The organism is Tannerella sp. (assembly GCF_030528505.1).
Classification (GTDB): domain Bacteria; phylum Bacteroidota; class Bacteroidia; order Bacteroidales; family Tannerellaceae; genus Tannerella.
In genome coordinates this window covers 1-49,238 of the sequence record NZ_JAUMYS010000013.1, presented here as the reverse complement: position 1 = coordinate 49,238, position 49,238 = coordinate 1, and the positions used below count along the sequence as shown (strand labels likewise).

Annotated in this window: 33 protein-coding genes and 1 tRNA gene; 17 read left to right on the top strand and 17 right to left on the bottom strand. The window is 47.8% G+C overall.

Features of this window, described 5'->3' with window-relative positions; translation table 11 throughout:
* Window positions 1–282: 282 nt before the first annotated feature.
* The 3 genes from Q4A89_RS03485 to Q4A89_RS03475 form a co-directional block, all read right to left on the bottom strand.
* Window positions 283–1,767, bottom strand: a complete 1,485-nt coding sequence (locus tag Q4A89_RS03485; protein WP_303183806.1) for an acetyl-CoA hydrolase/transferase family protein — start codon at window positions 1,765–1,767, stop codon at window positions 283–285.
* A gap of 57 nt (window positions 1,768–1,824) precedes the next feature.
* Complete coding sequence (locus Q4A89_RS03480; protein ID WP_303183805.1) at window positions 1,825–2,487, bottom strand: HAD family hydrolase; 663 nt, start codon at window positions 2,485–2,487, stop codon at window positions 1,825–1,827.
* A gap of 223 nt (window positions 2,488–2,710) precedes the next feature.
* Window positions 2,711–2,784, bottom strand: a tRNA-Pro gene (locus tag Q4A89_RS03475).
* A 319-nt stretch (window positions 2,785–3,103) separates the two neighbouring features.
* Between Q4A89_RS03475 and Q4A89_RS03470 the strand changes: the two genes are divergently transcribed.
* From Q4A89_RS03470 to Q4A89_RS03435, 8 genes are all read left to right on the top strand, one after another.
* Window positions 3,104–3,622: an RNA polymerase sigma factor gene (locus tag Q4A89_RS03470; protein WP_303183803.1), complete on the top strand. Its 519-nt coding sequence runs from the start codon at window positions 3,104–3,106 to the stop codon at window positions 3,620–3,622.
* A gap of 158 nt (window positions 3,623–3,780) precedes the next feature.
* On the top strand, window positions 3,781–4,989 hold the full coding sequence (locus Q4A89_RS03465; protein ID WP_303183802.1) for a FecR family protein: 1,209 nt from the start codon (window positions 3,781–3,783) through the stop codon (window positions 4,987–4,989).
* Window positions 4,990–5,086: 97 nt separating this feature from the next.
* Complete coding sequence (locus tag Q4A89_RS03460) at window positions 5,087–8,617, top strand: SusC/RagA family TonB-linked outer membrane protein (protein ID WP_303183800.1); 3,531 nt, start codon at window positions 5,087–5,089, stop codon at window positions 8,615–8,617.
* A gap of 14 nt (window positions 8,618–8,631) precedes the next feature.
* Window positions 8,632–10,029, top strand: coding sequence for a RagB/SusD family nutrient uptake outer membrane protein (locus tag Q4A89_RS03455; RefSeq protein ID WP_303183798.1), 1,398 nt, complete (start codon window positions 8,632–8,634; stop codon window positions 10,027–10,029).
* Between the two features lie 19 nt (window positions 10,030–10,048).
* Window positions 10,049–11,428 (top strand): TlpA disulfide reductase family protein, encoded by a 1,380-nt coding sequence (locus Q4A89_RS03450; protein ID WP_303183796.1) that lies wholly within the window; start codon window positions 10,049–10,051, stop codon window positions 11,426–11,428.
* Between the two features lie 191 nt (window positions 11,429–11,619).
* Window positions 11,620–15,111, top strand: coding sequence for a SusC/RagA family TonB-linked outer membrane protein (locus Q4A89_RS03445; RefSeq protein ID WP_303183795.1), 3,492 nt, complete (start codon window positions 11,620–11,622; stop codon window positions 15,109–15,111).
* A gap of 29 nt (window positions 15,112–15,140) precedes the next feature.
* Complete coding sequence (locus tag Q4A89_RS03440; protein ID WP_303183793.1) at window positions 15,141–16,529, top strand: RagB/SusD family nutrient uptake outer membrane protein; 1,389 nt, start codon at window positions 15,141–15,143, stop codon at window positions 16,527–16,529.
* Window positions 16,530–16,538: 9 nt separating this feature from the next.
* Window positions 16,539–18,005 carry a TlpA disulfide reductase family protein gene (locus tag Q4A89_RS03435; protein ID WP_303183791.1) on the top strand — a complete coding sequence of 489 codons (1,467 nt, stop codon included), beginning with the start codon at window positions 16,539–16,541 and terminating at the stop codon, window positions 18,003–18,005.
* Window positions 18,006–18,036: 31 nt separating this feature from the next.
* Here Q4A89_RS03435 and Q4A89_RS03430 read toward each other — a convergent pair whose 3' ends face one another.
* The 3 genes from Q4A89_RS03430 to Q4A89_RS03420 are packed head-to-tail and all read right to left on the bottom strand — an operon-like array spanning window position 18,037 to window position 21,760.
* Complete coding sequence (locus Q4A89_RS03430; protein ID WP_303183789.1) at window positions 18,037–20,166, bottom strand: TonB-dependent siderophore receptor; 2,130 nt, start codon at window positions 20,164–20,166, stop codon at window positions 18,037–18,039.
* The gene (locus Q4A89_RS03425; protein WP_303183788.1) at window positions 20,157–21,092 is read right to left on the bottom strand and encodes a DUF4249 family protein; all 936 of its coding nucleotides are present in this window, start codon (window positions 21,090–21,092) and stop codon (window positions 20,157–20,159) included. The genes Q4A89_RS03430 and Q4A89_RS03425 overlap by 10 nt, the downstream gene beginning before the upstream one ends.
* Before the next feature lie 35 nt (window positions 21,093–21,127).
* Window positions 21,128–21,760, bottom strand: coding sequence for a hypothetical protein (locus Q4A89_RS03420; protein WP_303183787.1), 633 nt, complete (start codon window positions 21,758–21,760; stop codon window positions 21,128–21,130).
* Between the two features lie 310 nt (window positions 21,761–22,070).
* On the opposite strand from Q4A89_RS03420, the gene Q4A89_RS03415 reads away from it, so the two are divergent.
* A complete protein-coding gene (locus tag Q4A89_RS03415; protein WP_303183786.1) occupies window positions 22,071–22,205 on the top strand; it encodes a hypothetical protein in 135 nt (44 codons plus the stop codon).
* A 484-nt stretch (window positions 22,206–22,689) separates the two neighbouring features.
* Here Q4A89_RS03415 and Q4A89_RS03410 read toward each other — a convergent pair whose 3' ends face one another.
* From Q4A89_RS03410 to Q4A89_RS03390, 5 genes are read right to left on the bottom strand one after another with little or no spacing between them, the layout of a single operon-like run.
* Window positions 22,690–23,757, bottom strand: coding sequence for a BACON domain-containing carbohydrate-binding protein (locus Q4A89_RS03410; RefSeq protein WP_303183784.1), 1,068 nt, complete (start codon window positions 23,755–23,757; stop codon window positions 22,690–22,692).
* A gap of 4 nt (window positions 23,758–23,761) precedes the next feature.
* Window positions 23,762–25,063 carry a DUF4302 domain-containing protein gene (locus tag Q4A89_RS03405; protein ID WP_303183782.1) on the bottom strand — a complete coding sequence of 434 codons (1,302 nt, stop codon included), beginning with the start codon at window positions 25,061–25,063 and terminating at the stop codon, window positions 23,762–23,764.
* Between the two features lie 6 nt (window positions 25,064–25,069).
* Window positions 25,070–26,134, bottom strand: a complete 1,065-nt coding sequence (locus Q4A89_RS03400; protein WP_303183780.1) for a putative zinc-binding metallopeptidase — start codon at window positions 26,132–26,134, stop codon at window positions 25,070–25,072.
* A gap of 35 nt (window positions 26,135–26,169) precedes the next feature.
* Window positions 26,170–27,720: a RagB/SusD family nutrient uptake outer membrane protein gene (locus Q4A89_RS03395; RefSeq protein WP_303183778.1), complete on the bottom strand. Its 1,551-nt coding sequence runs from the start codon at window positions 27,718–27,720 to the stop codon at window positions 26,170–26,172.
* A 24-nt stretch (window positions 27,721–27,744) separates the two neighbouring features.
* The gene (locus Q4A89_RS03390) at window positions 27,745–31,083 is read right to left on the bottom strand and encodes a SusC/RagA family TonB-linked outer membrane protein (protein ID WP_303183776.1); all 3,339 of its coding nucleotides are present in this window, start codon (window positions 31,081–31,083) and stop codon (window positions 27,745–27,747) included.
* Window positions 31,084–31,730: 647 nt separating this feature from the next.
* Between Q4A89_RS03390 and pdxH the strand changes: the two genes are divergently transcribed.
* The 7 genes from pdxH (at window position 31,731) to Q4A89_RS03355 (ending at window position 38,962) form a co-directional block, all read left to right on the top strand.
* Window positions 31,731–32,369, top strand: a complete 639-nt coding sequence (gene pdxH, locus Q4A89_RS03385) for a pyridoxamine 5'-phosphate oxidase (RefSeq protein WP_303183774.1) — start codon at window positions 31,731–31,733, stop codon at window positions 32,367–32,369.
* Between the two features lie 376 nt (window positions 32,370–32,745).
* Complete coding sequence (locus tag Q4A89_RS03380) at window positions 32,746–34,092, top strand: hypothetical protein (protein ID WP_303183773.1); 1,347 nt, start codon at window positions 32,746–32,748, stop codon at window positions 34,090–34,092.
* Window positions 34,093–34,197: 105 nt separating this feature from the next.
* A complete protein-coding gene (locus Q4A89_RS03375; RefSeq protein ID WP_303183771.1) occupies window positions 34,198–35,808 on the top strand; it encodes an OmpP1/FadL family transporter in 1,611 nt (536 codons plus the stop codon).
* Between the two features lie 210 nt (window positions 35,809–36,018).
* Window positions 36,019–36,612: an RNA polymerase sigma factor gene (locus Q4A89_RS03370; protein WP_303183769.1), complete on the top strand. Its 594-nt coding sequence runs from the start codon at window positions 36,019–36,021 to the stop codon at window positions 36,610–36,612.
* Between the two features lie 102 nt (window positions 36,613–36,714).
* Complete coding sequence (locus Q4A89_RS03365; RefSeq protein ID WP_303183767.1) at window positions 36,715–36,894, top strand: hypothetical protein; 180 nt, start codon at window positions 36,715–36,717, stop codon at window positions 36,892–36,894.
* Window positions 36,895–37,022: 128 nt separating this feature from the next.
* Window positions 37,023–37,673, top strand: a complete 651-nt coding sequence (rpe, locus tag Q4A89_RS03360; RefSeq protein WP_303183766.1) for a ribulose-phosphate 3-epimerase — start codon at window positions 37,023–37,025, stop codon at window positions 37,671–37,673.
* Window positions 37,674–37,762: 89 nt separating this feature from the next.
* A complete protein-coding gene (locus tag Q4A89_RS03355; protein WP_303183765.1) occupies window positions 37,763–38,962 on the top strand; it encodes a ComEC/Rec2 family competence protein in 1,200 nt (399 codons plus the stop codon).
* Between the two features lie 143 nt (window positions 38,963–39,105).
* On the opposite strand, the gene Q4A89_RS03350 is transcribed toward Q4A89_RS03355, so the two are convergent.
* From Q4A89_RS03350 to Q4A89_RS03325, 6 genes are all read right to left on the bottom strand, one after another.
* Window positions 39,106–39,966: an RNA polymerase sigma factor RpoD/SigA gene (locus Q4A89_RS03350; protein ID WP_014223885.1), complete on the bottom strand. Its 861-nt coding sequence runs from the start codon at window positions 39,964–39,966 to the stop codon at window positions 39,106–39,108.
* A gap of 117 nt (window positions 39,967–40,083) precedes the next feature.
* Window positions 40,084–41,592, bottom strand: coding sequence for a Do family serine endopeptidase (locus tag Q4A89_RS03345; protein WP_303183763.1), 1,509 nt, complete (start codon window positions 41,590–41,592; stop codon window positions 40,084–40,086).
* A 264-nt stretch (window positions 41,593–41,856) separates the two neighbouring features.
* The gene (locus Q4A89_RS03340; protein WP_303183762.1) at window positions 41,857–43,491 is read right to left on the bottom strand and encodes a DUF3857 domain-containing protein; all 1,635 of its coding nucleotides are present in this window, start codon (window positions 43,489–43,491) and stop codon (window positions 41,857–41,859) included.
* Between the two features lie 19 nt (window positions 43,492–43,510).
* Window positions 43,511–45,457 (bottom strand): DUF3857 domain-containing protein, encoded by a 1,947-nt coding sequence (locus tag Q4A89_RS03335; protein ID WP_303183807.1) that lies wholly within the window; start codon window positions 45,455–45,457, stop codon window positions 43,511–43,513.
* Between the two features lie 223 nt (window positions 45,458–45,680).
* Window positions 45,681–46,568 (bottom strand): sugar phosphate isomerase/epimerase, encoded by an 888-nt coding sequence (locus Q4A89_RS03330; RefSeq protein WP_303183760.1) that lies wholly within the window; start codon window positions 46,566–46,568, stop codon window positions 45,681–45,683.
* Window positions 46,569–46,666: 98 nt separating this feature from the next.
* Window positions 46,667–47,563, bottom strand: coding sequence for a hypothetical protein (locus Q4A89_RS03325; protein WP_303183759.1), 897 nt, complete (start codon window positions 47,561–47,563; stop codon window positions 46,667–46,669).
* Between the two features lie 107 nt (window positions 47,564–47,670).
* Here Q4A89_RS03325 and guaA point away from each other — a divergent pair, with 107 nt between their 5' ends.
* Window positions 47,671–49,191 carry a glutamine-hydrolyzing GMP synthase gene (gene guaA, locus Q4A89_RS03320; protein ID WP_303183757.1) on the top strand — a complete coding sequence of 507 codons (1,521 nt, stop codon included), beginning with the start codon at window positions 47,671–47,673 and terminating at the stop codon, window positions 49,189–49,191.
* Window positions 49,192–49,238 lie beyond the last annotated feature (47 nt).

Genomic DNA, 49,238 nt, shown 5'->3' with positions numbered 1-49,238 from the left:
CCCGGCATGACAATTAACCATTAACAATTAAATAATGGTACACGCCGCATCATGTACCCGGTATGACAATGAACCATTGAAAATTAACATTAAATAATGGTACACGCCGAACAGTGTATCACGTAATGTGGGTTTAATACGAAATCGTTTTATCTGCGGAAAAGGTCAAAAACAATATTCCCCGCCATAAGCCTTTCGAATAGATTGGGCTATATGGCGGGGAGGTTTTTCGATTCCTCAAACAACCGTTTATACAACGGCAAGCAAGCCGTATCGATAGGTTTATGCCAACTTCACGTTACGCATGTCTCCACTTTTCGCAAACTCTTTATGGAAGGCCAAGCAGCAGTCGAGATTCTGCGGCGTATGCCCCTTCATTCCCATGTTGAGGTAATCATTCAACAATGGACGATAGTCGGGATGTACGCAGTGATCGATGATCTCGTGTGCACGCTGTATCGGCGACTTACCGCGCAGGTCGGCCACCCCATATTCGGAAACGATGATCTTCACGGAGTGCTCGCTATGGTCGAGATGCGATACCATCGGGACGAATGCGCTGATCTTTCCGTCTTTCGCCGTCGAAGGGGTCGTAAAGATCGAGAGGTATGCCGAGCGCGTGAAGTCGCCCGACCCGCCAATTCCGTTCATCATCTTCGTTCCTAATACGTGAGTCGAGTTAATGTTTCCGAAGATATCGGCTTCGAGTGCCGTATTGATCGTGATCAATCCCATACGACGCACAAGTTCGGGATTGTTGGAAATTTCTTCGGGACGGAGCAAAAGCTTATCTTTGAAGAAATCAAGACGCGAATAGATTTCTTTCATGGCTTCCCGGCTGACACTCAACGAACAACCACTTGCAAATATAACACGTCCTTCCTCCATCAGCTTGATGACGGCATCCTGAATCACTTCGGTATAAATATTAAACGCCGGGATTTCCTTATTCTCTCCCATACATCCGAGCACAGCATTCGCCACATTACCCACACCGCTCTGCAAAGGCAGGAACGACGCCGGGATCCGTCCGGCCTTGATTTCGTTGACCAAAAAGTTCGATACGTTGCGCCCGATGGCCAATGTCACGTCATCGAGCGGAGCAAAGGCGCTTCCGTCTGGTTCGTTATTCGTTTCAACAATCCCGATAATCTTCTTTGGGTCGACCTTCACATAAGGTTTGCCGATACGGTCGGACGGCTGATAAATCGGAATCTCGCGGCGCATGGGCGGGTCTGCCGGTTCATAGATGTCATGCATCCCGCGAATCTCTTTCGGGTGAAAGCGGTTCAGCTCAATCAGAATTTTATCAGCCAAACGACAGATGGTTGGAACAATTCCCACCCCTTCGGTCGGAATGATCTCACCATCGGCCGTCACATCGGCCGCTTCTACAACAGCCACATCGACTTTACCGAGGAATCCGTAACGCAATGACTGCGCCAGCTCGGAAAGGTGCATGTCGAAATAGTCCGTGCCACCGCTATTGAGCAGCGTGCGCATATCTTTATTCGACTGGTAAGGGGTGCGGAATTTCACTGCATTGGCGCGCGCCAGCGAGCCGTCGAGATGGTCACCGGTCGATGCACCGGTAAACATGCCGATCCGAAAGGGATTTCCTTTCTTATGCTCTTCTTCCGCTCTTTTGGCTATGGCTTCCGGAATGACTTTCGGACAACCTGCGGGCGTAAATCCGCTGAATCCGACATTATCGTCGTTGTTCACATACGAGGCAGCCTCTTCGGCCGTGATGAATTTAAATGACATGATATTCTTCTTTATTTATGGGTTAATGTTCTTATGGGGGCAAAGATAGAAATAATATCAAACTGCCACAATGATTTTGCGGATTTCTTCGGCAGTATCTACTATGTACCGTGCTCCATGAGTGTTAAGCTCGGTGCGGGGGCGGAATCCCCACGTGACTCCCACCGATACAACTCCGGCATTCGCAGCAGTCTGCATATCGACGCCCGAATCACCTACATAAATCGTCTCGGCTACCGACCGACCGGTGATTTTCAAAATATCGTGCACGATGGTCGGGTCGGGTTTGACCGGAATCCCTTGACGTTGACCGAAAACAGCAGCAAAACGAATTTCCTGAAAATAGGTACGTACAAGTTTTTCCGTCGCACGCTGATACTTGTTCGACGCTACCGAGAGTACAATTCCTTCGGCCTGTAACGCTGCGAACAAATCGGAAATTCCTTCGTATGGGCGCGTATAGTCAGCATTGTGCTCATCGTAGTAGGGGAGAAAGACTTCACGAACACGCAAAACGTTATCCTGCGTTCGCTCATCTTCGGGCAGGGCACGCTCAAACAGTTTGTTGATGCCGTTCCCGACAAAATATTTGTAGGCCTCAACGGGATGTGCCGGGAAGCCCATCTGCCGAAGAGCGTAATTCGTACTATGTGCAAGATCAGCAATCGTATCCAGCAATGTGCCGTCGAGATCGAATATAACCGATTGAATTTGTCTCATAAATATATTATCGTTCATTTTTTATCGGGCAAAGGTAGGCGATAATTTTTAACTGTCGTCTCTCCTGTTATTTTTGAACCGCTCGCCCCCCATAATAAACTTATAAACAACAAACAATACACAATTTATAATCTAAAAACGGGTAATAATCCGGGGATCATCACGAGAAGTCTTTTAATCATATAAAAAAAGCTGTCTCGTTTTGAAACAGCTCCTTAAAAAGTCGGGATGAGACGACTCGAACGTCCGACCTCCACGTCCCGAACGTGGCGCGCTAGCCAACTGTGCTACATCCCGTTTTTTTCGGCTGCAAAGGTACAAATATTTCGCAACCTGCAAAATTTTTTTCTTTTTTCCGATAATCGAAAATGGACGTTTAGCATCAATCTTGTCTTGCCCAGCTGAAATAAAAGCCTCTTCTTTACGATTACATCACGTATTTCGCAACATTATGCCACACCTTCTTTTTCATCTTGCAAAACGTTTTATCGAAGCGGAGGCTTTCATTTTCGGAAAAAGAGAAGGGTATCCACATGGACAACCGATATATTCATAAATCTTTTTTGTAAATTTGCCCGACAAATGAAAATGCAGTCAACATTCAAAGCATATCATTATGAGCTTTTCGGATAAGCAAGAAGCTGCTTTTTCTCAGCTGTACACTCAATATATAAGTAATCTGCATACTTATGGTACGAGCCTCGGATTCGCATCCGATGTCTGTATGGACGCTATTCAGGACGTTTTTTTCAAGCTCTATCTCAGAAAAGATGAACTACAGCATATCGAAAACATTGGGTTCTACCTGTTTCGCAGCCTGCGCAACCGGCTGATCGACTTGCAAAAACAACAACACACAACCAAAACCATTGATGATGAAACACTTGCATTTTTCATCGAAGTGTCTGTAGATGAATCATTTGAGCACGAAGAAGAACGATTGTTGCTGAAAGAAAAAGTCGAGCGGCTGTTACGCCTACTTACAAACCGTCAGCGCGAAGCCGTCTACTTACGTCATATGGAAGAGCTCGATTACGAGCAAATTGCCGGAATCATGGAAATGAATGCCGCATCTGTTCGCAAACTCGTTTATCGTGCTCTGGAAGTCATACGTAAACATACGACGAATCGATAAACCCCGAAAAACAAAAAGATCAACTGATAAACAATCCAATTAACCCACTAACAACACCTATTTAAGAACTATCAACACAACAAAATAATATTTTTTCACGGCTTTTTGTCTACAAATAGTTATTATTATCGTCTTATCTATAACATTTAGTTAGTCATATGAGCGAAAAGCGAAATTTTTCATCCATCGCCGACTTTTTAAACGACGATATGTTTATCGCCTGGCGACTTTTTCGTACTGATGAGACCGAACGATATTGGGAAGAATTCGTACGGGAACATCCGCAAGCCGAGCCTTTACTGCACGAGGCTTGCCGACGCTTTGAGGCGGTACGATTCAACGAAAAGAGTCGGCTTCATCCCGAGACCGGAGAAGCAATGTATCGAGAACTGTTCACGCGCCTTCCCACTCATAAGCCAGTTCGCCGGCGGCCGACTGCATGGTGGATGGCAGCCGCATCCCTCATATTCGCCGTCGTCTCTACGATAAGTATAATATGGTTTGCGCGTGAACGGCAACAACCGACAGCACCCAGCGATAAGATTGTCGGGCGAACTTTGCCTTCGGAACAAGTACGATTGATTGCGGGCGACCAGACAATCGAATTGCAATCTTCCTCTGAAATAACCCTTTCGGAGAAAGGCAGAGCCTCTGTTGTCGATGGCACAAGTGTCGATGCCAAAGCCCTTCAACTGGCAGACGATAAACCGAACCAGCTACTCGTTCCTTACGGAAAACGTTCGTTTATCACGCTCGCCGACGGTTCCCGCATATGGTTAAACTCCGGCACGGAATTGACGTTCCCGGCCAAATTCTCCGGTACAAGTCGCGAAGTACGTTTGAAAGGCGAAATTTATATTGAGGTGGCTCCTTCCGATCGTCCTTTTCTGGTACATACCCCGAAAGCTGTGGTACACGTGAAAGGTACACGATTTAACGTATCGGCCTATGCCGACGAGCCGACCGAATCCGTCGTTCTGGTATCGGGAAGCGTGCAGGTGGCAATGCAAAATCTGCCACCCCTTACACTCGCTCCGGATGAGATGGCAGCGATTTCGTCCGAAGGAATGATCAAAAAAAACGTAGATGCTTCGGAATATACGAGTTGGCACCATGGCATTATCCAATTCAATCGCACATCCTTGACCGACGTGCTAAGAAAAATCGGACGCTATTACAATGTTTCTTTTGAGAGTAGCTCCGACATTGCTTTAAACGGGAAAACCGTTTCCGGTAAACTGTTTCTATCGAACAATCTGGACAGTGTGATGACAAGCCTATCTGTACTATCATCTACCGATTATAAACGAGAAGAGAACCAAATCTGGATCCGTAAAAAACAATCGGCACATATCAAGCGACATTAAATTAAAAAGAAATTTTGTATTTTTGGCAAGTTATTGTAAAAAAGAAATTATCATTCATCGGAAATAATTCCGGCAAACTAACATCAAAAAAACATCTATGAAAAAAAGAAACGACACGAATTATTTTGCTCGCAAAAGGCGTGGCAGAATAATCAACATTACAAAGACGGGAGTTTTGCTGTTCTTGCTTTGCTCATTCAGCATGCTGGCTGAAAGCCGTTATTCGCAACAGAAAGAAATTACCGTCGACATGCGCAATGCTACGATTCGCGAGGTCTTTTCGGAAATTGAGAAATCGAGCGACTATGTGTTTCTAATAGGTGACGAGGCCGCTTCTACACTGAATCAGCGCGTAACGATTGATCGAAAGAAAGAACCTCTCAGCCGTGTGTTGGATGCGTTGTTCTCCGACACAGAACTTGGCTATCGCGTCGTGGAACGCCAAGTATCGGTATATCTCAAAACAGCTAAACCGTCAGCCGTCTCAGTGCAACAACAGGCTTCCAAAGTCATTACGGTCAAAGGGAAGGTAACAGACAGAAACGAAGATCCGCTACCGGGTGTCTCCATCCTGATCAAAGGAACGACACAAGGCATTGCTACCGACATGGACGGAAGCTTTGTTTTGTCGGACGTGCTTCCCAATGCGACATTGGAAGTTTCGTATGTAGGGATGAAGCCGCAAACGATTGCCATAAACGGGAGAACAGCCCTCAACATTGTCATGGAAGACGACGAGCTCGTTTTAAATGAGCTTGTTGTCACGGGATATCAAACCCTGTCGAAAGAACGTGTCACCGGTTCTTATGCCGTTGTTTCCGAAAAAAACACGCAAGGGAAGCTTGAAACGAACGTTCTTTCACGTATCGAGGGACTGGTAGCCGGAATTAACAAGACGACAAAAGACGATAAAATCGTTATCCGCGGTATTACAACGATTCACGGAGAGCAAAATCCGCTGTATATCGTAGACGGTATGCCGTATCAGGGGGATCTGAATGCCATCAATCCGGCCGATGTACAAAATATCACCGTGTTGAAAGATGCTTCAGCCAGTTCCATCTACGGAGCCAGAGCGGCTAACGGAGTGATTGTCATTACAACGAAGCGCGGAAAAGAAGGTAAAACAAGAATCAGCTACAACGGAAGCGTGAAACTGATGCCCAAACCCGATCTGGGTTATCTCAATCTGATGAACAGCTCTGAATTAGTCGATTTACAAGTTGAAGGATTTCATTTTTACCATAACAAATACAGCTCGTTAGATAAACGGTATGCCTTAAACCCGGTAAGAGAGTTACTTTATAAGCACGAAAACAAAGAGCTGACAGACGAAGAGCTGAATCAATCGCTCAACGTTTATCGGAATCTGGATAATCGCCGGCAGATAGAAGAGGAGTTCGCACGTACCGGTCTCGTGCATCAGCACAACCTGTCGTTATCAGGCGGTACACAGACTAACCGTTATATAGCGACGTTAAATTATCTCGAAGCATACGGAAACCAGAAGTTTCAAGACAATAAACGATTAGGTTTCAGCCTGAAAGATGACATCAACTTCTTTAAATGGCTCTCGGCCGATGTTGGGGTAAACGGTAGTTTTTATCGTAATTCGGGCGACAACGGAGTGCTAAATTACGCCGATTTGATCATGGGATATCCGAGCTATTACATGTTACGAGACGAGCAGGGGAACGAACTGTCATTGAGGCAGAACAAATCGGAGTACGAAATCGAGCGTCTGAAAGCACTCGGATTAAAAGACCAAACGTATTATCCGATCAGCAACCGTTCGGAAGAATCTTTCCAGCATGCCGAAAACTATTTCCGAATCCATGCGGGGCTGAAAGTCGACCTGATGGAAGGGCTGAACTTCGAGTTGAAATACCAGGCTGAAAATACGCATGCCAAGAAACATCAGTATTATTCCGACAGATCGTTTATGGTTAGAGACATGATCAACAATGCCGCACAATACGACCCCCAGAAGAAAAAACTGACCCTGAATGTTCCCGATGGCGGGCAACTCGATGAAACGCGTACAGAGTCATATTCCTATACCTTGCGTTCGCAGCTGAATTTCAGTCGTGTTTTCGGCAAACATGCGATTGCGGCGTTGGGCGGTGCGGAAAGACGCCTCGTACGTCATACCGGTTCCAGAAACTACTACATGGGTTATGATGATAACAGCCTGGCGATTAAGCCGATCAACCCGCTCGTTATGCAGCCTCTGACCGGTACCGAAGCGCTCAGCGGATCGTTCAACTGGGTTTATAACGAATATAATGAGCTAATCCATAAAGAAGATCGTTTTGTTTCATTCTACGGCAATGCCTCTTATACGTTCGACGACCGTTACGCGCTGACAGGCAGTATACGTATAGACCAATCCAATCTTTTCGGAACCGATCCCAAGTATCAGTACAGGCCGCTTTGGTCGCTGGGAGGCAGCTGGCGTATGGCAAACGAAGAGTTCATGAAAGAGGTGCCGTGGGTCAATCGCCTGACTCTTCGTCTTACATCGGGCGTAGGAGGAAATGTGCCCAAAGATGTAGGTCCGTATCTGAATATCGTCAACACCGGCTATAACATCTGGGTCGACGACTTCGGCTCGAAGATCTCGTATCCGCCGAATGCGGAATTGCGCTGGGAAAAAACCGTATCAACGAATATCGGACTTGATTTCGACTTGTTCAAATCACGACTGAGCGGCAGTATCGACCTCTATCACAAAAGCACCTCCGACCTGTTGGGTAATCGGAACTCAGACCCGACACTCGGCTGGGAAAACCTGATGGTCAATTATGGCTCGATGGTGAACAAAGGAATCGAACTGTCTCTGCAAAGTACAAATTATGAGAATAAGCATTTCGCATGGAATACACACATAATGTTCAGCTACAATCAAAATGAACTGACGAATTTGACCGGCACCCAAGAAAGTGTATTCTCCTACACTGCCACGAATGTACAGACGGTCGGACGGCCGATAGCCAGTCTGTTCAGTTATCGCTATGCCGGGCTGGACCCAAAAGATGGAAATGTATTGGTATATAATCGTGAAGGCAAAAAAGTCAAAAATGTCAGCTCCGTCGACGACTTGGTATACTCCGGCACCAGAATACCCAAGTATACGGCATCGTTAAAGAACACTTTCTCTTACCGAAACTTCGACCTTTCGTTCATGTTCGTCTTCTATGGCGGTCACGTGATGCGCGACGCCGTATCTTCTTATATGAACGGCGCCCCCGGCACGAACCTTAACCGCAAGGCGATCAATCACTGGAGAAAGCCGGGAGACGAAAACATTCCGAATATGGCCCCTGCTTTCAATACGAATATTTATTATACACAGGCACAGACGTGGTACGCAGCCGACGTACACGTCAAAAAAGCGGATTATATCAAGCTCAGGGACGTATCGCTCACCTATAACGTGCCCAAAAGTTTCTTGAACCGTTTTTCGTTGAGCAGTGCCGCATTAACCTGCCAGATCAGCAACCTCTGGTGGTGGGCGGCTAACGGAGATATTGATCCCGAAGCATATGCCATCGGCGGCTACGGCAGAGGAATGCTTACCTTGCCCAACCCCGCCACCTATACGTTTGGATTATCACTTAACTTTTAAATTTCTCTTTTCAAATGAAAACGATATATTATAATGTATTAGTTTACTGTCTGGGCATACTGACATGTACGTCTTGTAACGATTTTCTCGACATCAAGCCTAAAGGTGTCGTGATTCCCGAAAAATGCGAACATTACGAAACACTGCTCAACTTCGCTCAACTAATGAAATCGTCGGACTCTTATCCGAATTATATGACCGACGATGTTTTCCTTCCGGATAAAGATGCGGTGACCGGAGGATACCAGACCCTCGAACTTCCTCTGCAGCGTCTTTATTCATTCCAATCCGAAGTGTTCGGAGACGGCGAAAAAGATGGGTTATGGAGCTATTCGTATAATCGCATTTACACGTACAATGTCATTATCCAGGAAGTCATGGATTCCAAGGATGCTTCCGAAGAACACAAGAAACAAGTAAAAGCAGAAGCGTTGATGGGACGTGCCTTCGAATATCTCACTCTCGTCAATGCGTATGCCAATCATTACGATCCGGCAACGGCAGCAACAGATCCCGGTGTTCCTTTATTGCTGGATCAGGAGATCAACAAAAAGGACCTCCAGCGGGCAACCGTACAAGCGGTCTACGATCAGATCAAAGCAGACCTCGATGAAGCCGCGACCTATCTGCCTGAAAAACCGGTACGGAATGCGTTTCGAGCTTCTAAACCTGTAGGTTTTGGGTTATTGGCACGTATGTATTTGTATATGGGCGACTATCCCAAAGCGCTCGAAAACGCGCGGAAATCGCTCGAACATAATGCCGCATTGTTAGACATGAAGCCTTATATAGTCGTGAATCCGAAGAGATATATTGGTCGTATCAATGTACCTCAGCGAGATCAGAATCCGGAAAATATTTATATCCGGTTGGCTCCCTATGTGTTTGGACTGTCGACCAAAGTCTACGGCTCCGAAGAATTGATCGGTTTGTATGACAAGGAAAAAGACAAGCGATTCTTGCTTTATTTTACGAAACAGATCGGCAGCATCACTACGGAATACGACCTTTGGGCGCCGTTTATCTATGCCAACATGGCCGTGTCAACTCCGGAAATCTACCTGATTGCCGCCGAATGTGAAGCTCGTCTGGGAAACAAGGAGCAAGCGATTTCTTACATCAACAAGCTGAGAGATCATCGCATCATCGATCACACGCCTCTGACGGCAGAAAATGATGAAGATGCGCTACGTAAAGTACTCGACGAAAGAAGAAGAGAAATGGTATTTCAAGGATGTAACCGCCTGATAGACTTGAAGCGTCTGAACCGTGAACCACGGTTTGCAAAGACCATTGTACATGAGGCAAACGGGGTAAAATATACGCTGGCTCCGGGTGATCCGAAATACATCCTTCCTATTCCTCCGAGCGTATTGCGTTTCAATCCGAATATGACACCGAACAAACGATAATCAAACCATTTATAAATTTATGAAACAGATAAAATTTTTAGGACTTGCAGCACTCTGTGGCTGCATGGTGGCCTGCCAAACCAACAAGAAGCAGGATGAAACAGTGGCTACCGTACATCTCAAAGGACAGCTTGTAAACGTCGGTAAAGACTTTGTACGAATGAGTTATAACGGAGCAGCGTCTCTTCTGGGCGACAGTCGGGATATCATGCTTCAAATCGACTCGGAGGGCAATGTAGACACAACAATCGTACTGACCGAACCATCTTATTTTAGCATCGGACGGAATACCCTTTACCTTACACCGGGGGATGATCTGACGTTCAGAATCTCCGACAAAAGCACGGAGGCGGAGTTCCAAGGAAAAGGAGCGGAAGCTAACACGTATATGAAAGATCGTTTGTTTCCCAAAAGCGGTTCGTTCTTACAAGCCGGCGAGAACGTGAAGGAAGATCTTACATCTACGATGAAGGTTGTCGACAGCCTGGCGCAAATGCGAATGTTAAAATTGGAAGCATTAACTAACGTATCCGATGAATTCAAAAAGCTGGAGACCGCACGTATCAAAGCCGATGTAGTGAACAGTTGGATTTATTATGCGAATTACTCGGGGCTCTTTGCCGAAGTAAAAAACAGGGATGAGATGATGGTTAAATGGGATGAATTTACAACCTCCATTGCTCCGCAAATTTCCCCAAAGATACAGGAGTTGCTATCGGAAGAGTTGCTCGATGTAGCTGTTGTTCGCGACGTACTTTCCAATCAGTTGGATTCGACGCTCAATGAGAAATGGTTCAAGGGAGCAACCCTGCCCGTTCGTACACAGGAGCTCTTCGCAAGCTCCAAGCTTATCAATGAACTCCGTATGGGAGACGTATCGGAAGAAGCTCTCGAAAAAGCCCGTACGTTCTTGCAGACGGTACAGAACAAGGACTTCGCAACAGAAGTAGAAGCCAAAATTACGCAAAACATGCGGTTATTGCCCGGACAGCCGGCTATCGACTTGGAACTCACGGATGTTGCCGGTAATGCGAAAAAACTGTCCGACTTTAAAGGCAAGCTGATTTACGTCGACCTGTGGGCGACATGGTGCGGTCCTTGCCTGCAGGAAGCTCCTTTCTTCGAGAAAGTAAGTCAGAAATATGCGGGTAAAGACATCGTATTCGTTCCCATTTCGACCGACAGAACACGTGAACCGTGGCTGGCATTCCTGAAAGAACACAAAAAGGAGCTCGAACAGTTCCATTCTACCGATGTGGCAATGAAGGATGGCTGGCTGCTGTATGGCATCCCGCGTTTTATCCTTATCAATAAGGATTTCAACATTATCAATGCTTTTGCTCCCCGTCCTTCGGAAGAGGAGACCACTGCATTAATCGACAGTTTGCTGGCAAAATAAAGAACTGGTGAATACTGTCCCTTCCGCTTCGCTACAGATGGCCTTTGTAATCTGTGCGAAGCGGAAAAAGATGGCCTTGTGTGCGGAACATTCGACTTCTATTCTCCGAATATCAACACATTAGGACCACATCGATTTTATTTATTCAAAGGAGTTCGCACTCCGGTAAATCAATTTTTAAGAACAAACATATGAAAGAAAATTACACGCCAAATCGTGTTGTACATAACACACACAACCGAACATTACGAGTCTTTATACTGACTTTTTTAGTATGCCTGTTTGGTTTATCGGCTTTGCCGGCAGATGCGAAACACTCGCAACAAAAAGAGATATCCATCCATGTGCAGGACGTAACGATTCAGCAGGCATTCTCGGAAATCGAGAAGTCGAGCGACTATGTCTTTCTTGTAGCGGATAACGCATCGTCCGAACTGAATCGACGAATAAGTCTTAAACGCAGCAAGGAAAATATCCATCAAGTCTTGGACGCTTTGTTTCATGGCACCGACCTGGGATATCATGTCGTAGAGCGGCAAGTATCCATCTATCGCAAGGAAGCGCAAGCGGTTGTCGTGAAACAGCAAACACCGAAAGGAATCACCGTAAAAGGACGCGTGACCGACAAACAGAACGAGCCTCTGCCCGGAGTGTCGATTCTGGTCAAAGGCACAACACAAGGCATTGCCACCGATATGGACGGAAACTTTACCTTGTCCGACTTAGCTCCGAACGCTGTGCTTGAAGTGTCGTACGTCGGGATGAGAGCGCAATCTATTGCAGTTAATGGTCGTAAGGAACTTGCCATTGTGATGGAAGATGATGAAGCTATGCTGGGTGAAATTGTCGTAACCGGGTATCAAACCTTATCCAAAGAAAGAGCGACCGGCTCTTTTACGCAGGTGAAACAAGATAAACTCGATTTGTTACAGCTCGGTGCCACATCTGTCAGACAAGGATTAGCCGGAGCCATTCCGGGTGTATTTGTCGGCAAGTCTACGATAAACATACGAGGAGTCAGCTCGATTTATGCCAATAAAACGCCTCTGTTCGTAGTCGATGGAGTACCTGTCAACGATATTGAAACGATCAATCCGAAAGACATCGAAACCATTACCGTACTCAAAGATGCTTCGGCCGCTTCGATTTGGGGTATACGCGCATCGAACGGGGTTGTCGTGATTACAACCAAATTAGGAAAGCAGAATGACGGAAAAACATATTTCGATATTAGCTCCAACATTATGATCGACGAGAAACCGGATTTCGGTTACCTGCAACGCCCTACCACCACCGAATATATCGACTTTGAAACGGAATACATTGCTCGAGGAAAAGGATGGTTCAACCCTGCCACGGCCGAACGTAACGGTTACTCAAGGGTAGAAGAGCTTTACTACAAAAAGCATAAAGGACTAATAGACGATACGCAGTTGAACGAAGGACTGGAACGGCTCAGACAAAACGATTATCTTTCGGAGCAGGACCTGTTCTTCCGAAGCCGTGTGCAGAAACAGGTTAATCTATCCATCGCTGGCGGAGCGAATAAATACAAATATTATACTTCGGTCGGATATACCGGAAATCAAGGGATGTCAAGAGGAAACAGCAACCATGCGATTATCATCCATATGAAGAGCCGGCTCACCTTGCTGAAAGGACTGGAATTGGAGATGGGTGTCAACACCGCATTCCGGAAAAACACGAACAATGGCGTTGATGTGTATGCTTTCCACGGCAAGCCTTATGAGTTGAACGTAGATGAGAACGGGAACTATATTTCCCGCTATACGAATGTGGCGGAACACCTCAAACAAGGGTATTACGACAAAGGATTTCTGGATTGGACGTATAATCTGAAGCAGGAAATCGATAACAACGACAACACGTCGAACAACACGTCCGTCAGATTGAATACCGGACTTGAATACACCCTTTTCAAAGGGCTGAAGATTAGCACGAAGTTCTTGTATGAAGCCGGTACCGATCGTGCGCGCAATTATCGCAACTTGCATAATTATTATCTGAAAAACCTGATCAACAGCTGGACGGTATATGATGCGACGAAGAAAGAATACATGCATAAGTTTCCGAAAGGGCCGCTGCTCGATTTGTCGAAAAGCTGGTCGAGTTCGTGGACACAACGCAACTTGCTGACGTTCGACAGCGTCATCAACGAACAACACAGCATCAATGCGATTGCCGGTACCGAAGTACGCGAAGATTTTACGCTGCAGAACAAAGAGCGCTATTATAACTATAACGATCGGGCATTGTCGGTAAATAACTTCGACGCCTATTCGCTCTCGCAGTATACGGCCAATTACCGGGGCGATTACGACTCTTACCGTTGGGATCCGGAGTTTTCGGAAGTGAAGAACCGTTTCTTCTCCGTCTTTCTGAACGGATCGTATTCCTATCAGGGAAAATATACCGTATCCGGCAGTGTGCGTATCGATCAGTCCGATTTGTTCGGAACCGATCCGAAGTACCGTTACGACCCCACATGGAGTTCGGGACTTAGCTGGCGCTTGTCGGAAGAAGCCTATATGAAGAATATCTCGTGGGTGAATCATCTTTTATTGCGTTTGACGTACGGAATTAACGGAAACATCAGCAAGTCGAGCCCCTATTCGCTGGCTAGGTACGGTAAAAATTTCAATACACAGGAAGATATGCTGACCATCAGCACACCCGAAAACCAACAGCTGCGGAAAGAGAAAACGGCTGTGACGAACTTCGGAGTCGATTTTGCTTTACTGAACAACCGCCTCTCGGGGTCGATCGATCTGTATCATAAATACAGCTCCGATTTGTTAGGCAACTATAAATTAGACCCGACCACCGGATTTAATTCAGCGCGGGTCAATACGGCCGAAGTATCCAACCGAGGTCTCGACATGCGTATCAATGGCGTGATTTTACGCGGCACTTTCGGGTGGGATATGACGTTCAACTTCGGCTACAACGTGAACCGTGTGGAGAAAGTAGAAAGTCCGCAGGAAATAGCCGAATATTATGTATCCGGCGGCAGTCCGATCGAGGGCAAACCGCTGAGCTATCTCTACAGCTACAAATGGGCCGGTCTTTCGGAGAAAGGTGAGCCGCAGGTCTACGATGCCAACGGAGAAGTGGTCGGATGGAAGAAGAAAATGAGCGATGTAAAAGCACTGAAATATGTCGGCAGTCTCACTCCGCCGGTATATGGAGGAATTATCACTACATTTACCTACCGTAATTTTGCATTGACCCCCGTCTTTTCTTATCAGTTAGGACATGTGATGCGTCTGCCCAGACCGGAGATGGTTTCGTACGGATTGAACACCGATCTGTCCAAACGCTGGAAAAATCCGGGTGACGAGAAAACAACGAATATCCCGAGAGTGTATTTGTCAAGCACCATCGATCCGAAATGGCAGAATTACTACCTTTACAACGACTCGTGGGATGAGGATGCTTCGTTCGTCAAACTCAATACGCTGACCTTATCGTATGACTTCGCCGGGCTGATAGGACGTAAACTCTTCTCGCGCGCACAACTCGTCATGCAAGCAAGCAATGTGTGGACATGGACGGCCAATAACAAAGGTATCGACCCTGAATATTATGATCTGGCAGACGGACGTTTTTCTTATCTGCCACCCGTTAGCAGCTATACGATTGGGGTCAATCTGAATTTCTAATGATATGAATTATTAAAACAACAGACAAGATGAAAAAAATAATATGCTATGCGATAATCGCATTCATCGCCTTATCTGCCTGCGATGATTTTTTAGATATAAAACCCAAAGGCGTCGTGGTACCCTCTACGCTCAGCGATTTTGAGTATTTGCTTTCCGAGCCGTATGTTTTCTCCAGAACTTCGAACATGTCGGCCTATATGACGGATGAAATTACGCTGCCCGACGATAACCGGGGAGATGTGCGGTTAGTCGGGATATCGGCCATCCGAGCCTATGACTTCGAACCACTCTTTTTCGAACTGGATGAAACCGATTCGGACTGGGAGAATGCGTATAAAACGATTTATACCTGCAATACGATCCTGACAGGGATCGACAAAGCCGAGAGCAGTCCCGGCATCGACCGGAATCGTATCCGGGGCGAGGCGCTTGTACATCGTGCCTTTACGTACTTGCAGTTGGTAAACGCATACGCCAAACATTATGACCCGGCCACGGCCGATACGGATATGGGAGTGCCGATGCCGCTCAAACCCGATATCAACGCCCTCCTGCCCCGCTCGTCGGTTAAAGAAGTATATGCGTTAATCGAGAATGATTTGCTCGAAGCTGCCGAACTGCTGCCCGATAAAGCAAAACATAATTATAAACCGACCAAGGGAGCAGCCTACGGCATACTGGCACGCGTATACCTGTATAAGGCAGACTATCCGAAAGCACGTACCTATGCGCAGAAGGCTCTCGATGCAAACAACTACCTGTACGACTACAACCGTGACACGGCATGGGTAGATCCCCAAGCCAAATACAGGGGGCTTAAAAATTTCCCCAACGTTACGGACGATATCAAGGACATTATCCTTTACAAGTACCAGAGTAAGGTCGGAGCATACGCCTTTACCTTCTTCATGTCGCCCGAACTCGAAGCAATGTATGCTCCCGGCGACTTGCGTTTTACACTCGGAACGACTCAACAGGACTGGTACGGAGCCGCACTGAAAGGCATCGGTATTTTATCGTCCAACATCTTTGTAGGAAACTATAAATATGGAGGCGTACAGACGAACGAAATGTACCTGATCCGTGCCGAAGCCAATGCACGCGAAGGGAAGATCGCAGAGGCACTGAACGACTTAAATTCCATCCGGGTGAAGCGATTTACACCGGAAACGTATGCCGATCTGAATGCTTCGAACAAAGAAGAGGCCTTGCAGCTTGTCTTGCGCGAACGGCGACTCGAACTGGCTTTTTCCGGGCTTCGTCTGGCCGACATCAAACGTTTGAATCGCGAGGGACATAACATCATCGTTACGCATGGTAAAGTGACGCTGACTCCCGACGACAATCGCCTCGTCATGCCTATTGCGAACAAAGTGCTTGCAAGAAATCCGAATATCAAACAGAATCCGCGTTAACAGAGAAATATGTTTTTAATAAAGATAATACGGAAACCGTGGATCATCCTGGCTCTTGCCGCCCTCTGGGGGGCGGCGGGCCATGCACAAAATACGGCCGGTATAAAAGGCCTCATTACGTTGAAGGAAAAGCATCCCGTTACGATTCAGCTGGTAGAGATGCAGTCACAGGGTACAACGGATGCGCCTCTGGCTCCAACCATCGAGGTGAGCGAAACCATGACATTCGCTAACGAGTTCGAACTGAAGCAATCGGGCTTCTTCTACCTGATTACGCAGGTGGGCGAGCAAGGAAATAAATACATCAGCCGGCATATCTGCTACATGCGACCGGGTCATACGTTCGAAATTCGTTACAGCGAAACGGACGAGCATACGTTCGCCCCTGAGACCGAACACATGACAGACAGGGAAAACAAACTGCTTATCGAAAACGACCTGCACTTTTATCGGCTCAGCCGCACGGCATGGGAAAATCCGCCAAAAGATGTCGAATCATGCCAAACCATTTTAAAACAATGGGAAAGCTATTCTCTCGAAAACTTAAAGAAGTATGAAGGCCATGATCCCGAAGTCATCGAATTTGCGAAAGTTCAGGCCTATGAACGTTATCTTTCTTTGCTCTATCAGCTCCCACTGATAAATGAACAAGCAAATAAGGTAAAAATGAATGTTCCGGAAACGTATTATGCTCTACCTTTCGATGTATCTGACTTCTTTGATCACGAAAAGGCGATGCTCTTCCCATCATCCGTCTCGCATTTACGAAAGTTTCTGAATACGGCCAACGGATTCCTTCCCAACGCACGGCTAATACTTCCACAGATAGAGCAGAATATCGAACGACTGAAAAAAAGCGTATCCAACCGTACGATGGTCGATAAAACCATCGAATCCATGATGGAAGCCTATATTCTCAGCTATAAGATGAGTGAAACGTATGAGCAAGACAAAGCTTTTTTCAGGAAATTAGCCGCAAATCTCTCGTCGGAGGAGCAACGTGATCGGCTATGCACACGATTCGGCTACCTGAAATACACTGCCTTGGGGGCGTCTTTTCCCGATGCAGCATTAAAGAATGTGCAGGGAGAGACCGTTACACTCGAACAGTTTAAAGGACACTACGTATATATCGATTTGTGGGCTTCGTGGTGTATCCCCTGCCGAAAAGAAATATCGTTCCTCCAAAAATTGGAGAAAGCATACGAAGGCAAAAACATTGCGTTTGTCAGCATCTCGCTCGATAAGAAAAGCAGCACTTGGAAGAGTACGCTCGAAGCGTTGCAGATGCACGGTCATCAGCTTTTCGGCGGCGAATCGGCGTTTGCCGAGCAGCTCAACGTAACTTCCATCCCTCATTTCCTGCTCTACAACCCCGACGGAAAATTACGAATGTACAGAGCCCCCGCACCCAGCTCGGAGCAAATCAGACCGCTGCTCGACAAACTGTTAAGCCAACAATCCATTGACAAGTAAAAAACGCAAAACGTAAGAAGCGCCCGGAAGTTCAAAAACTTCTTTTGACCGATATGGACGGGAGGATAGGAATCAGTACGAAAGCCTTATACCTCCCGTCTTTTTTATAGACGGCATACGGATTGGCGCGGTTCGTTACGTTCAGTAGCGAAAACTGCCACGTCAGCCCACCGTGTTTCAATTTTCTTTCGACCGTATAATTGATGTCTGCCCTGAAATAATTTTTCAGCCGGATATTCGGGTAGTGAGGGACATGATGAACTTCCAAAAGATCCCCACTCGTTTCGATGTATCCGTTCGGAAGCGTAGGTAAGCCCATGCCCGGATAAGATACTTCGGGAACGTAATACGGATATCCGCTTTTAAACTGCATTTGCAGAGAGAGCGTATGGGTGTTGGTCGGTTTTTGGCGTACCACGTATCCGGCGAATGCCGATAAGTCGTGAGGCGCGTCATATTTAAACGGATACGAACGGCCTCCGAATGTGCGTCTCGACCGTGACAACGTATACGACACCCACCCGGTAAAGGCCCCTCGGCCATATTCCGCCATACACTCTATCCCCATTGAAGAGCCTTTTCCTTGTGTATAATCCGAATGAGAGTCCAGATAATATTCCAGATTTCTGATCAGCAGCAGATGCCGCATTCGCTTGTAGTAAGCCTCGACCGACAGGGTCAGATACTCGTTCGTATAATGTTTCCAGCCGGCGGATATCTGGTCGGATTGCGGCAAGATGTTTTCGCGGAATGGCACCCAGTAATCCGTTTTGGCATTATAATCGATCTCATTAATCGTATGTACGGGCTGATACATCCGGTCGTAAGCCAGCATCAGTTTGTGCTTCTCGCCGATAAAGGTGTTTACTTTCAACCTCGGCTCCCAAGCGAACCGGCTGATCGTCCCGCTACGATACAACGAAGCACGAAGCCCCATACTGAACAGCCATTTCCGGTATTTGAACTCATCGTACACGTAGGCCGATGTCTTGAAAAGTGTCAGATGATCGTTATGATATACAGACTTGTGTTTGTTGAGCGATTTATATACGTAATCCGGCATATATCGTTGATAAGCCCCTTCCCATCCGTAATAAAGCGTGTGACGATCAGCGATCTCATGCTTTAACAAGAATCTTGCTCCCAACTCGTTCATACGCGAAGCATGTTCGTTTTTCATCGCCTGTTTCGACTCAGTAGACTCTTGTTTGTTCTTATAATAGTTGAAGTTGCTCAGTCCGGTGTAATAAGCGTGGCCTGATAAGGACAGACCTTGTTTGATCCGTGCCTGATGACGAAGCGACGTAGTGAGCGTTTTCCAGCCGTAGCCGAATTTCTCCCAATATTTCTCTTCCGAATACTTTTTATGCTCCCTATTGATCCCTCCCATATCATCGTAACCGTAATAAAAGAGCCACGACAATCGATGGTTGTCGTTGAGTTTCCAGGTAAGCTTACCATTCAGGTCGGCAAAAGAAACCGTCGGATAGCCTGCCTGACGCTCATTGATTACCGACATCAAACCGTTAAACAGCAAATCGAGAAAAGAACGCCGGCCCGCAATCAGATAACTCAATCGATCTTTGACGATAGGGCCTTCGGAGGCTACCGTACCGGCAAGAAGTCCCAACGATACCGAATGCCGGTACTTTCCGAAGTCTCCTTCTTTCGCATCGACCGAAACGACCCCCGACAACTTATCACCATAATGTGCCGGAATACCTCCCTTATAGATGTCCGCCGTACGGATGGCATCCGCATTGAAGATGGAAAAGAGGCCGAACGTATGATTCTGATTATAGATCGGCACATCGTCTGTCAGGTAGAGCGTCTGATCGTTCGTCCCTCCGCGAATATTCAGTTGGGAAGAGCCCTCCATACCCGCCGAGACACCGGGTAGGAATTGCAGCGTCTTGATCACGTCGCGCTCACCGAGAAACAGCGGAGATACTTTCAAGAGATTCGTATTGATTCGCATATTGCCTAATCCGCGACTGTCGATGTTCCTGCTTCGAGCTTCCACGACCACCTCATCGAGCAATATTTGCCTTCTGATTTCTGATGCAGCCGTACTGTCGGCCGGAACGGAGGGCTCCTGTGCCGAGACAGCCCCTGCCACTAAACCGGACAGAAAAAACAAACCGACTCTTTTCATGGCCATATCCTTTCTCTTTCAGGTAACTGAAATACGTAATTTTCTTCGTTTATGCCCGCGAATATACCGAGTCCCTGTTGCACATTGCCGGATACGGGCTGAGGCTTGTAAAAAACCGATGAAATATCATCCTCCGTAATGATCATCGTTTTTTGTTCATACAGCGTTTTATTATATCGGTCGTATTCGGGAGTCGCCGTGATCAACTTGACCCGTATTTTGTCCGGTTCAGGCCTTCGGACGGTATCCCTTCCGCTCGACGCATAGACCGGAGCAAAAACAAGCTCGGTCAGAGACGCCAGATTCTTATGCTTGATTCGCAAAAAACCGATGTGATACATCGCGCCGACTTGTTCGTTGATCATCCTCGTACCGACCTGCCTGTTCACCATGTCGATCAATCCGTTATTCGCATATAGATCGGGATATTGATCGACGACCGTATCCTGCCGTTGCCGGTAGGCGGTGATCCAAAGATTTTCGTTTTCGCACCGGGCGATATCGAAAGAGGTCAAGCGAATAAGATTCCGGTAGCCGTCGGGTGAATAGGCAGCCGTACAGCGGATTGAAGACGGCACACGGGTGCGCGCCCGAGCTTCCGGCAGACCGGAATAAGTCACTTCGATCGAATAGGTCGCCCCTGCCTGCGGATGCTTGGGCAACAGCAACACGGAGTCCGTACAGACACCATCGAACAGCACCGCGTCGTTTTCTTTTAAAACGATATGCGCTCCCGTCAAGGCGTGTATGGCATACCCCTTCTCCGAATGGGTTAATTTGTGCAGTCTCACCCGGATCGAGTCCGACGGATTCAGATAGCTGTTCACAATGATACGCTCCGCCTCCGTCACCGACGACGGCGGTATATCGTAGTTGACGGAACAAGCGCTCACAAACAGGCCAAGCAGACCAAGAAAAAGATACTCTCTCATTATATGTATTTGATGCGATGAATCGGTGGGATAATTTAGAACGGAATCCATACGGACACCTGCCAGTCACGGAATCTTCCGGAAGCAAAGTCTTTCGTCTCGACCACATTCATCAAACCATGTTTATAACTGATCCCCAACTCCATGAATTTGAAGTTATACGCAATCTTCCCGACGAACGGCACATCGAGCGGACGCTTCATATCATTCTTTTCGTAACTTACGAAATAATAGGTCGGTTCCACGCCCAACCCCACACTCAATCCTTTGTAAACAGGATAATTGACCGTACCTCCCAATGAAGCGAAGAAAGCATAGGCAGATGATGACAGGATATAGATTCCACCGACCTGCGGGTTGTCGGACGGTTGCGGCTTTAGAATCGGGCGATACAGGTAATCCCATGATTTTACTCCGACGGAAGCATCCAGATCGACAAATGCCTTACACGAAGTAAACGGATGCAAACGAAAACGATAACCTACGAATCCGTTCAGTTTGTAATCGACGTCTCTAAGGGTCATATTCTCATATCTTGCCTTGATACCGCCGTAACTGAAACTTCCCGAGCCGCCTCCCACCAACAAGCCGGTCTGCATCTGCGCCCCAACAGGCACGGATAAAAAGAAGAAAAAGAGGGAGGCAAGCGTTGTTTTTACTTTTATCATAACCAGAATTTAAATAGATGCTATTGATATATGAAACGCTTGAGCTTCTTGTGTTCCTAATTTGGAAAACAGACACACAGCCCGCATACAAATATAAAATCATCACATATCCCAACACTTCTCTATGTGTTTTTCTCACATTTAGGAGATTGATTAGAAAAACTTTTTTTATTTCCCGCATCCAATAGAAAATTGTTATTTTCAGCAAGGCGAGAAAATTACACCTTGTTAACAATTTCACACGATATTAAAGAAGAAGAAGAAAATCAATCACTACAAAGGAGGAACTTAATCGATTCCTGGAAGCGCTATGAGCCTGTATAAGATTGAATTTACTCAAATTGCAGTAAAAACCGTATCGAAATACAAGAAATCTAATCCTGTGCAATACAAGAAACTCATCAAGCTGTTTGATGAGCTGATGGAGCATCCGAAGATGAATTAAACCCGGATTCCGCCCCCTTCGGGCCAATGCCCGTTGTTTTTTGCAGCATATCGAACCACGCTGAAAAGGCCGCCGCATCATGTTTGAACGAATTAAGAACCGTGAAAAGCCTCCCGCATGTTGTTTTAACGTTCCAAGCGTTGTGAAAAAGCTCCCGCACTTTGTTTTAACATTCCAAGTGTTGTGAAAAGCCTCCCGCATTTTGTTTTAACGTTCCGAGAGCTGTGAAAGGCGTTCCCGTTTTTTGTTCTTTTAACGGTTTGAGTGTTCTGAAAAGCTCCCGCATGTTGTTTTAACGTTCGGGCGATTGCCCGAAGCGTTCCCGTTTTTTGTTCTTTTAACGGTTCGAGGTGAAGCGGCTCGACAAAATCGGGGTTATCGCAAAAGACGCACATTTTTCAATTGGAAGAGGGTGTGCCCCAACATTGCGTTTTGACACACCCTCTTTTCGTTACGTTTCGAAGAAGCACGCTTCTTTCCGTGCTCAATGCTTCTTGATGAGTTTCATATCGACCAGGTGGGCGGCTTTTGCCGGCGAATACACGGAATTCTTCGTCGTATTGCGAAGAACAAAGGCTCCGGGTTTAACCGGTTGGCCTTGCTTGTCTTTCCATTGTTCGTCGGTCGTACCGTCGGCCACCAGGGTGAACTCGATGTTTCGTTTGTCTTTGTTCCACCGGCTGATCACGCCGAACTTGGTGTTCGGCCAGAACCCGTTTCCTCCGTAACCACCCTGCCACGCGGCGAGCCAGATTTCATCGCCGGTGGTGGTAAGCCGTTGAGACTTGATGGCAATGCCTGCCGTATCGACATAGAGCACGGTAAGGTTGAAATCGAGTCCTTTGAGCGTGTACGTTTTGTTTTTGGCTTTCTGCACCAGCGAGACATCGAGCTTGAGGACGACACTGTCCTTGGCTGTCCGGTATTCCATCGTATAATCGCCTAAAGCCCATTCGTAGGCAAAATAAGGGGCTACCTGACGAAGCGTCACCGTCGTTTCGTAATACTGTCCGGCTTTGATTTTCACCTTGCTCGAACGTGTGTCGTCGTACAGTCCCAATGCTTTAGCGGTAAAGACGAGCGAGTCGCCGACGATTCGATACGAAAGCCAGGAGGCATCGACTCCCGATATTTCGTAGGGCTGGTCGGTTTTCCACAGAAAGCCTTTGCTTCCTCCCGTTCTGGGGAAATCGTACGAAGTAACTTCCGTAATCGAGATAATGCCCATCTGCGTGACCGGCACTTTTTCGGTATGACCGTCTTTCGTCATCGTCACGACGGTAGTACGACTTTCATAACTCTCGTTGGCTTGTGCGGTAAGGTTAACGTTTCGTCCTTGTACACTTACTTGAAGCCAAGCATCTGCGGCCTGTGCCTGTATACCTTCGCTGCTTAATTCGATCGTACCGTTTCCACCGTTGTAATCGAAATTCGCCGTTGTCTTCGTCACTTTAAATGGCGGCTCTTCCATGGCCGACTCGTTATCGGAACACGCTCCCCATCCGATCGCGAGCGGTATCCATATATATAACCATAATCTGTATCGTTTCATCTGTTTATTCCTCCTGTTTTTTTCTGGTCAGTTTCGGTTTCATGTAGCGGGCGTCTCCGAATCCGGTGTATACACTACCCGGATTGGTCGAGCTGTTCCAAATAATAAATGCGTTGGGATGTACCTGCTTTCCACCGGCGAACCATTCGAAGTCATTTTCTACGAATGTCAGTTCGAAAGGGTCATGCTTGCCGTTCCATAAGGTGAGCAATCCCATATCGCCGCTTGCATTCAGATAGCTTCCCACTTCCCATATCGCCAGGCTTACGTTGGGGTTCGACCGCAGCTGCTGAGGTTTCAGTTCAAGTGCTCCCCATTTAGTGTTATACGTCAGTCGGACGTTGAAGGGTAGTCCGGTCATCAGGATTCTTCCATTGGCACTTTGTGAGATTTTTACATCGACTGTCTTGGGTACCGTCACATTGCCGCCGGGCAGATAACTGAATACGTAATCGCCCAGCAATTGATCGAGCCTTAAGCCAAACGGTTTGGCCACGAGCGGAAAACTGGCTTTTCCGTCGGAACCGGTGAAGACGCGTGCCTGCGCATCCCAATGAAGCGTTTCTACCGTCACGCCGTTCAGCGTAACAGGCTGGTAGAGTTTCGCTCCTTTATCGGTAAACATGAACGAGAGCTTTGCTTGAGCTTTTCCCTGTGTGAGCAGGAAATGCTGCGGATGGAGCATATCCACCTGAACAGGCTGCCCGCCAAACGTGCCGTTAGGGATGCTCGTAGCGGGTATCATCACGTAAGAGTCACGCATGCTCCGGGCTTTCCGCAGATAGTCGACAGCCGGTTCCGTAAGCGGATACATACGGATTATCGAACCATGCTTCTTACCATACATCCGTATTTCGGTATCGCTGCCCGACACCAGCATAAATTCATAATCACCCAGCATGCCTTTTCCCACTCCTCCGCCATGCCCCAAATCGACATCCGAGAAATAGTGAAACAAATCGTTGTATGTATCGAAATTGAGGGTAGGCCCTACGTCTTTGCGAAGGGAATAAAGTCCGTTCGATGTAGTGCTTACATCGTCCGACAAGACGGAGCGGAACGTAGCGTAACCGTCTTTCGAAAACGTTACGGTCAGGGCGTATCCGCCATACAACTGATTGCTCCCCCCGGGATAATACTCCATGATCCAACCGTGTCGGGGCTTTAAAAGCAGTTCACGGTATTTGATAATCTCGCTTTCGATGCGTTCCGATGCCGATTGGTCGAAAAAGTCTTCCACCTCCTGTTTGCATGAGGTCCATCCAACAAGCCCCGTCAGAAATAATAGCCATACGATTTTTTTCATATCGTTTTATTCGTTATCGTTATTAAGTTGTAAGATATTGATCAGATTCGCGTCGTGTACATGACAGCGATGAGGGTGCGCTTCGATATTTTTCAGCGCGTCGTTCCATTGCAAACGTAATTCGTTTTGCAGCTGCTGTAAAGCCGCATGGCCGATTGCCGGCGTATGCTGAGAAATCAGCGGTATCCACGACGGCTCCAGCAGACTCATCTGCTTCACCTCGTTCATTCGTCGGCGTACGACCTGCTTCAATACATCCATATCGATTTTCCAGACGGTCTTCATGTACTGCTTCATGATGGACACCTTCCGGTTCAGTTTAGCCCGTCCTTCGGGACCGGCGGCCTCGAAAACGGCGTTCCATTGATCGTCGGTAAACGTTACATAACAGCAAGTCAGCTCCGTAATATCTTCTACCGCCGAATGTCCGGCATACGATGTAATGAATCCGAGCGTAGCATAGTCTTTGATTGCCTTGCGGTTGTTCCATCCCGAAGGGCGGTAATCCGAAGCGCTGATCAGGTTGTATTCCTGCGGGTAGTGAATATCTTGCTGTAAGATATGCGTGAACTCGTGGTGCATCGTTTTGAAGAAATAACGGTTCATATCCGCTACATTCGTCGGATTGAGCCAGTTCACCATGTAAAGCGTAATCTTCAGCCCGCCTTCGGCTGTACCGAGGGTAATCGTTCCTTCTTCGTTCCACGATGCCGAGCCGAGCACGAGCAGGATACCAGGCGCGTGTTTACGCATAAAATCAATACCGGCTACTTCGACATACGCTTCCAACCAGACATGCTGAATGATTTTAGCCAACTGCATGCTCTTTTTCAGTTCGGCAGGTGTCAGGTTTTTGGAGTAGTCCAGTTCAATATCGTCGATCCGGTATTTGTAATCGATATTGTAGGCATCCACATAATTTTTTTGCAGCCATTGGTCGAATTCGTTTTTTGCTTCGCTCGTAGTATGGAAAATACTGTTGGAAGTATCAGGCCCGTCTTCGCTGCACGATGACAGTATCCCTGCCGTCAGAAGGCCTCCGAGCAACATCCATATTATTTTGTTCATCATCTTGTTTTTATTTGAATTGTTATTGATTCGATTCGTTATCTCGGATTAGGAGGCAATCCGGCCGATAAGACCGCCTTCGGTATTTGTATGACACGCCGCAGGTCATCGTGAGCCAATGTCATCGGTGTGCCCTCGTCGACGTTGTGAATGACTTCGATGCCATAGCGGCGAATATCCAACCAACGCAATCCGCTATACATCGTTTCGATGCGGCGCGCGTGCAACACCCCCTGCAACATGCGTTCCTGCGTACCGGCTTCGATGGCAAAGACTGCATGAAACGGTTTGACCATCACGAGCCACGGGCTTAATTCGCCCTTGGCCAGAGCCGCCTGCTCGGATGTAGCCCGTGCGTTGTAATAGGCAACGATCTGCTCTGCGGTAGCCGCTTTCCCTCCTTTCCTCACATACCAGTACGACAAATCCTGTGCCGCAGCGTCATAGTTTTTCAGCATGATGTTGGCTTCGGCACGGCACATCAGCGTTTCGTCGACAGTAAAAGCCATCTGTACTACATGCGGCTGTCCCGTTCGCGCGGTCTGGTTGGTGATCTCGAAAATTTCATTGTACTTGGGCTGATACGCGATCGGACTTCCCGATCCACTCCACAGGTAACCCATATCCGGCAATGCGTTGTTCCCCCACGGGCCCGATGAGCGGTAGGTGAGTAACGAAGTGATCGGGGTAGAAACGCCGTAACGCTGACTTCTGTAGGTCCTTCCCCACCGTGACCGCAAGGCCACGAGCATGATGTTGGCCGGTTCATCTTTGCTGATAAAGCGGTCGCGCCATTCGGAGATGGAGGTCAACGACTGGTAGTATCTCAGATTACGCAAATTGGCCGAAGGATCGGTTTCGATCGTCATGTCGGCATACCGGAGCGCCAGATCGTATTTGCCGTAGAATAAATAAAAACGCGTAGCAAAAGCCGATGCGGCCTTTTTGTTGAAATGGTAGTGCGGTACTTTATACGCGTGGTCGTTGATAAGCGGATAACCGGCTTCGATGTCGGCAGCCAGTTTCTCATAAACCGTCTGAACGGTTCCGCGTTCGTAGGTTGTTCCGACAACTGTTTCCGGCTTTTCCACGTAGGGAATACCCAAGTCGTTTCCGGCGGACGAAGCGTTGTAAGGCTGACAGAACGTGTTGACTAAGAGAAAATGTGCATAGGCACGACAGAGCAACGCCTCGCCTTTGAACGGAAGGTTCTCGCTGCTTTCGCCAATCTTCTCAATCGCTTCCAATGCCTGATTGGCGGCGGCAATGGCCGAATAGCAACTGTTCCACAGCATTTCGGGGCCGTCCCAACTCGTGTCGCTGATATCGTCCCAATGATAATTTTCGACGAGGGTCTGATCCGGTGTGCCGTATTGCTTTCCGTTATCCATTGCATTGTCGGTACGGTGCTCGTAGATCATCATCGGATCGACGGTCGGATAGGCCGATACGAGCAATTCGCCGACTTTGGCATTAGTGTTTATTTCGGTCCTTTTGTCGGGCATTTCGTCGAGAAACGTGTCGCAGGCAGCCAACCATAAAAGCGCTGCAAAAGAAATGCCGGTGCGATAGATTATTTTCTTTATCATATCAATCAATTGTTTAATGGGTAATTAAAATCCTAAACGAAGCGTACACGTGAACTGCTTCGGTACGGGGGCCGAAACACCACCTGAACGGAAAAACTCGGGATCCTGCCCGTTGAGCTTCTTATCGGCATAGATCAGAAACAGATTGGTGCCCTGCATTTTGATGGATGCCGATTTCAACAGTTGGCCAGCAAGCAGTTTGCCGGGTAGCGTATACATCAGCGAGATTTCTTTCATCCGGACAAAACCGCCGTCGGCAATACGGGCGGATGAATAATTATAGGCATTGTAGCCCTTGTTCAGATTCGAGTACAGTTGGTGTTCGCGGCGGGAAGAGATAACCGGTACATCGGTATGTTTTTCATCGCCCGGAACCACCCATCGATTCTTGAAATCTTTCGGAGTAGCGTCTAAATCATTGTATCGTGAACTGAATATCGGGTCAAGACGTACGACATTGCCGGCCGAATAGGTGACAAACACGTTCAGACTCCAGTTCTTATATGTAAACGTATTGCCTAAACTTCCATGGAAGATCGGGTCCGTGGGGCCTTCGTACTTGAGGAACTTCAGATGTTCGCGTTCCTGAAAATCGATCGAGCCGTAATTGCTTTTGTCTATTTTTATTGTCTTGCCTTCTTCGTCCGTGATTTCGAACGTGGGAAGTCCGTGCTCGTCCAATCCGGTGAATGGAATGGAGAAAAGCCCGCGATGCGGATAGCCCGGCTGCGTAAACCCGTTGCCCGAAATCAGGGAGAACAAGAAACTGCGCGTCTTCAGATCGGTCACTTCGGTTTTATTCATCCCGAAAATAAAGTCGGTCGTCCATTGAAAATCGCGACGTTGTATGTTGCGCGTGGAGATGGTGAACTCGAAACCGTGCGATTTCATGGCGGCCACGTTCCCCATGCGGGTTACCTGCCCGCCGGCACCTTGGGTCGTGATATAACCGATCAAATCGAAATTGTTGCGGCGATACCAGTCGGCCGACACATTGATGCGGTTGTTCAGGAACCCCATATCCACACCCAGGTTCAGTTCATGTTTTTTCTCATACGTAAGGGCTGAGTTCTCGAGGTCGTAAAGACGCAGACCGGACTCCGTTACTCCGGCCGACGGCCGCCATGGGTTATAACTTCCGATAACGACGCGCGAGTTCGTGACCCATGACGGGCCGGCGTCGGCCGTCAGACTGTACGAGGCTTTCATCGTCAAGTGCGAAAGGACCGGCTCCGTTTGTTTGAAAAAGTCCTCCTCATGTACATTCCATGCACCGGCAAGGTTCCATGTAGGCAACCAGCGTGCCGAACGAGCTTTTCCCAGCCGATTCGTACCTTCGTAACGCAGCGTGCCGGTCAACGTATATTTCCCCTTATACGAGTAGGTCGCTGTCGTAAAAAAGGCGACTTGACGGTTGATGCGGTTGTCCAGTCCGTAATAGTTCGTGTTGCGTTCGCGCATAGACTTGAATGCCAGATAATCGAAGAACGGAAGCTCGCCATTCTCATACTGCATGCCCCAACCGTCGAACCAGTCGCTGGTGCGTGACTGCGAATTGATTTCCATCCCTGCGTAGGTGTTGAGGATATGAATATCACGAAATACATGATTATAAGTAGCGGCCAGGCGAAAGTCGTAACTGAGCATCTTATACTCTGTTTTGTTGTAAAAACCGCCGACGGGGAGAATCGTGTTGGGAAGGGTGTTCGGCCGATCGGGGTCTTTATACAGCCAGTCGTTGGATTGAATAATCGTTGCATCGTCCATAGCCCGGTATGCCAATGCCTGATTGGAAAGGTCACGTACTTTGTGTGCTTGTGAAACAGACGAATATTTCAGCGCACCGAGCACGCTCAATTGCAATCCGGACTGGTGTTTCCATTTCAGTTCACCCTGAAATTTCAGATTGACGATATCCAGCGAAAGCGTATTGTTCTCCAGCTCGTTGAAGATATTGAAGGGAGCATAGTTGCGTTTATAATACGTTTTGGAATCGAGCGTACGCGACGTGTTCAATGAATAAGAATACGGATTGATGTCGAACGAACGTGACACTTGCCCCGTCACGGCGTCGTTGCTTTGGCCGAGTGTGCCGGGAGCTTCCTGCTTACGGTATGACGCATTGGCGATCGAAGTGAATGAAAACTGCCTCGACAAGTTGTACGTGTTATTGAGATTGGCCGTATAGCGTTGCACTTCGTTGGCTTTCATCCAGCCCGGATCGTTCATCAAGCTGAGGGATATGTACGACTGTGATTTCTCAGTGCCGGTCGACATGCTGATCGAATGATTCATCATGATCGAGTGGCTGAATAATTCATCGAACCAGTCCGTGTTGCGAAACTCCGCTTCGCGCAGATAAGCAGCACGCGCTTCGGGTGTGTTCGCCAGCCCGAACTGCTGCGTCAACGGGTTGTAGTGATGGGTCAGTTCATACATTTTGCCGTATACGCCGCTGTTGGCCGCACGGTAGATCGTCGCGTAATTGAGCCAACCTTTCTGCTGCAACTCTTGGTAGATCCCCATTTGATCCTGCGAATTCATAATATTGAACGTGTTGTACATCGGTTTAAGGCGTGTCGTGAACTCGCCGGTATAGGCGAAACTGCTTGAGCCCGCACGACCTTTTTTCGTCGTGATGACGATAACGCCCGCCATCGCTTTGGCACCATAAATCGATGTGGCCGAACCGTCTTTCAATATCTGAAAACTCTCGATATCGTCGGGGTTCAGACCGGCAATGGCCGAACTGATCAGGGTAATGGCATTACCCGACGACAAATCATCGGCACCCAGATCGACAATGTTCTCCTGTATGATGCCATCGACCACCCACAACGGCTTGGAACTTCCGTAAATGGACGTCGCTCCACGTACGCGTATCTTAGGTGCCGTACCGAACGTTCCCGATACGTTTTGCACCGATACACCGGCCGAACGGCCTTCGAGACCGCGACTGATATCGGCCATACCGTCTAATTTGACCTTGTCGGCCGATAGCTTATCGGTCGCTCCCGTAAAAAGACGTTTGTCGGTAGCCACCATTCCTGTTACTACCACTTCCTCGAGTTGCTGACTCTCTGATCTGAGTACAATCCGCATGTCAGGAGTTGCACTTACCTCTTGTGTGACCATACCGATATAGGATATGATTAAAGTAGCCCCTTCCGGTACCGAAAGCGTAAACTTCCCGTCCGGATCGGTCGCCGTACCATATCCTTTATTACTTTTCAATTGAATGCTCGCACCCGGAACCGGCTCGCCATTCTCGTCGACGACTATACCTTTAACGGACACTTGAGCCATCATCATCCCTATTCCCAACAGAAAGAGGGATAAAAACAGGATTAACTTTCGTTTCATACGTTCAAATTTTCAATATTGCTTATTAAATGGTTCATATTGTTTTTTTCATTGTTCTTTGTGATTCCTGTACCAATTCCGGTATGCGTTTTCTACGAAATGCCGGAACGTATCGACTGTTTTTTCCTCGTGAGACGAGTGCGCGTCTTACATAAACACGTTTATTAAATATTGTTGTACGGAAAAGGCTGATCCTAATGCTCACGGTGGAAGGATTACTCTCGACAGAAAATGTATGTAGGCCGGGATTGTTTCGAGTGAACTCCTTCATCGTATTCGTAATAATGTTTTTAACTTCTTCCATCGATACTTGTGTTCTGGCTTTGATCGTTTCTTTATTTTTTTTAAATCATGCACAAATATACAAATAAATATTATAAGCAAATTTATTTTATCAAAAAATACTATTATTTATCGATTGGGTATTTACTTCTAAAAATGGCTTGGAAAGAAAGAACTCAAACACAAAATATCCATAAAACAATCACAATCAACACAAAAGAAATTATACAAAAATTATTCAAATGATTTTTTCAGGCTTATTTCTTCAAGAAGCCTTGTAAATATAGATCAAATATAAATAAAATAGTACTTTTGCTTTAAAAAAAGCACGATAATGTTCATTTATCACATTACATAAACTATATATGAAGGATTTATCAAATTTCAGAGAAGAATATAATCAAGGCGAATTGTGGGAAGCCCAGATGCATGATAACCCTTTACAACAATTTTCGAGTTGGATGCAAGAAGCGATTGCAAGCGAGATTCCCGAACCAAATGCAATGATTTTAGCGACGGCTTTGCGCGATGGAAGCCCCTCGGCACGAATTGTTTTACTGAAAGAAGTCACATCAAACGGATTTGTATTTTTCACCAATTACGAGAGCAGAAAAGGAAAAGAAATAGCAGATAATCCTCATGTCGCTTTGGTATTCCCGTGGCACCCCATGGAAAGGCAGGTGAGGGTAGAAGGAAGAGTCGAAAAGATTCCGGCAGAAGAGTCCGATGCGTATTTCAACTCCCGTCCCGAAACGAGCAAGCTGGGGGCGTGGACTTCCCCTCAAAGCAAAGTCTTACATTCGCGCGATGAACTGGATCATATACAACAAGAAAACGAACGCAAGTTCTTCGGCAAGCCGATTCATCGTCCGCCTTACTGGGGAGGCCACCTCATTATTCCTCACCTTATTGAGTTTTGGCAAGGGCGTCCGAACCGTCTCCACGATCGGATTTTGTATCTCAAATCCGGAGAAAATTGGGAAATCCGTCGTCTGGCACCTTAAGATTCACAAAGCAGCATATTTGAGGAATTTGAGGAACAAGAGGAACAAAAAGACTTCGTGCTCGTACGCTCGCTCTCTGAAAATAACATAGCCATATTCGATAAGTTTTTGCTCTTAAAAAAACATAAAAAACAGTCTACTCCCGTCACATTTACACCTCTTTTGCATCATGCTTATGAAACCGTATCTCAATGGATTGTGTTAAATATTCTAATTCGCTTGCTTGGAATACGGAAAAAACTGTATGTTTGTCTTCAGAGAAAAAACGTTTTATTTCGGACAAAGACAGGCGAACATTAAACTTTAACGGTAGAATCAGGTCTAACAATAAAAATAAACGAGAAGCAATATAAATTTAAATAGAGGAGAAACGAAAATGAAAACAATGAAATTAACTTCCATCATGGTGATGCTTACGTTAGCATTCGGTGCAATGGCGCAGGAAGAGTTTTACGATGATGTGTATTTCTCTTCCGGAAAGACGAAGAAAAAGGAGAAGACGAGTCGTCAGAACATGTCTTCGGCCTATGGTTCTTCCGATTCAAGAGCTACCGCGAGGCAGACTTCGATCACAGAGATGGACGTGGATGCATATAATCGCCGATACAACGAAAGGGCAGATGATGCATACGAGATGGCAGACGACACGGTCACGATTCAAGAGCGTCGTTCAGATAACGAATATTCGGAACGGATCGTTCGTTACCATTCGCCCAGCAAAATCACCATTGCCGGCGCAGACAATGTGGAATTGAATCTGAGTGACGGCTATTATTCCTACGGATACGACACCGACTATTCCGACGGTGAGTCAAACGTGAGTATCAACATCAACATCGGCAACGGATGGGACAGCTGGTATTCGTGGTATGATCCGTGGACCTACTACTCGCCTTATTCGTGGCGATGGAGACGTCCTTATTGGGGCTGGAGCTTCGGATGGGGATGGGGCGGTTTTTATGCCGGCTGGTACGATCCGTGGTATGATCCGTGGTACGGTGGTTACTATGGAGGCTGCTGGAGCTGCTATCACTACCGTTATTATCCGTATTACAGAGACAGCTATTACAGCTGGGGGCCGAGCTATGGGCATGGTCGGATGACAGGAGGCAGCAACCGCTCGACGAGCTATCGCACTTCTTCATCCTCACGCGAAGGGATCGCATCCTCCCGTTATTCATCGTACGGAGAAAGATATTCTTCCGGACGAAGTTCATCCATGCGCAGCAGCGATGCTTCGGGCCGAAATTCAAGTTCGATGGGACATTCAAGCCGTTCGGGGCGTGCGGATGATGCGTATGTAGGAAGCAGTCGTTCGGGCAGTTATGGCAGCAGCCGTTCGTCGGGTAGCAGCCGCTCCGGCTATGAACCGTATTCGGGCAGCTCAAACCGTAGCAGCAGCATGCGTACGACACGTACGGCACGCGGTTCCGACTCTTATTCAGGCGACAGAGGCTCCAGCAGTATGCGCGGCAACTCCGGCGGCAGCTACTCGGGAAGCAGTCGTTCCGGCAGCTTCGGTAGCAGTCGTTCGTCAGGTGGAAGTTATTCGGGAGGTAGCAGTCGTTCGAGCAGTTATAGCGGCGGCAGCAGTACCCGTTCGAGCGGAAGCTACAGCAGCGGTAGTAGTTTTGGCGGAAGCAGCAGTCGCTCGAGTGGCGGAAGCTATGGCGGTGGCGGCAGCAGCAGTAACCGTTCGGGTTCGAGCGGTGGCCGCCGATAAAACAACGCTTTGCAGAAAAAAAGAAAAAATAAGATAACACGGAATTAAATTAAGGGTGCATTTTGCACCCTTAATCGATTTACTTAGAACAGACAAATAAAATTTATGAAGGCTAAAGGATTGTATATAGGCATATTGTTTTTAAGCAGCGGATGGCTGTTTGCACAGAGCGAGATGGACGCCTATCGCTCTTCACAGACAGAGTTGAACGGAACAGCACGGTCGATGAGTATGGGGGGAGCGTTCGGGGCATTAGGCGGAGATATGTCTGCCATGTCTCATAATCCCGCCGGACTGAGTGTATATCGCAGTTCGGAAGTACAGACCACCTTGAATCTGTCGATGGCCAATATGTCGTCGGACTGGACAGGAGTCAACCGATCAGAAAACCGTACACGATTGAATTTTGATAATTTATCGTATGTCGGATATTTTCCCACAGGATACGACACGGGGATTAAAGGTTGGAATTTCGGGATTTCGTACAACCGAATGAAGAATTTCTACCGTACTTATCAGGCAGTCGGCAATCCGAAATATTCATTGGCCGACTATACGGCTGCCATCGCAACAAATGCATTCGAGGATGGCGGGATTCCCGAAAGAGATTTGAACGTCGATAATCCCTATCAGAATTCAAGGTTAAAAGCTCACTGGTTGTCTATTCTGAGCTATAAGTCCGGTTTCTTCGGCACCAAGTATAAATGGAACGATGTGTATCATAACACTTTCGGAGAGCGTGACGGAAACGGTATCTGGAACCCTGCCTCGCCGAAAGAAGCGATGATGCATATCCGGGAAAGCGGCTGGATTAGCGAGTATAATTTTTCGGCGTCAGTCAATATTTCCGATCATGTTTTTTTAGGAGCTACGCTGGGACTTTCCGATATCAACTATCGATCGCATTCAAAGCATGATGAGGACTTTGGTGGAGGCGATTATTTATATATGGAAAACGCTTTGGAAACGAACGGAACGGGTTATTCGCTCAACGCAGGCGTTCTCATTCGTCCGATACAGGCTTTTCGCTTCGGTATCGCATACAATTCGCCCAAGTGGTATAAAATGACGGATTTTGCTTTTGCCCGAGGCGAGAGTCGTATTAAGGCTGATACAGAGAAGCCTAAAATGGATGCGAAAACTCCTAGCGGAACATTTCATTATTCGTTTCGTTCACCTGATCGCTGGATTTTCAGCATGGCTGGGATTATCGGCACATCGGCGCTTATCAGTGTGGATTATGAATTGACGAATTACAAAGGGATGCGTTTGGGAGATGAAAATGCGACGGAATACGATAAAAATACTACTACGAAAGTAAAACGGGATTTCAAGATGGGCCAGACGCTTAAAGTCGGTGCAGAATACAGGGTTACGCCTCAATTTGCGATACGTGGTGGCTATGTATGGCAACCGTCTCCCATGCAAGAAACATTAACGCTGGGTAAGCAGGAAGTCTTTACGGCCGGTACCGTAACCCATTATACGACGGCAGGACAGACGCATTATTATACGGCAGGGCTGGGCTACCGTTTCACTCCGAACTTCTACATGGATTTGGCCTGCATCTACCGGACTCAGAAAGAAGAGCTCTACCCGTTTTCCAGTGTTTTTATCGAAGACGCCAAACATCACATCAAACCGGTTCATGCAGAGCCGGCCAAAGTGACAGCGAACACGACACGGATAGCCTTAACGCTCGGTTATAAGTTTTAATAATAAGGAATTTGTCTGAAGAAGACTGTTTCGTCCTTAAGATTCCCCGTTTTGTACAAAAAACACAAAACGGGGAATCTTTTTAAGATGAAAATTTGGTCACTTCTGTAATTCTTCTTTTCTTTGTTGCGTAAAAAATAAAAAAGTATCATTTAAAATTCAAATTGCCTATTGCATAGACATTACTCTGAAACCAATATTTAGGACGTAATGAAAAATTTAAAATCGATGGCCGACGAAAAGTTGGTCGTGATGTATGCAACAGGAAATAATGCAGCATTCGATGTTTTGTTGAACCGTTACAAGAGTAACATACACGCCTATATCTATTATATTGTGCGTGATCGTGACTTGACGGAAGATATTTTTCAGGAGACATTTGTAAAAGTGATCATGACGATCAAACAGGGACGTTATACGGAAAACGGCAAGTTTAAAGCCTGGATCACACGCATCGCGCACAACCTGATTATTGACCATTTCCGTCAGGAACGGAACGAGAACACGATTTCGAACGACGAGGTGGAAGTAGATTTGTTCAACGACATGCGTTTGTGCGAAGGCACGGTCGAAGATCATCTGGTACAGGCTCAGATATTCTCCGATGTCAAGAAAATGGTGGAGTATTTACCTGACAATCAGCGCGAGGTACTGGAGATGCGTTATTATCAGAATATGAGCTTCAAAGAGATTGCCGATCGTACGGGAGTAAGCATCAATACGGCATTGGGACGGATGCGTTACGCCATCCTGAACATGCGCCGGATGGCGCAAGAAAACCAGATTGAGCTTTCGATCGCATAGGCTTCCCGCCTCATCATAACGTTTGCAAAAAATAAACGGTCGGACAACAATATTTTCTCTCAGGCATCGTTCTTCTTGTAGTAATTTAAAACAAGAATGCCTATGAAAATGAGTACACCGTATGTTGCAAACGAGAATCAGAACATGAAGGTAAAGGGGATGAACGTTGAGACTCCCGCACCGCGCCGGGAGACATTAGACTGGATACGTCAGTTTGCACGGGTCTATGCCTATGAACCAAAATTAGGAACAGACAAATTAGGTTCGTTTATGATGAACTGAATGCCTTTATGACAGACTCTTTAAAAAAACTGTCGGCTTGTATTCCTCCATACCTGCCGACAGTTTTTTTGTTTGTCGTTACAGTTGCTCCCTTTTTGCTATCTTTGCAAGAAAATAACGAATATATCATGAGTCATAAGATTGCCCCCTCTTTATTGTCTGCCGATTTTCTGAACTTGCAGCGCGATATCGAAATGATTAACCGGAGCGAGGCGGACTGGCTTCATCTGGATGTGATGGACGGAGTGTTCGTGCCGAATATCTCGTTCGGTTTTTCCGTGTTGGATGCCTTGAAAGGAGCCTGTACCAAGCCGATGGATGTACATCTGATGATTGTGGAGCCGCAAAAGTTTATCCGCCAAGTGGCTGCGGCAGGAGCATACATGATGAATGTACATTACGAATCATGCACCCATCTGCACCGTACGATTCATGCGATTAAAGACGCAGGCATGAAAGCCGGTGTGACACTGAATCCGCATACGCCGGTCGGTTTGCTCGAAGATATCATTCAGGATGTGGACATGGTATTGCTCATGTCGGTCAATCCCGGTTATGCAGCCCAGTCGTTCATCAAACATTCGGTGCTTAAAGTAGCCAAGCTCAAACAGATGATCACGGCGCGAGGCCTGTCTACGCTCATCGAAGTCGACGGCGGGGTGAATAGGGAAACGGCTCGGCCTTTACTGGACGCCGGCGCCGACGTGCTCGTAGCAGGTAGTTACGTCTTCAAATCTTCAGATCCGATTGAGACCATCCGGGAATTGAAGGCATTGTAGTCTTTTACTCCATACATCCCGTTTTTATGATAGAAGAAATACAAAGGCGACCTTTAGTAAGGCCGCTTTTCTTTTGGATAACTGGGATATTGGCGGAGATTTGTTTTCCGCTCGAATGCTGGTCGTTCGTTTTATTGCTGCCGGTTATTCTCGTGGTATCTCTTTCTTTTTTTGCCAAACGAAAAAATGCCGAATATTTATACGACTCGCGTTGGATAGGAGGCGCACTGATTGCTTGCCTGTTTGTTTTTCTGGCCATTCAGACAACCGCTTTAGCCGAGCGTCGGTTATCAGAACCTCCGCATACCTCCCGATTGCAAGAGGAAGCACAGAAAATACAGCTTCGAGTTGTTGAGAAATTAAACCGGCTGCAACTGTCGAACAGCGAGAAAGCCGTATTGGCAACCATTACGGTCAACTACCGGCGAACGATGACACGCGAGATACGAAGTCGATTTTCAATTACGGGTGTTGCCCATTTACTTTCGGTCAGCGGGTTTCATGTTGCGATCGTATGCGGGTTTTTAGCCGTGTGCTTTTCCTTTTTTCCCAAACAAGCTTTTTTTCGGTGGCTCCGGTATGTACTGATGATGGCCTTGATGTGGGCATTTGCGGCGATATCGGGACTTTCTCCTCCGGCGGTACGTGCTACGCTGATGCTAAGTATCTTCATAACCGGACAGGTCTTTGAACGCACCCCGGACAAATATAACACCCTGGCAGCCGCCGCATTGCTGATGTTGATTTACAATCCGTTTTATCTGTTCGATGTCGGTTTTCAGCTGAGCTTCACAGCCGTTTTCTTCATTCTGTATATGCAACCTCCTTTATACCGCCTGCTTGAAATCCGAAACCCATTGATAGCCGTTCCTTGGGGAATATTGACGGTTACCGTTGCGGCTCAAATCGGCACCTTTCCGCTTTGTTGCTATTACTTCGGGCAAAGCTCGACCGTTTTCCTGTTTACCAACTTGTTTCTGTCGCTCATCGCCACCTTGCTGATCCCTTTATGTCTGATCTGGATTCTGCTCCCGGTTTCCGTTCCCGGAGCAACCGTGCTGCAAACATGGGTCGAACAGCTGACGCAGGGTATGATGTGGCTGGTGAACCGTTTCAGTCAGGTACCGGGAGCTACGTTATCGCTACGTTTTGACGGGATTACGCTGATCGGGATATATGGTATCATGCTTCTGGCGATATACTATTTCCGTTCGAAAAATAACCGTTTCTTGTTTACAGCCCTGTTTCTTCTTCTTTTTCTGTTGTGTCGGCAGATCGTATGGGGGTAAAAATTCCGGCTTACCCTCTTTCATGAATCACCGCACTTTTGCATTGTTTTCTTCAAAAAAAGAAATCCCGGAAACACACTGCATTTCCGGGACTTTTTCGTTAGAAAACGTTTGCTCATCACCAAGATAAACGCTTTCTTTTCTTAGCCTAAATACGTTTTCAGCAACCTGCTGCGCGTTCCCTGCCGTAACCTCCTAATTGCCTTCTCCTTGATCTGGCGTACACGTTCGCGGGTCAACCCGAATTTATCGCCGATCTCTTCTAATGTTACCTCCTGGCATCCGATACCGAAAAACATCTTAATGATGTCACTTTCCCGTTCGGTCAGCGTAGCAAGCGCCCTGTCGATTTCTCTCGACAGCGATTCGTTCATCAACGTTCCATCCGCATTCGGAGCATCATCGTTCACCAGCACATCCAAAAGGCTGTTGTCTTCGCCCTCGACAAACGGAGCATCCACCGAGATATGACGTCCAGACACTTTGAGCGTATCCGAAATCTTATCCACGGGAATATCCAACTCTTGAGCGAGCTCTTCGGGCGATGGTTTCCGTTCGTTCTCCTGCTCGAACCGTGAAAAGGCTTTGCCGATTTTATTCAGCGAGCCTACCTGATTGAGCGGCAAACGCACAATACGTGACTGCTCGGCCAATGCTTGCAAAATAGACTGACGAATCCACCATACGGCATACGAGATGAATTTGAATCCTCTCGTCTCGTCAAACTTTTCTGCGGCTTTGATCAGTCCCAAATTGCCTTCGTTGATCAAATCGGGCAAACTAAGCCCCTGATTTTGATATTGCTTGGCAACAGACACCACAAAACGCAAATTAGCCCGAGTCAACTTTTCCAACGCCCTCCGATCACCTTTCCGGATGGCTTGCGCCAACTCTACTTCTTCCTCGACTGTGATCAGATCTTCTCGACCAATCTCTTGAAGATACTTATCCAGCGAAGCGCTTTCGCGATTGGTAATGGATTTTGTAATTTTTAACTGTCTCATTCAATGAATAGTTGAAAAACATGGGGGTGCAAAGATAATACTTTTTCGCACACGAACTGCCAGCCCCCATGTTTTTATCATTTTATAACGCTATAACAATTTCACTGACCGATTGGTTTATTCCGAGAAATTGATGGCGTAGAGCTGTGTTCGTCCGTTCGGGTAAAATCCTCTGATAAACAACCCCTGATCATCAGACGCTCCTTTCTGTATCTTCTCCACAATCCGGAACAAATCTTCAGGAGTCGAAATCTTCTGATCGTTCACGACCATGATAATAAACCCTTTCCGGATACCGGCTTCCTGTACTTTGCCTTTGCTGATGCCGTTGACTTCGATTCCGTAGCTTACGCCGTATTCTTTCTTCTGCGCGTCGCTCAGTTCGCGGAAAGCAGCCCCCAACATTTCAGCCACATCTCCGTTCTTCTTCACGACTTCCGTCCCCCCCTGCGGGTTACGCAGTTCAACCAGTATATTCTTGATCGTTCCGTAGCGATTCACTTCAAGTTTCACTTTATCGCCCGGGCGATATTTGCTGATTTGCTCCTGCAAAGCATTGTTCGAACGGATGCGAACGCCATTGACCGAAGTGATCACGTCGCCCACTTCGACACCGGCTTCCTTCGCCGAACTGCGCTGCGCAAACTCCGCGACGTAAGCTCCTTCCAATTCCTTCACCTTCTTGTCGTTCTGACTTGCGGCCTGGGCATTTTGTATCACAACACCAAGAATAGCGCGCTGTACGGTGCCATACTGCTTCAGATCGGCTACCACCTTGCCGGCGATGCTAATCGGCACAGCAAAGGAATATCCGGCGAAATTACCTGTCTCCGAATAAATAGCCGTATTGATACCGATTAATTCGCCTTTCGTATTGACTAATGCGCCTCCACTGTTTCCGGCATTAACCGCCGCATCTGTCTGAATAAATGACTCGATTTTGTTCAGGTTGGTATTACCCGACATGATACCGCGTCCTTTAGCGCTGACGATACCAGCTGTCACGGTCGAGGTCAGATTGAACGGGTTGCCCACAGCCAAAACCCATTCGCCCACCTTAAGTTGCTCCGAGTCGCCGAAAGACAAGGTCTTTAAATCTTTCGCTTCGATTTTGATGAGTGCAATGTCAGTGTTCGGGTCTGTACCGATTACCTTGGCCGGAAATTTCCGGTTATCGTTTAGTGTTACTTCCAGTTCGTCCGCATTTTCAATTACGTGATTATTCGTCACGATATATCCGTCGGTCGAGATAATGACTCCCGATCCTGAACCGGAACGCGGGCGCGGTGTACGTTCCTGAAAGCCGCGTCCGTTTCCAAAAAAGAACTCGAAAGGATCGAAATATTCGCCGCGACCGGACGATCGCTCCCTGACAGTCGATCGGATATGCACCACGGCATGAACGGCCATATCGGCGGCATACGTGAAGTCCGTATTTTCTGCCGCGCTGGCATGATAACCTGTCAGTCGAAGCGGCTGCTTGAATGTTCCTTCACTGTCATAGCCCAATGCCACCTGCACTTTTTCATTGTGCTTCATCATGTAGGTTACTGCACCAATGGCTGTTACAAAGCTTACCACAGCCACAAAAACAACTACCAATACTTTTTTCCACATTGTTTTCATCTTCCTGATATTTTATTTGAAATTTTAAATTTAACACTTTTCTGCAACAAAGAAAACTCAAAAACGATGCAATTATTCCTTTTCGAGGTGATTTTTTAACACTTTTAACGGCTACATTCGGCACTTAACCGCGTTTAACGATCAGAAGAGGGCTTTCGCTTCATTTTAACACTTCACACCGGTCATTTTGACAGGGAGAAAAACAAGAGACTGCGCCATTTCTTGAAGGGGTGCAGTCTCTTGAAATATACGTATTCCGGTGCCTTATTTTTTCTTCAGCATCAACGTCCGGAAGGCATCGTTTTCCCAAAGCAATATCAGCGTACGGAACGCTTGGTATTCGGCGGGTTCGATGACCGGTTTCAGCAACTCGATTTCACGACTTATCGTCAGACGGTTATCTTCGCGCTGCATGATCAGGCTGACGTTACCGACGGCATTGCTGATTTCTTTCCGGAAGGGTTTTGTTTCCACATCCCAACCGTCGACCGTCAGCGTGTAGTGGCATGACTCTTTGATTCGGCAAGGCAGCTCCATCGGTTGCGTGCGTGTGCTTCCCAGTCGTAGCCGCCATGTATCGATTCCTTTATCGGTAGCCGGCAAAGTATATAATGTATAGCCGGAATTCGTTCGAAGGGGGTCCTGCCGGCTAAAGTCAGGCGTAGCCGTCGCGTCTTCGCTGTTTTTCAAGTTGCCGCTCACATTAGCCATCGTATCATTCAGTGCAATATTGACTTGATAGTCTAAGGTCATCTGTTTTTCGTCCAGCTGAATCAATCCCACGCCATTCTCACCGGTTTGCCAAAATTGGTCGCGTGTAGCACGCAACGCCGGATCGGGTGCATCTTTCCGCAAGGGAGAGAGATAGCGATCACCGGATTTCACTCGCACATCTGAAATGGCATGGACTGCTATCGGCATGGCGTAAGCCGGGAAGCTCATCATGATCTGAGCATCAAGACCTGCAGCCAGCAACATGGAAGCCAGCAGGGTCGCCTTTTCTGCCGGTGAACCGTAGGCCGATTGCAAAACTTCTGCAGGCGGACGAATCTTGGCCGACAGGAGGATCGGCAGTCGGGAGGTAGCGATCTCATCGACCACGTAACGTAGGATTTCCGAACGCTTCTCATCGGTCGTCTGCTTGCCTGCCAACAAGGTAGAAACAAGCGAGGCACACGCTTCCGGATCGACTTTCATGGCCGAAAGCCACGCCACGCCGTTTTCTCCTTCCGCATTCGAAGCAAAAAGCATAGGCGATGCCTTTCCGGCCGTGTATGATTCCATCGGGAAGGCCGGAATATGTTGGAAATGCCATGCATACGTGGTCATGCCATTGTGCTGACGAACGACCGGCTCACCTTTTAACGCATTCAGGCCATAGGTAAGCGTCTCCTCCTCCGGCAGCGTGATCTCTACCTGATAATCCTTCACGGGCGAGTGTTCCTGTAACTGTTCGGCCACATCGAGAAAAGGATAGAAACCAACACTCGTCGTAATCGTATAATCGAGATAGATCGTGGCTCCGATTTCCAGCCCCGTATGGGTAACGACCATTTCCCGCAAGTGATTGTATGCCGGAGCATCGGCCGCGAAAGACGGCAACACTTCGTTAAAGGCATTGTCAGGCGTGCGGATCACCGTCCCGTCGGCCTGCTTCGTATAAGACTCGTTAATTTTCAGGGTCTGAAATTCCGGGTTATACACGATAAATGTTTCGCCGTATAAATTATTAAAAGCGAAATGCGTGTTCAATTTCAACTCTTTCCGGTACCGGAAGGTCATACTTCCGTCTCTGCCCCACGTATATTGTTTGACGATTTTATCGAAAACCGCTTCTGGCTGCGCCGTGACTGTCAGGACAGCAAGTAGGCCGATGATCAGTAGATTGTATTTTTTCATCTTACGGTGTATTTACATTTTATTTCTTTTCAAAAATCAACCATTCGTCGGCCATGTCCTTATGCGCTTTTACAGCGGTGCGGAAACCGTTCCAGTCTGCCGCGTCATATACGCGCTTGCGCAACGTCAGCTGATGGCTGATGTTCACCTTGTTGTTTTGCTGACTCAGCGAACCGTTGAAGTCGGCAACCTCGCTTGCCAGCTTCTGCTCCTTTGCTTCGCCGCGCAGAGTATATCCGGCCGGTACGGTCATCGTCTCTTTCAGCTCGACCAGACGCGAACAGGCGTCCTTGAACGCATAACGACGTTCTTCCCGATCCGTATCGATACGCAGGTACGTGCGTGTGCCCTGATATAATCGTCCGCAGATGGGGCGGAGCATCAGCACCCCGTCGCCCGTAAGCGCGTAATCGGGGATTTCGAATTTCATCGTGATACGTATCGGTCCGGCCATATAGTCCTTCGGATTGGTGCCGTAATCTACGCTCACCATACGAGCTTGCGGCGACACTTGCAGCAGCTCGTTCTCCATCGCTTGTTGCCAGTTGGTCATAAAACCTCTCGTGAAAGGACGGCGCACGCTACCGTCAGATTGTCCTTCGGCAGTCACCGTAAATTCGCCGCGCAACGTTCCATGGGCATCGAGCGAAGTACGCGCCGAAAGCTTGAAGTAATGATTTTCGGGAGGCGATACCGGCGTTTCCAGCAAGCCCGATCCTTCGGGTATGCCCGGCAGGTAATGCTGCTGTTGTTCGGCACTTGACCAGAGCTCGCGCAGGAAAGGCACCCACGTCGGGTCGAGAGGAATGTATTGTCCGCTCGACAGTTTCACGACCGTCACACAATGATTGAAGTGGTCGGCAGGAATCGCTTCGATGCGTGACCCTGCCATTGTCATAGCCGGATAGGCCTCGAAGCCGGCCATTCGCAACATGGAAATCAGCAGGCCTGCCTTGTCTTTGCAGACGCCGCAACGGTCGGTAAAATTCATTTTCGTCGTATGCAGCGTATAGCCTTCGCCTTTCCCCATCGAAATGCCGGAATAGCGTATGTTGTCGGCCACCCAGTGAGTCAACGTGGCGATTTTTTCCATCTCGGTCTTTTTTCCGCGTAACAATTCGTCGACCTTCTTTTGAGCTTCGGGGTCGGGGGCAAAACTGTTGTAATCTTCGTTCACTTTATTAAACCAAAGCGATTTGTCTTTCCATTCGGGGGTAGAAGACATCATCAGTTTGGGCGCCACATCGAAGAGATCGACCATGTTCGGTTCTTTTACAAAAGGGTGTGCGTCGGCGACGGAGAAGCTCAATACCTTACGATCGCCGGAGAGCCGCACTGACGAGCGGCATTCGCCCTGATAAAACTCATACTGCACTTCTTTCGTGCGAGGCATGTCTACAGTGTAGATTTTCGAAACGGTCGGGACGTTTACCCAGAACGGTACGATGTCGTAGAACTGTCCGCGCATGGGCGGAACAAAGCGCTCCTCGTCGTCGGTTGCCAGCAGAGCATAGGTAAAACCTTTCTTGCTGATTTCGTAGTCGATGATATCGCCGGCGTCGAGCGCGCCGATTTCGAGCATAATCTGCCGTGCCCCCCAGTAGATGGCACGCGCCGGAGCCGCATAGTCACAAGCCTGACTCACATCAATGGTACGTTGCGACCCATCAGCCTTATATACCGTCGCACGGCTGAACTCGGCAAAGGCCGTCAACGGATCGTAATCGTATTTGATGACCCGGTATTTCAGCGCTCCCGCTTTGTTTTTCACTTGCACGACCTGACGAATCGTGAAGCTCCCCGACCCGTTGTCGGCTACGACAACTCCGATGCTGTCTAGTAAGGCGACCGCTTCATGTTTCTGCCCACCAGCCAGCCCGGCAGCCCGCTCTTTGAGAGGCAGCCAGCTTTGCGCCACAACCGGAAGACAGCATCCGGCCATCAGCGCGATAATCATTTTTCTCATCATCCTCATATTATTTTTGTATCGATCCTAAAATTGCATTGTAACAGTCTACACGACGGGGAAATAAAGATAAAAAAAGTATGCAGGGGATGTGCCTCAAACGCTCGTTTGTTTTTGACACATCCCCTACTACTCTGTTTATCGGAAAAGCAATATCGGAACAAAATGACCGAAATTCCATACTCCCATAACCGCAAGGCTGAAAAAGGAACTCGTTTTTACTTTACTTCACAAAGTCGGCAGCGGCAAGGTAGTCGTAGCTTTTCTTAACGTCTTCTTCGGGTGTGCCGTCGTAGCGTTCTATTTCGGCATACCAATCTTTAATGACGCCCGCGGCATAAGCCTGCTCGAACACGGCTTTATAATCTACCACATTTTGTGTACCAATCGCTGTTTCGTCTTTGATATGCAGCAATTGGATGCGTTTCGGATATTTCTTCATGTAGTCCACCGGATCGTATCCGCCTTTTTTCACCCAATACACGTCGAGCTCGAAGCAGACATGGTCGGCGCTGGTATGCTCCATAAGCAGGTCGTATACGGGCGTTTCATCGATCTTGCCTTTGAATTCGAAATCATGGTTGTGATAACCGAAGCGGATGCTCGAAGCAGCCGTTTTGAGTCCGATCTCACTGAAATAGTCGGCGTAGCGTTTGATCTGGTCGAGGGTCGCCTGTTCGCCTTTCAGCGGAGCCCACGGCATGATCATGTATTTGAATCCGGCGGCGTTGTGCGTGTCGACAGCTTTACTCCACCAAGCCATATCGGCTTCGTAGTCACCGCTCAATTCGCGTCCGAGGTGTGCGCTTGTCGCTTTCATCCCCAAATCGTCCACCATTTTCTTAAACTCGGCCGGCTCCAATCCGTAGATTTTTCCGTCGTTATACCCTGCTGTTTCCAGATTCTTGTAGCCCATCTTCGCGACGGTTTCAAGTGTTTTCTGAATTCCGGCATCTTTTACCATATCACGCAACGAATAGAGTTGCAGACCGACATACTTGGAAGACCCGGCAGCTGCGCCACCGCTGCAAGAAGTTAAAAGTTTCGGCATTACCATGCCACCTGCGAGCAATAAAGAAGCTCGTTTGATAAAATCACGTCTGTTTTGCATCACGAATTAAAATTTAAAGTTTGATGAATATTCTTTGCAAAAGTAACAGATAATTCCGATATGACGTAAAAAAATGTGCAAAAAAAGCCGTTTGTCGTTTAATTTTGCAACGTAAACGATTTGCGACCGATCAGATTGCCATCGGCAAAGATGTCGACACGATAAGTTCCGGGCGAGAGGTATTCGGCTACATCCCAATACATCGTTACGGGTAACTCCTCGCCTTCGTATTCGATCGTCTTCATCATGGAGTAGGAAATATGCTTGTTCTCGAAGGCAAATACGCCGGAGTTGGGTTTAGTCAGGATATCATCGTCCGGACGCATGATACGTACATAGATATTCTTCTCTCCCACCGGAGCCGTGATGTTTTTAGCCAGATGGAACGTAAGTACGAGTTGCGCGATTTTGTCGATCTTTTTGGCGTCCTTGCCGCGCGAAGTTACGGGGCGTATGTGTATGGCGGTGGCGTCCATGCGGCTGGCCAGCGTTACGCGTTCGGTAAGTTTCTCTTTTTCACGCGTCAGTTGCGCGGCCGCCGAGGTGGCTTGGCGATATTGCTGCGTCACCCGTTCGTTTTCGTTGCGCAGGCGTCCGTTTTCGGCATTCAGCGAATCGATTTGTATGACATAATTCCGCATGATTTTCCGGAGCGTCTCCAGTTCTTTTTTCAATTCCGTGATGCGTCGCGTATTCGTGGCCTTGACGGTGCGAAGCTCCTCCATCAGTCGTTGCACCTTCATCTGTTCGGTGGTCAACAGCGCTACGAGCGAATCGTTGCCTACGCTGAATTTATATCCTTCGTATTGAAGCGAGAGTTCGGCATATTCGTCAGAAAGTTCTTCTTTTTCGAGCGCGAACATTTCGGCCATGTCTGCCATCTGCTGCCGCTGGTGATAAATGACATAGCCCACGGCGATAAGTGCCAGCAGCACGATGACGATGGCCATGATCAAAAATGTTTTTTTCTTGATTTCTTTTTCTTCCGAATTCATACGTAAACAATCTATTCGGGGGACAAAGATAAGAAAGTTCGGCTATTAACCATTGGTCAATGACAATTTTTCTTACCTTTGCGACCTAAAATCAGCTTTAGACGATTATGTACGAAAAAATTATCATTCTGGATTTCGGTTCGCAGACGACGCAGCTTATCGGTCGTCGTATCAGAGAGCTTAACACGTATTGCGAAATCGTGCCTTATCATAAATTTCCGTCCGATGCTTCGGGCGTCAAAGGGGTGATTCTTTCCGGAAGCCCCTATTCGGTGAATAGTCCCGAGGCCTTCAAGGCCGACCTGAGCGCCATCCGTGGCCGGTATCCTGTGCTGGGTATCTGTTACGGAGCGCAGTTTCTCTCGGCCACAAGCGGAGGACGTGTCGAATCGGCCGACTCGCGCGAGTACGGTCGGGCGCACCTCTCGTTGCTCGACACGAACGACCCGCTGCTGAACGGAATCGCTACGGGAACGCAGGTCTGGATGTCGCACGGCGATACGATTACCCGCCTGCCGGAAACGTTCCGGGTGATTGCCAGTACGGACGATGTGGAAGCTGCCGCTTTTCACATCGAGGGCGAACAGACGTGGGGCGTACAGTTCCATCCAGAAGTATTTCATTCGACCGACGGCACGAAGCTGCTGGATAATTTTCTGAACATCTGCGGATGCAAAAAAGACTGGACACCGGCTTCGTTCATCGAATCGACCGTACAGGAGTTGAAAGACATGCTCGGCAACGATAAAGTGATTCTGGCCCTTTCGGGCGGCGTAGACTCGTCCGTAACAGCCGTACTGCTTCACAAAGCCATCGGAAAAAACCTGACGTGCATTTTCGTCGATCACGGGCTGCTTCGCAAAAACGAGTTCGAGACCGTATTGAAAGATTACGAACACTTGGGACTGAACGTGATCGGGGTCGATGCCAAAGAAAAGTTTTACAACGAACTCGCCGGTGTAAGCGATCCGGAAACGAAACGGAAGATTATCGGTAAAAATTTTATCGAGGTGTTCGATGAAGAAGCACATAAACTCGAAGGCATTCAATGGCTCGGTCAGGGAACGATTTATCCCGACGTGATCGAATCGCTCTCCATCACCGGAACGGTCATCAAGAGCCATCACAATGTGGGGGGGCTGCCCGAAAAGATGCGACTGAAACTCGTCGAGCCGCTGCGCCTGCTCTTTAAAGACGAGGTGCGCAGCGTCGGCGCCGAATTAGGTATGATGCCGCACCTGCTCAAACGCCATCCGTTCCCCGGCCCCGGCTTGGGCATACGCATCCTTGGAGATGTCACTCCGGAAAAAGTACACATCTTGCAAGAAGCCGACCACGTGTATATTTCCTTGCTGCGCGAATGGGGACTGTATGATAAGGTATGGCAAGCCGGCGCCATTCTGCTGCCGATACGGTCGGTCGGCGTGATGGGCGACGAACGCACCTACGAAAACACGATCGCCCTGCGCGCGGTAACCTCGACCGACGCCATGACGGCCGACTGGGCACAACTGCCCTACGAGTTTCTGGCCAAGGTGTCGAACGAAATCATCAACAAGGTGAAAGGCGTGAACCGAGTCGTTTATGACATCAGCTCGAAACCGCCCGCAACCATTGAGTGGGAGTAAAAATTACCATATCCGAGCAAAAAGGTTAGATGCCGAAGCAAAAAGGT

Coding starts and splice junctions, on each gene's coding strand:
- Q4A89_RS03485 (WP_303183806.1), bottom strand. CDS start 1,767: ATGTCATTTAAATTCATCACGGCCGAAGAGGCTGCCTCGTATGTGAAC.
- Q4A89_RS03480 (WP_303183805.1), bottom strand. CDS start 2,487: ATGAGACAAATTCAATCGGTTATATTCGATCTCGACGGCACATTGCTG.
- Q4A89_RS03470 (WP_303183803.1), top strand. CDS start 3,104: ATGAGCTTTTCGGATAAGCAAGAAGCTGCTTTTTCTCAGCTGTACACT.
- Q4A89_RS03465 (WP_303183802.1), top strand. CDS start 3,781: ATGAGCGAAAAGCGAAATTTTTCATCCATCGCCGACTTTTTAAACGAC.
- Q4A89_RS03460 (WP_303183800.1), top strand. CDS start 5,087: ATGAAAAAAAGAAACGACACGAATTATTTTGCTCGCAAAAGGCGTGGC.
- Q4A89_RS03455 (WP_303183798.1), top strand. CDS start 8,632: ATGAAAACGATATATTATAATGTATTAGTTTACTGTCTGGGCATACTG.
- Q4A89_RS03450 (WP_303183796.1), top strand. CDS start 10,049: ATGAAACAGATAAAATTTTTAGGACTTGCAGCACTCTGTGGCTGCATG.
- Q4A89_RS03445 (WP_303183795.1), top strand. CDS start 11,620: ATGAAAGAAAATTACACGCCAAATCGTGTTGTACATAACACACACAAC.
- Q4A89_RS03440 (WP_303183793.1), top strand. CDS start 15,141: ATGAAAAAAATAATATGCTATGCGATAATCGCATTCATCGCCTTATCT.
- Q4A89_RS03435 (WP_303183791.1), top strand. CDS start 16,539: ATGTTTTTAATAAAGATAATACGGAAACCGTGGATCATCCTGGCTCTT.
- Q4A89_RS03430 (WP_303183789.1), bottom strand. CDS start 20,166: ATGGCCATGAAAAGAGTCGGTTTGTTTTTTCTGTCCGGTTTAGTGGCA.
- Q4A89_RS03425 (WP_303183788.1), bottom strand. CDS start 21,092: ATGAGAGAGTATCTTTTTCTTGGTCTGCTTGGCCTGTTTGTGAGCGCT.
- Q4A89_RS03420 (WP_303183787.1), bottom strand. CDS start 21,760: ATGATAAAAGTAAAAACAACGCTTGCCTCCCTCTTTTTCTTCTTTTTA.
- Q4A89_RS03415 (WP_303183786.1), top strand. CDS start 22,071: ATGAGCCTGTATAAGATTGAATTTACTCAAATTGCAGTAAAAACCGTA.
- Q4A89_RS03410 (WP_303183784.1), bottom strand. CDS start 23,757: ATGAAACGATACAGATTATGGTTATATATATGGATACCGCTCGCGATC.
- Q4A89_RS03405 (WP_303183782.1), bottom strand. CDS start 25,063: ATGAAAAAAATCGTATGGCTATTATTTCTGACGGGGCTTGTTGGATGG.
- Q4A89_RS03400 (WP_303183780.1), bottom strand. CDS start 26,134: ATGATGAACAAAATAATATGGATGTTGCTCGGAGGCCTTCTGACGGCA.
- Q4A89_RS03395 (WP_303183778.1), bottom strand. CDS start 27,720: ATGATAAAGAAAATAATCTATCGCACCGGCATTTCTTTTGCAGCGCTT.
- Q4A89_RS03390 (WP_303183776.1), bottom strand. CDS start 31,083: ATGAAACGAAAGTTAATCCTGTTTTTATCCCTCTTTCTGTTGGGAATA.
- pdxH (WP_303183774.1), top strand. CDS start 31,731: ATGAAGGATTTATCAAATTTCAGAGAAGAATATAATCAAGGCGAATTG.
- Q4A89_RS03380 (WP_303183773.1), top strand. CDS start 32,746: ATGAAAACAATGAAATTAACTTCCATCATGGTGATGCTTACGTTAGCA.
- Q4A89_RS03375 (WP_303183771.1), top strand. CDS start 34,198: ATGAAGGCTAAAGGATTGTATATAGGCATATTGTTTTTAAGCAGCGGA.
- Q4A89_RS03370 (WP_303183769.1), top strand. CDS start 36,019: ATGAAAAATTTAAAATCGATGGCCGACGAAAAGTTGGTCGTGATGTAT.
- Q4A89_RS03365 (WP_303183767.1), top strand. CDS start 36,715: ATGAAAATGAGTACACCGTATGTTGCAAACGAGAATCAGAACATGAAG.
- rpe (WP_303183766.1), top strand. CDS start 37,023: ATGAGTCATAAGATTGCCCCCTCTTTATTGTCTGCCGATTTTCTGAAC.
- Q4A89_RS03350 (WP_014223885.1), bottom strand. CDS start 39,966: ATGAGACAGTTAAAAATTACAAAATCCATTACCAATCGCGAAAGCGCT.
- Q4A89_RS03345 (WP_303183763.1), bottom strand. CDS start 41,592: ATGAAAACAATGTGGAAAAAAGTATTGGTAGTTGTTTTTGTGGCTGTG.
- Q4A89_RS03340 (WP_303183762.1), bottom strand. CDS start 43,491: ATGAAAAAATACAATCTACTGATCATCGGCCTACTTGCTGTCCTGACA.
- Q4A89_RS03335 (WP_303183807.1), bottom strand. CDS start 45,457: ATGAGAAAAATGATTATCGCGCTGATGGCCGGATGCTGTCTTCCGGTT.
- Q4A89_RS03330 (WP_303183760.1), bottom strand. CDS start 46,568: ATGCAAAACAGACGTGATTTTATCAAACGAGCTTCTTTATTGCTCGCA.
- Q4A89_RS03325 (WP_303183759.1), bottom strand. CDS start 47,563: ATGAATTCGGAAGAAAAAGAAATCAAGAAAAAAACATTTTTGATCATG.
- guaA (WP_303183757.1), top strand. CDS start 47,671: ATGTACGAAAAAATTATCATTCTGGATTTCGGTTCGCAGACGACGCAG.